Source organism: Endozoicomonas sp. G2_2 (assembly GCF_017744135.1).
In the GTDB taxonomy this organism is placed as follows: Bacteria; Pseudomonadota; Gammaproteobacteria; order Nevskiales; family Salinisphaeraceae; genus Salinisphaera.
This window is the reverse complement of record NZ_JAGHQU010000009.1, coordinates 1-57,446: the sequence shown is the minus strand read 5'-3', so window position 1 is coordinate 57,446 and position 57,446 is coordinate 1. Positions and strand designations below refer to the sequence as shown.

The 57,446-nt window shown below is 64.7% G+C and carries 49 protein-coding genes and 1 pseudogene; 25 read left to right on the top strand and 25 right to left on the bottom strand.

What is annotated here, in order from left to right:
* The first annotated feature begins 322 nt into the window (after positions 1-322).
* From J7355_RS11960 to J7355_RS11935, 6 genes are read left to right on the top strand one after another with little or no spacing between them, the layout of a single operon-like run.
* A complete protein-coding gene (locus J7355_RS11960; protein ID WP_209063016.1) occupies positions 323-721 on the top strand; it encodes a BlaI/MecI/CopY family transcriptional regulator in 399 nt (132 codons plus the stop codon).
* Positions 721-1,719, top strand: coding sequence for a M56 family metallopeptidase (locus J7355_RS11955; protein ID WP_209063015.1), 999 nt, complete (start codon positions 721-723; stop codon positions 1,717-1,719). The genes J7355_RS11960 and J7355_RS11955 overlap by 1 nt, the downstream gene beginning before the upstream one ends.
* Before the next feature lie 2 nt (positions 1,720-1,721).
* Positions 1,722-2,966, top strand: coding sequence for a TolC family protein (locus tag J7355_RS11950; protein ID WP_293621028.1), 1,245 nt, complete (start codon positions 1,722-1,724; stop codon positions 2,964-2,966).
* On the top strand, positions 2,956-3,216 hold the full coding sequence (locus J7355_RS11945) for a hypothetical protein (RefSeq protein ID WP_209063010.1): 261 nt from the start codon (positions 2,956-2,958) through the stop codon (positions 3,214-3,216). Before J7355_RS11950 ends, J7355_RS11945 begins: the two co-directional genes overlap by 11 nt.
* On the top strand, positions 3,185-4,750 hold the full coding sequence (locus J7355_RS11940; protein WP_209063008.1) for an efflux RND transporter periplasmic adaptor subunit: 1,566 nt from the start codon (positions 3,185-3,187) through the stop codon (positions 4,748-4,750). The genes J7355_RS11945 and J7355_RS11940 overlap by 32 nt, the downstream gene beginning before the upstream one ends.
* 15 nt (positions 4,751-4,765) lie before the next feature.
* Positions 4,766-7,882, top strand: a complete 3,117-nt coding sequence (locus tag J7355_RS11935) for an efflux RND transporter permease subunit (protein ID WP_209063006.1) — start codon at positions 4,766-4,768, stop codon at positions 7,880-7,882.
* 62 nt (positions 7,883-7,944) lie between these two features.
* On the opposite strand, the gene J7355_RS11930 is transcribed toward J7355_RS11935, so the two are convergent.
* Entirely contained in the window at positions 7,945-8,388 is a 444-nt protein-coding gene (locus J7355_RS11930) for a hypothetical protein (RefSeq protein WP_209063004.1), read from the bottom strand.
* Positions 8,389-8,594: 206 nt separating this feature from the next.
* Complete coding sequence (locus tag J7355_RS11925; RefSeq protein ID WP_209063002.1) at positions 8,595-9,617, bottom strand: alpha/beta fold hydrolase; 1,023 nt, start codon at positions 9,615-9,617, stop codon at positions 8,595-8,597.
* Between the two features lie 161 nt (positions 9,618-9,778).
* Here J7355_RS11925 and glnT point away from each other — a divergent pair, with 161 nt between their 5' ends.
* From glnT to J7355_RS11905, 4 genes are all read left to right on the top strand, one after another.
* Positions 9,779-11,137 carry a type III glutamate--ammonia ligase gene (glnT, locus tag J7355_RS11920; protein ID WP_209063000.1) on the top strand — a complete coding sequence of 453 codons (1,359 nt, stop codon included), beginning with the start codon at positions 9,779-9,781 and terminating at the stop codon, positions 11,135-11,137.
* A 47-nt stretch (positions 11,138-11,184) separates the two neighbouring features.
* Positions 11,185-12,258 (top strand): putative urea ABC transporter substrate-binding protein, encoded by a 1,074-nt coding sequence (locus J7355_RS11915; RefSeq protein ID WP_209062998.1) that lies wholly within the window; start codon positions 11,185-11,187, stop codon positions 12,256-12,258.
* Between the two features lie 88 nt (positions 12,259-12,346).
* A complete protein-coding gene (locus J7355_RS11910; RefSeq protein ID WP_209062996.1) occupies positions 12,347-12,997 on the top strand; it encodes a TetR family transcriptional regulator in 651 nt (216 codons plus the stop codon).
* Between the two features lie 117 nt (positions 12,998-13,114).
* Positions 13,115-15,823 (top strand): JDVT-CTERM domain-containing protein, encoded by a 2,709-nt coding sequence (locus J7355_RS11905; protein WP_209062995.1) that lies wholly within the window; start codon positions 13,115-13,117, stop codon positions 15,821-15,823.
* Here the strand turns inward: J7355_RS11905 and J7355_RS11900 are convergent.
* The gene (locus tag J7355_RS11900) at positions 15,771-16,265 is read right to left on the bottom strand and encodes a hypothetical protein (RefSeq protein ID WP_209062994.1); all 495 of its coding nucleotides are present in this window, start codon (positions 16,263-16,265) and stop codon (positions 15,771-15,773) included. The two genes, J7355_RS11905 and J7355_RS11900, sit on opposite strands and share 53 nt — an antisense overlap.
* Before the next feature lie 247 nt (positions 16,266-16,512).
* Here J7355_RS11900 and J7355_RS11895 point away from each other — a divergent pair, with 247 nt between their 5' ends.
* On the top strand, positions 16,513-18,936 hold the full coding sequence (locus J7355_RS11895; protein WP_209062992.1) for a mechanosensitive ion channel domain-containing protein: 2,424 nt from the start codon (positions 16,513-16,515) through the stop codon (positions 18,934-18,936).
* A 436-nt stretch (positions 18,937-19,372) separates the two neighbouring features.
* Here J7355_RS11895 and J7355_RS11890 read toward each other — a convergent pair whose 3' ends face one another.
* Entirely contained in the window at positions 19,373-19,768 is a 396-nt protein-coding gene (locus tag J7355_RS11890) for a hypothetical protein (protein WP_209062989.1), read from the bottom strand.
* 465 nt (positions 19,769-20,233) lie between these two features.
* Between J7355_RS11890 and J7355_RS11885 the strand changes: the two genes are divergently transcribed.
* Positions 20,234-21,100, top strand: a complete 867-nt coding sequence (locus J7355_RS11885; protein WP_209062987.1) for an MBL fold metallo-hydrolase — start codon at positions 20,234-20,236, stop codon at positions 21,098-21,100.
* A 196-nt stretch (positions 21,101-21,296) separates the two neighbouring features.
* Complete coding sequence (locus J7355_RS11880) at positions 21,297-22,214, top strand: BCCT family transporter (protein WP_247739954.1); 918 nt, start codon at positions 21,297-21,299, stop codon at positions 22,212-22,214.
* Between the two features lie 58 nt (positions 22,215-22,272).
* On the opposite strand, the gene J7355_RS11875 is transcribed toward J7355_RS11880, so the two are convergent.
* Positions 22,273-24,042, bottom strand: a complete 1,770-nt coding sequence (locus J7355_RS11875) for an SLC13 family permease (protein WP_209062985.1) — start codon at positions 24,040-24,042, stop codon at positions 22,273-22,275.
* Positions 24,043-24,163: 121 nt separating this feature from the next.
* On the bottom strand, positions 24,164-24,553 hold the full coding sequence (locus J7355_RS11870) for a rhodanese-like domain-containing protein (RefSeq protein ID WP_209062978.1): 390 nt from the start codon (positions 24,551-24,553) through the stop codon (positions 24,164-24,166).
* 151 nt (positions 24,554-24,704) lie between these two features.
* On the opposite strand from J7355_RS11870, the gene J7355_RS11865 reads away from it, so the two are divergent.
* Both J7355_RS11865 and J7355_RS11860 read left to right on the top strand, forming a co-directional pair.
* Positions 24,705-26,396 (top strand): NAD-dependent malic enzyme, encoded by a 1,692-nt coding sequence (locus J7355_RS11865; RefSeq protein WP_209062976.1) that lies wholly within the window; start codon positions 24,705-24,707, stop codon positions 26,394-26,396.
* A gap of 269 nt (positions 26,397-26,665) precedes the next feature.
* A complete protein-coding gene (locus tag J7355_RS11860; RefSeq protein ID WP_209062974.1) occupies positions 26,666-28,351 on the top strand; it encodes an AMP-binding protein in 1,686 nt (561 codons plus the stop codon).
* Positions 28,352-28,428: 77 nt separating this feature from the next.
* Here the strand turns inward: J7355_RS11860 and J7355_RS11855 are convergent, their stop codons facing one another.
* On the bottom strand, positions 28,429-29,409 hold the full coding sequence (locus J7355_RS11855; RefSeq protein WP_209062972.1) for a DnaJ C-terminal domain-containing protein: 981 nt from the start codon (positions 29,407-29,409) through the stop codon (positions 28,429-28,431).
* A 154-nt stretch (positions 29,410-29,563) separates the two neighbouring features.
* The gene (locus tag J7355_RS11850; RefSeq protein ID WP_209062970.1) at positions 29,564-30,037 is read right to left on the bottom strand and encodes a DUF4442 domain-containing protein; all 474 of its coding nucleotides are present in this window, start codon (positions 30,035-30,037) and stop codon (positions 29,564-29,566) included.
* 133 nt (positions 30,038-30,170) lie between these two features.
* Here J7355_RS11850 and J7355_RS11845 point away from each other — a divergent pair, with 133 nt between their 5' ends.
* Positions 30,171-30,599 (top strand): hypothetical protein, encoded by a 429-nt coding sequence (locus J7355_RS11845; protein WP_209062968.1) that lies wholly within the window; start codon positions 30,171-30,173, stop codon positions 30,597-30,599.
* Positions 30,600-30,605: 6 nt separating this feature from the next.
* On the opposite strand, the gene J7355_RS11840 is transcribed toward J7355_RS11845, so the two are convergent.
* The 3 genes from J7355_RS11840 to dinB form a co-directional block, all read right to left on the bottom strand.
* Positions 30,606-31,262 carry a thiopurine S-methyltransferase gene (locus tag J7355_RS11840; RefSeq protein ID WP_209062966.1) on the bottom strand — a complete coding sequence of 219 codons (657 nt, stop codon included), beginning with the start codon at positions 31,260-31,262 and terminating at the stop codon, positions 30,606-30,608.
* A gap of 23 nt (positions 31,263-31,285) precedes the next feature.
* On the bottom strand, positions 31,286-32,011 hold the full coding sequence (locus J7355_RS11835) for a glutathione S-transferase (RefSeq protein WP_209062964.1): 726 nt from the start codon (positions 32,009-32,011) through the stop codon (positions 31,286-31,288).
* A gap of 77 nt (positions 32,012-32,088) precedes the next feature.
* Positions 32,089-33,162, bottom strand: coding sequence for a DNA polymerase IV (gene dinB / locus J7355_RS11830; protein WP_209062963.1), 1,074 nt, complete (start codon positions 33,160-33,162; stop codon positions 32,089-32,091).
* 123 nt (positions 33,163-33,285) lie between these two features.
* Here dinB and purU point away from each other — a divergent pair, with 123 nt between their 5' ends.
* A complete protein-coding gene (gene purU / locus J7355_RS11825) occupies positions 33,286-34,143 on the top strand; it encodes a formyltetrahydrofolate deformylase (protein ID WP_209062955.1) in 858 nt (285 codons plus the stop codon).
* Positions 34,144-34,150: 7 nt separating this feature from the next.
* Here purU and J7355_RS11820 read toward each other — a convergent pair whose 3' ends face one another.
* The 6 genes from J7355_RS11820 to J7355_RS11795 form a co-directional block, all read right to left on the bottom strand.
* The gene (locus J7355_RS11820; protein WP_209062953.1) at positions 34,151-34,909 is read right to left on the bottom strand and encodes an SDR family oxidoreductase; all 759 of its coding nucleotides are present in this window, start codon (positions 34,907-34,909) and stop codon (positions 34,151-34,153) included.
* Between the two features lie 112 nt (positions 34,910-35,021).
* A complete protein-coding gene (ada, locus tag J7355_RS11815) occupies positions 35,022-36,101 on the bottom strand; it encodes a bifunctional DNA-binding transcriptional regulator/O6-methylguanine-DNA methyltransferase Ada (protein ID WP_209062951.1) in 1,080 nt (359 codons plus the stop codon).
* 108 nt (positions 36,102-36,209) lie between these two features.
* Positions 36,210-37,229, bottom strand: a complete 1,020-nt coding sequence (galE, locus tag J7355_RS11810; RefSeq protein WP_209062949.1) for a UDP-glucose 4-epimerase GalE — start codon at positions 37,227-37,229, stop codon at positions 36,210-36,212.
* Between the two features lie 108 nt (positions 37,230-37,337).
* On the bottom strand, positions 37,338-38,357 hold the full coding sequence (locus J7355_RS11805) for a histone deacetylase family protein (RefSeq protein WP_348523033.1): 1,020 nt from the start codon (positions 38,355-38,357) through the stop codon (positions 37,338-37,340).
* A gap of 188 nt (positions 38,358-38,545) precedes the next feature.
* A complete protein-coding gene (locus J7355_RS11800; protein WP_209062945.1) occupies positions 38,546-39,997 on the bottom strand; it encodes an NAD-dependent succinate-semialdehyde dehydrogenase in 1,452 nt (483 codons plus the stop codon).
* 148 nt (positions 39,998-40,145) lie between these two features.
* Complete coding sequence (locus J7355_RS11795) at positions 40,146-41,174, bottom strand: D-2-hydroxyacid dehydrogenase (RefSeq protein ID WP_209062943.1); 1,029 nt, start codon at positions 41,172-41,174, stop codon at positions 40,146-40,148.
* Between the two features lie 198 nt (positions 41,175-41,372).
* Between J7355_RS11795 and J7355_RS11790 the strand changes: the two genes are divergently transcribed.
* Positions 41,373-42,617 (top strand): aminotransferase class I/II-fold pyridoxal phosphate-dependent enzyme, encoded by a 1,245-nt coding sequence (locus tag J7355_RS11790; protein WP_209062941.1) that lies wholly within the window; start codon positions 41,373-41,375, stop codon positions 42,615-42,617.
* Positions 42,618-42,723: 106 nt separating this feature from the next.
* On the opposite strand, the gene J7355_RS11785 is transcribed toward J7355_RS11790, so the two are convergent.
* The 6 genes from J7355_RS11785 to J7355_RS11760 all read right to left on the bottom strand — a co-directional run bounded on the left by J7355_RS11785 (position 42,724) and on the right by J7355_RS11760 (position 48,161).
* Positions 42,724-43,518 carry a hypothetical protein gene (locus J7355_RS11785; protein WP_209062939.1) on the bottom strand — a complete coding sequence of 265 codons (795 nt, stop codon included), beginning with the start codon at positions 43,516-43,518 and terminating at the stop codon, positions 42,724-42,726.
* Between the two features lie 14 nt (positions 43,519-43,532).
* Positions 43,533-44,582: a cyclopropane-fatty-acyl-phospholipid synthase family protein gene (locus J7355_RS11780; protein ID WP_247739953.1), complete on the bottom strand. Its 1,050-nt coding sequence runs from the start codon at positions 44,580-44,582 to the stop codon at positions 43,533-43,535.
* 26 nt (positions 44,583-44,608) lie between these two features.
* Positions 44,609-45,388: a DUF1295 domain-containing protein gene (locus J7355_RS11775; protein WP_209062937.1), complete on the bottom strand. Its 780-nt coding sequence runs from the start codon at positions 45,386-45,388 to the stop codon at positions 44,609-44,611.
* Between the two features lie 56 nt (positions 45,389-45,444).
* Positions 45,445-47,175 (bottom strand): CocE/NonD family hydrolase, encoded by a 1,731-nt coding sequence (locus J7355_RS11770; RefSeq protein ID WP_209062935.1) that lies wholly within the window; start codon positions 47,173-47,175, stop codon positions 45,445-45,447.
* Positions 47,176-47,181: 6 nt separating this feature from the next.
* The gene (locus J7355_RS11765) at positions 47,182-47,631 is read right to left on the bottom strand and encodes a thioesterase family protein (protein ID WP_209062933.1); all 450 of its coding nucleotides are present in this window, start codon (positions 47,629-47,631) and stop codon (positions 47,182-47,184) included.
* Between the two features lie 71 nt (positions 47,632-47,702).
* Positions 47,703-48,161 (bottom strand): RT0821/Lpp0805 family surface protein, encoded by a 459-nt coding sequence (locus tag J7355_RS11760; RefSeq protein WP_209062932.1) that lies wholly within the window; start codon positions 48,159-48,161, stop codon positions 47,703-47,705.
* 171 nt (positions 48,162-48,332) lie between these two features.
* On the opposite strand from J7355_RS11760, the gene J7355_RS11755 reads away from it, so the two are divergent.
* The 6 genes from J7355_RS11755 (at position 48,333) to eda (ending at position 54,769) form a co-directional block, all read left to right on the top strand.
* Complete coding sequence (locus J7355_RS11755; RefSeq protein WP_209062930.1) at positions 48,333-48,653, top strand: multidrug efflux SMR transporter; 321 nt, start codon at positions 48,333-48,335, stop codon at positions 48,651-48,653.
* Between the two features lie 76 nt (positions 48,654-48,729).
* Positions 48,730-49,731: an NAD(P)H-quinone oxidoreductase gene (locus J7355_RS11750; protein WP_209062928.1), complete on the top strand. Its 1,002-nt coding sequence runs from the start codon at positions 48,730-48,732 to the stop codon at positions 49,729-49,731.
* A gap of 314 nt (positions 49,732-50,045) precedes the next feature.
* Positions 50,046-51,527, top strand: a complete 1,482-nt coding sequence (zwf, locus tag J7355_RS11745; RefSeq protein WP_348523032.1) for a glucose-6-phosphate dehydrogenase — start codon at positions 50,046-50,048, stop codon at positions 51,525-51,527.
* A 2-nt stretch (positions 51,528-51,529) separates the two neighbouring features.
* Entirely contained in the window at positions 51,530-52,222 is a 693-nt protein-coding gene (pgl, locus tag J7355_RS11740; RefSeq protein ID WP_209062924.1) for a 6-phosphogluconolactonase, read from the top strand.
* 34 nt (positions 52,223-52,256) lie between these two features.
* On the top strand, positions 52,257-54,137 hold the full coding sequence (gene edd / locus J7355_RS11735) for a phosphogluconate dehydratase (RefSeq protein WP_209062922.1): 1,881 nt from the start codon (positions 52,257-52,259) through the stop codon (positions 54,135-54,137).
* Complete coding sequence (gene eda, locus J7355_RS11730) at positions 54,134-54,769, top strand: bifunctional 4-hydroxy-2-oxoglutarate aldolase/2-dehydro-3-deoxy-phosphogluconate aldolase (RefSeq protein ID WP_209062920.1); 636 nt, start codon at positions 54,134-54,136, stop codon at positions 54,767-54,769. Before edd ends, eda begins: the two co-directional genes overlap by 4 nt.
* An 809-nt stretch (positions 54,770-55,578) precedes the next feature.
* Here eda and J7355_RS11725 read toward each other — a convergent pair.
* Both J7355_RS11725 and J7355_RS11720 read right to left on the bottom strand, forming a co-directional pair.
* The gene (locus J7355_RS11725; protein ID WP_209062918.1) at positions 55,579-56,262 is read right to left on the bottom strand and encodes a DNA-3-methyladenine glycosylase 2 family protein; all 684 of its coding nucleotides are present in this window, start codon (positions 56,260-56,262) and stop codon (positions 55,579-55,581) included.
* Positions 56,262-56,900 (bottom strand): SDR family oxidoreductase, encoded by a 639-nt coding sequence (locus J7355_RS11720; RefSeq protein WP_209062915.1) that lies wholly within the window; start codon positions 56,898-56,900, stop codon positions 56,262-56,264. The genes J7355_RS11725 and J7355_RS11720 overlap by 1 nt, the downstream gene beginning before the upstream one ends.
* Positions 56,901-57,041: 141 nt before the next feature.
* Here J7355_RS11720 and J7355_RS11715 point away from each other — a divergent pair.
* Positions 57,042-57,308: pseudogene (locus tag J7355_RS11715) on the top strand (glutathione S-transferase N-terminal domain-containing protein); the annotation flags it as partial.
* Positions 57,309-57,446: the final 138 nt, after the last annotated feature.

The window sequence follows — 57,446 nt, the reverse complement described above, 5'->3', positions numbered from 1 at the left end:
CCTTACAGGCAGGGCAAGCGACCAACTGCGATCCCCGACAGGCTGCGACATTACGCCACGGCCGAGTAGCTGGCTTGACCTAGATATCAGCTAGATAAGTCGATGGCCATGAGCTTCGCTTTCGGCGGCTATCGACCCGAAGCCGACGTAAATAGGTTGGTGAGAGCGAGTCGTCAGTCCCTCGCTCCTTCCACGGCCACCTCTATTTTTAGCTCCTGAATCATGATGTTCAGAGCGTAGTCAGTCCCCAGCAGATAAAACCGATTGACAGTCGGTTTTCGGGGGCAGAGACTAGCTTCTCAGATCGCGAGAGGTTCAGTAGATGGCCAAGGGACAAGTCAGCCTACCTTTAGGCGATCTTGAGATCGCCGTAATGGAGCACCTCTGGTGCGCCGGATCGGCTGACGTCAAAGCGACGTATGAGGCGCTCCAAGGTGACGCGCCGCGGAGCCTTAATACAGTTCAATCGACCCTAGAGCGGCTCGCCCGCAAGGGGTTGCTGAGTAGGCAAAAGCATAGCCGAGCCTATGTCTACTCGCCGCGCCTTAGTCGCGAAGACCTGTTGCTGCAGACAACCAGCCAGATCGCTGAGAGCCTGGGCGCCAATAATTCGAATGCCCTGCTCGCCGCGTTTTTAAACCTGGCCGGTAAAGAAGACGACGATAGCCTCGATCGATTGCAGCGACTCATCGACGAGCGTCGAAACAGCGAGCCCAAGTAATGAGCGGCTGGATTCATGCGGCTTCAAGCTACGCGCTGCTTCTCACTGTCGGCGTCATCTTCGGAGCGCTTCTGAGTGGGTTTGCTTTCGGGCGCTTGAAATCGCGCTTGGCTCAGACAGGTCCAACGGCACGCGCGCGCTTACTTTTCGTTTTGTTGCTACTGCCGATCTTTGTGGCCCTTGCGCTCGCGGTGGCTTTTTCCGCCCCCCTGGCTTATTTCGACGCGGGGCACGGATGGCACTGTGGCGGCGATACGGACGGGTACGCTGCGCTTTGCCAGTGGCATGCTCCTCAGGTCGTGTTACCGGGCTGGCTAGCTCTGACAGGCCTTTCGTTGGGCTTGCTTGCCGTGGCTGCTTCTCTTTTCGGGGTGCGACGCTTTGTGAGCGCCCTCGACAAGCTCAAGACACTCCAGCGGATGGCGCAGCCTGCTGAGCGGTCAGACTACTTCCGCCTTGAGACATCAAACCCGTTTGGTTTTGCCGCCGGCCTCAAACGGGGGCAAATATTCGTAAGCCGCGGTTTGGAAAACTCGCTTAGCGCCGGAGAGCTTGAAATTGTTCTGGCGCACGAACGCGTTCATATTCGTCGACACGACATCCTGTTCGGTTTGGCCGTTCAAGCACTGTCCTACCTGATGTGGCCTGAGACGGGGCGCAGCCTGCGGGCTCAGTGGCGATTGGCTATCGAGCAGCGGTGCGACGAAACGGTGGCCGAGCACGTCGGCGATCGCCTACGCGTCGCGGCTTGTCTCGTAACCGTAGCGCGACTTCAAAAGGGCTGCTCGGCGCAGCACAATAACGTCGTAGCCTGCCACTTGATCGATAGCGATCTCACCACACGTGTCGAATCGCTGTTGGCTGGGCCGGTATGCTCATATCCGCGCGTGTCGGTATGGATTGCGGGAATCGTGGCGTTCGCTTCGGCGAGCAGTCTCGCAATCGGAGTCAAACTGCATCACTGGACCGAATGGCTCCTTCCGGTGGTGGGACATTGAGCGTGCTTGCCCGCAACACCTTAATTCTTGCGACGGCCACATGGGTTCTGTTTGCGACCTGTTTGGCTCATGCGCAAGCACCGCTTACCGTCGCAGAAGCCGAACGCACGGCCTTGGCACGCGAGGGACTCATTCAGCTTCTTAGCGCACGGCGCGACAGCGCTGCTGGCGACGTCACGGCCGCTTCGGCTTGGCCTAACCCCGAGCTGTCGGTATCGCGGGAGTCGATTGATCTGGCCAATACGACATCACGCGAACGCTTCTACTGGCTATACCAGTCCATCGATGTATCAGGCGAGCGTGGTCTTCGCAGCGACGCCGCATCTCAGCGCCTCGAAGCGGCGCAACATGCAGCCAGCGCAGAGCGCCTTGAGATTCGGGCACAAGTGCAACGATTGTTTTTCGAAACGCTCTATCAACAATCCAAGTTGCAGATCGTTAAGCGATCGCAGCAGCGCTTGGCTTCTCTAGTGACCCGGGTGCGCAAGCAACACGAGGCCGGGCAAGCGGCAGCCTATGACGTGGTTCGTCTGGAGCGAGCCTTATCAGCGCTGGATACTCGCGCGGTGCGCGCGAGCGCCGAACGCAAGCGCGTCTACTCCGAACTTATGGCACTGCTGGGAATGGAGGACATCGAGTCGGCGAGGCCGCTCGAGGGGCAGATCATGCCAACGGCGCCGTTGTCTCTGGACGCCTATCTCGAGCAGGGCAACGGCCTACCCAGACTGAAAGAACTTAAAGCGCGGGCCAGAGCCGACGAATTGACCGCTCGCGCAGAACAGCGCGCCGCGATCCCGGATATAAGGGTCGGCGTCGGCCGCAAGGAACTCCGGGAAAACGGACGTCAGTTCGACGGCAACATGGTAAGCCTGAGCATCAGCGTTCCATTGTTCGATCGGAATCAGGGCGAGCGCGCAAGAGCGCGCGCGAATGCGGTCGCCAAGGAGGCGCAGCACAGCCTCGCAAGAGCGCGACTTACCGGCGAGATTCGCGGGCGTCGGGACAAACTTCAGGCGCTGATCAAAAGTGCCAAGCGTTTTGAACGAAACGACACTGAAACCGCTGGCGCCTTGCTCCAAGCTGCTGAAGCGGGCTATCGCGGTGGAGAAGCCGGTGTGCTCGAACTCGTCGATGCATACCAGAACGTGCTCGACGCGCAGCTGCGTCTACTCGAATTTCAGAAGCACGCACGAGATACGTTCATTGAACTGGAAACACTCAATCCGAGGATTACTTATGTGGAATAAAACGCTGTCCATCGGCTTACTCGTCGCTGCGCCGCTTCTGGTCGCCGCTGGTAGTAGCCAGGCCGGAGAGGGCCATCCGCACGACGGCGACCAGGCGCACGCTGACAACGCATCGCACGCCGGGCACGAAAAAAAGGCGCCCGAGACACAGAGCTTTTATAAGGAGGGAAACTCAGAGAAAGCCGACGCGGCCGCAGACGAGACACCTGAGCACAGTCATGAAGGCGAAGATGGCAGCCACACCCATTAGACGGCTGGCCTCTTCGTTGGGCGTGCTGATTGCGCTTTCTGCTTGCAGCGCCGATCACGATCAGGGGCACGGACATGCCCACGACGAGAATGGCCATGAGCAGCGGCCGTCTCTCGTGTATACGGAATACGCTGACAATAGTGAGCTATTCGTCGAGTTTCCGGCGCTTGTAGCCGGAATGGACTCGCAATTTGCTGCACACGTCACTCGGCTTTCAGATTACGGTCCAGTACAGGAAGGCATTCTCGACGTGCGGTTGATGCGTGATGGCGAAACCCATGCGCGTTTTCGCATCGGCGCCCCGACGCGGCCCGGTGTCTTTACACCCGTGGTCCATCCTCGAGACGCGGGCGTCTATAGCCTTAACGTGACGGTGGAAACGCCCGAGCTGACGGCCACTTATGATCTAGGCCAGATCACCGTCCATGCGACCCCTGATGCCGTGGAGGGCGACAGCTCTGAATCGGGCGGTACCATCAGCTTTCTGAAAGAAAAGCAGTGGCAGGCGGAGTTCGGTACAGACGTGATCGCCGAGCGCCACCTCGAAGCAACGGTGTTCGCGACCGCGGAACTACAACCACCGGGTGATCGCACCGCACGCGTGCGAGCCCCTGCGGAAGGCCACTTCTCCGCCTATGGGGACCGCTACCCAGTGGTCGGCGCAGAGGTCAAACAAGGCGAGCGAATCGGCACTTTGCGGGCGCGATTGGGCAGCGGCGTGGATCTCGCCAGTCTTCGTCTCGCCGTGGAGCGTGCGAACGCCCGGCTGCGTCTCGCACGTGAGGACGTGGCGCGTCTTTCCGGGCTTCTCGAGGATGGGGCGATCGCTGCACACCGGGTGCGCGAGGCGCGCAACGAGGCAAGCATAGCGCGCGCCGAACGCGACGCCGCTAGGTCTCGTCTGGAGCAGTATCAAGGAGGCGACCAAGATAGCGGCGTACCCCTGGTAGCGCCCATCAGTGGTCGTATCGTTGAGGTCAGCGTGGTTCCTGGCGAAGCCGTGGGCTCCGATCAGGTACTCATGCACATCGCGGCGAGCGATAAACGCTGGCTAAGAACACGCATCCCCGAGGCCGACGCCAATCGCTTGCAGCAGCCGAGCGGCGCATGGTTCGAGCTCAACGGCAAACGCAAGGAACTGCGCGTCGATCGAAATGCACGGCTCATCACATCTGGCGGCGTGATAGACCCGGTCAGCCGCACGGTGCCCGTCATCTTTGAATTCGACGCCGATGACGCAACGCCGCTTGTCGGCCAGGGGTTGGACGCCCATGTATACACCGGTGAGCGCGTGAAATCTTTGGCGGTACCCCGCGGTGCAATCATCGAGGACGATGGCCAGCCGGTCGTATACATACAACGCGGGGGTGAGAGCTTCGAGAGGCGCCCCGTCACGTTGGGACTGCGTGGTGTTGACTATATCGCGGTCCATAACGGTGTCGAATCGGGCGACCGCGTTGTCGTCCACGGCGCCTACCAAGTGCGTCTGGCAGCCGCGGCACCGGCTGAGGCCGGCCACGGCCACGCCCACTAGCCAGCTGGCGAATTCATGATTGACCGGATTATCCGTGCCTCGCTGGCGAATCGCATTCTTGTGCTGGCAGTCGCGTCGTTTTTATTGGTCTGGGGCGGCTGGCAGGCGCTGCGCACGCCAGTGGACGTATTCCCCGACCTGACCGCACCGGCGGTCACCATCGTGGCTGAAGTGCACGGCATGGCGCCGCAGGAAGTCGAGAAACTGGTCACGTTTCCGATCGAGACCGCCATGAACGGGGCAGCCGGGGTACGACGTGTTCGGTCCAACACGACCGTCGGGCTGGCCGTCATCACCGTCGAATTCAACTGGGATACCGATATCTATCGGGCGCGGCAGATCGTCACCGAGAAGCTCCAGACCGCGCGCAGCCAATTGCCACCCGACATTCCCTCGCCTGTACTCGCACCGATTACCTCGGTCATGGGCGAAATCATGTTCGTGGCGCTGGTCTCGGACGCCCACGATCCGATGGCGATGAAGACCGTTGCGGACTGGACCATTCGGCGGCGACTACTGGCCGTGTCCGGCGTTGCACAAGTCATTCCCATCGGTGGCTTGACCCGCCAATACGAGGTTCAGTTACAACCCGAACGACTGGCCGCCTACCGGTTGACCACCGGCGAGGTGATCGACGCGCTGGGTCAGACCAATCAAAGCGCTGGGGGCGGTTTTTACGCTCAGAATGACCAGGAGTTCCTCATCCACGGCCGCGGCCGAGTCGAAAACGTCGACGATATCCGGCAGACCGTGGTTGCCCGACGCGATGGTGTGCCCGTCAAGGTCAGCGATCTCGGCGCGGTCGAGATCGGGACGGCACCGCGGCGCGGCACCGGGAGCTATCGGGCGCAAGATGCCGTAATTCTCGGTATTCAGAAACAGCCGGGCGCCAATACACTGGCCCTGACCGAACGCCTTGACACCGCAATCGCGGACATCGAAACGTCCCTACCCAAGGGCATGCGACTCGAGACCGACGCGTTCCGTCAGGCCGATTTCATCGGCTTGGCCATCGAGAATCTTTCGGCCGCGATCCGCGACGGCGCCGTTCTCGTTGTAGCGATCGTTTTCATATTTCTGGTCAGCGTGCGGGCGACCTTGATCACCCTGCTGGCATTGCCGCTTTCGGTGATCGCCACGGTTCTCGTGATGCGCGCCACCGGCGCCACCATCAACACGATGACACTCGGGGGCATTGCGATAGCGTTGGGCGCTCTTGTCGATGACGCCATTATCGTCGTCGAAAACATCGTGCGTCGCTTACGAGAGAACGGGACCGTACCCGATAACCAGCGGCGCCCTGCACATCAAGTTGTTTTCGAAGCGACTCGCGAAATCGAATCGTCGATCGTCTTTGCGACTCTGATAATCATTCTGGTTTTCGTTCCGCTGTTCTTTTTAACGGGTATCGAGGGCCGCCTGTTGCAGCCGCTAGGCCTCGCCTACGTTCTTTCGCTCGGCGCATCGCTGCTCGTGGCTCTGACCGTTACGCCCGTGTTGAGTCTGGGGCTCCTCTCACGTTCGAAGGCGGTCGGCGGCACGCACGACAGCCGGCTTATCGCAGTCCTCAAGCGCGGGTATCAGCCGCTGTTGACCGCGTCTTTGCGTCACTGGCGGATCGTTGCTCTCGGTTCGACCGCCATGCTGGTAGTCGCGATCGTCTTATTAAGCCAAGCCGGACGCTCTTTCCTGCCGGAATTCAACGAGGGCAGTTTGACGCTTAGCGTGGTAACACTTCCTGGCACATCGCTGGAGAAATCCGATGCCATTGGGCAACGCGTAGAACGGGTCCTGCTGGACACGCCTGAAGTCGTCGCGACGGCTCGCCGTACAGGTCGCGCGGAGCTCGATCCACACGCTCAGGCGGTATACGCCTCGGAAATCGATGTCAGCCTCACATCGTCGGGTCGCAGCAAAGCGGCCGTTCTGTCGGAGCTGCGTGAAGAACTCGGCGCGATCGCAGGCGCCAACATCATCATCGGGCAGCCGATCTCACACCGTATCGATCATATGCTCTCGGGCACACGCGCCAACATTGCGATCAAGATCTTCGGTGAGGAGCTGGCCAAACTCGAACGTTTGGCGACACAGGCAGAACGTCTGGTCACGGATGTGCCCGGCGCTGTCGACGTGTCACTTGCCAGCCGCGCTCAGGTTCCGTTTCTGAATATCGATTTCGATCGGCAGGCGTTGGCACGTTATGGCCTTACCGTCGGTCAGGTCGGTGAATTCCTGGAAACCGCCTTTAGTGGCACGGAAGTCTCTCAGATCCTCGAAGGCCAGGCTGCATTCGACTTGGTCGTGCGTTATCCGCCCCGCTTCAAAGAGAACCTGGACGCGATACGTTCCACTCTAATCACGACCGCTTCCGGCGCGCAGGTTCCGCTCCATGCCGTCGCCACGCTCAGCCATGACTACGGTCCTAACAACATCAGCCGCGAGAACGTTCAGCGTCAGCGCGTCGTTGCCGCTAACGTCGCGGGACGAGATCTTGTCAGCGTCGTCAACGACATTCGACAGACACTCGACCGCGAATTGGACTTGCCGACTGGTTATCACATCGAGTACGGCGGGCAATTCGAGAGTGCAGCGGATGCATCGAGAACGCTATTGCTCCTCGGGGCTTTAGTCATTGCAGGCATATTCCTGCTGCTCATGATGGCCTTGCGGTCTTCGCGAGACGCAATCTTGGTCATGTTGAATTTGCCACTGGCGTTGATCGGGGGCGTCATCGGCGTCTATATCGCTGGTGGGATCGTCTCCATCGCCGCAATCATCGGCTTCATCACACTGTTCGGTATTGCGACCCGTAACGGGGTGATCATGGTGGATCACATCCAACGATTGCATGCGACCGGCGAAGCCGCGACGCCGCTCGATGCGGTACGACGCGGCGCGAATGAACGCTTGGCGCCGATTTTGATGACAGCGTTGGCGACCGGCCTCGCGCTCGTGCCACTCGCGCTGAGCCTTGGCAAGCCGGGCAGCGAGATTCAGGCGCCGATGGCTTTGGTCATTCTGTTTGGATTGATCTCGTCTACCGCGCTCAACATGCTCGTGGTGCCTGCGCTCTACTCCCGTTTTGGCTCGATCATGCAGGCGCCTCGCGAGAGCAACCATCAGGCGACCTAATTAATACGGTTCGCTTATTTGCCGAACCACCCGCAGTTGCTGCGGGTGGCTGTACTTCGTACTTAGAAAAAACCGATCAGAAAGCCAAGACCCATTAGCGCCAGAATCGAGGCGGAGACTAAGGTCAACGCATGCTGCGCATGTTCGATTCGATGGCTGAGGTGCGACAAGCCCTGGATCAGCAAAAGCGTGAGCACGACGAGCGCGACGATTACTGCCGTCGCATAAATGAGCATCAACGAAAGACAGCTTCCGGAACCCGCACACATGGCGATGATCTGGAATTCCTCTTCGTGAACGAAGCCCAGCGTAAACGCAAATACGGCCAGTGCACCGAGACCCGCCTTGGTATCGAGATTTGAAGCGTGATGGTCGTGGTGGTGACCCCCAGCCTGAAAGGCACTACGCGTCTGCCAAGTCGCTAGCGCCAACCCATCATCTCGACGACCTTCGTGCAAAGTAAACGCGGCGGCCAAATTTCTCGACGCTCGCATCTGCCTACCCATTAGCCGACGCTCTTACTTGGCGCGTGGTGCTGTTGTGGAGCGGCACCGCAAATCAGCCGTACTGTGCCGGCTACGGCGGCGATTGGCGAGTAGCAATGGGCCCACAATGGTCTGGGCGAGGCCCGCGATATCGAGCCTATCGATCGCGAGTTCGAGTTGACCATGCAGGCGCTACAGGCTGAACGAACCGGCTGAGAGTGTTGCTCTCAGCCTGCAGGCGCGAGCAGGGTCCGCATCGCCTCGAAGATCGCCGCCATCGAAGCCGGCTCGCGACCGGGCCCGCCGCCACAATGGCCCCAGTCGGATTCGAGCACGCGGCATTCGGCGCCGGGGATCTGCGCGGCGTCGTTGCAAGCGTCCTCTGCCGTGAAGTACAGATCGGTGCGGGACGGCATCAGGATAGTGCGCGCGCGGATCGTGGCCAGTGCTTGCGCCGTATCGCCGTCGAAGCCGGGCATTGCCGCAATATCGGCGTGCTGCCAGGTATCGAGCATGGCGAGCAGGTCATGGGCGTTCTGGGCGAGATGATCGGCTTCCCAGTGGTCGAGCAGGGCGGCGATGCTTTCGAAGCCGAGCGCGCGATAGAGACCGTCGCGAAAGAAGCGCTGTGAATAGGCCCAGCCGACGTAGACACGGGCAAAGGCGCGTAGCCCGCGCATGGGTGCCTCGCCCCGTGCCAGGGCCGGGTCTGCTTCGAGTGCGGCTTTTACACCGTCGAGGAACAGCGCGTTGTGCGGGTAGCAGTGCGCGGTCGCGCACACAGCCAGCGCCGCGCCGACGCGTTGCGGAAACAGGGCGGCCCACTGCAGCGCCTGCATGCCGCCCATCGACCAGCCGGCAACCAGGCGCGGGGCGGCGTCTTCGAAGCGTGACGTAATCAGCTGCTGCTGAGCGCGCACGTTATCGGCCAGGGCGATCGAGGGAAACTTGGCGCCGCGCTGAGGCGGGGCAGCATTGCTCGGCGAAGTCGATTCGCCGTTGCCGAACAGGGCCGGGACGACAATGCAGTAGTCGCCGGGGGCGAGCGGGCTGCCCGGATGCTCGACCCAGGTGCGATTGCTTGCCATCGCACCACCATAGTGCGTTGGCAGCACCACGAGGTTGTCTCGTTTCGTGTTCAGCGAGCCCTTCGCCAGGTAGGCGATCCGGGCGTCTTGCAGAACGGCGCCGCTGTCGAGCGTGAAATCGCCGAGCTCGAAATAGTCTTCAACCCATTGTTCTTCATTCATATTTCGATCCGTCATCTGCATCGTGGTTAAAGGGTGGTTCGAATTAAATATACAGGCTGGCATGTATATTGTAAGTCCTGATTCGGAACGCGGTGCAGCTGCGTTCGAAGTGCAGGGCGATTCTGCTCTGCCGTTTCATACCGGAACCAAGGACCGATTCGATGGGAAATGTCGTGGATACCGCTTCGCTACAGGCGAGTCTTGCAGAACAGGGCGTGAAGTACGCGATGGCCAGTTATGTGGATATCCACGGCTGCGTGAAAGGCAAGTTCGTGCCGCTCGATCACCTGGACAACATGTTCAAGGGCAGCGAGCTATATACCGGCGCGGCGCTGGACGGCGTGCCGCAGGATATTTCCGATAACGAAGTCGCCGCGATGCCGGATGCCGACTCGGTTGCGGTCTGTCCGTGGGACACGCGCCTGGCCTGGTTCGCGGGTGATCTGCATCTCGACGGCGAGCCATTCGAGGCCTGCTCCCGCACCATTCTCAAGCGCCAGCTCGAACGCGCGAAGGCGTTGGGTTTCACTTTCAATCTGGGTATCGAGACCGAGTTCTTCCTGTTTCGCGAGACTGAAGACGGCGGCTTCGCGCCGCTCAGCGAACGCGATTCGCTGGCCAAACCCTGCTACGACCCGCGCGGGCTGATGGACAACCTGCCGATCATCGACGAGCTGGTGGAGGCCATGAACGGCCTGGGCTGGGATGTCTATTCCTTCGACCACGAGGACGCCAACGGCCAGTTCGAGACCGATTTCAAGTTCGCCGACGCACTGACCATGTCGGATCGTTTCGTGTTCTTTCGCATGATGGCCAACGAGATCGCGCGCAAGCACGGCGCCTTCGCGAGCTTCATGCCCAAGCCGTATTCGGACAAGACCGGCAGCGGCGCCCACTACAACATGTCGCTGGCCGATGCCGAGACCGGCGAGAACCTGTTCGCGCCCGACGCCGGGGACCCCTTTGGCTGTGGCGTCTCCGAGCTGGGCTACCAGTTCATCGCCGGCGTGCTCAAGCATGCGCGGGCGATAAGCGCGGTGATCGCCCCGACCGTGAACAGCTACAAGCGCCTGGTCCGCCAGGGCAGCATGTCCGGCTCCACCTGGGCGCCGGTGTTCGCCTGCTACGGCAACAACAACCGCACCAACATGATCCGCATTCCCGGCGTGGGCTCGCGCGTGGAATGCCGTGCGGCGGATATTGCATGCAATCCCTATCTGGGCGCGGCGCTGGTGCTCGCGGCCGGTCTCGAAGGCATCGAGAACGCCATGGATGCCGGCGAGCCGCACCGCGAAAACATGTACCGCTACAGCGATGCCGAGATCGACAAAATGGGCGTAACCATGCTGCCGCGCACGCTGGGCGAGGCGATCACCGATTTCGCTGCCGATCCGCTGGCCCGCGAGGTCTTCGGCGAGGCCATGTTCGGCGCCTATGTCGATTTCAAGCAGGCCGAGTGGGAGAGCTATCACACCGCCGTGTCGCGCTGGGAAATCGAACGCTATCTCAAGCTTTTCTGAACCGTTTTTGTCGAGGCCACTGAATCATGAACCGGGAGAAGATACCGATGCACCTGAAGAAACGCCTGATGATCGCCTGCGTGGCGATCACACTCACCGCACTGAGCCTTGGCAGCGCCCAGGCCGCCGAAAAACGCGACTCGTTCCGGATCGCCTGGACGATCTATGCCGGCTGGATTCCCTGGGACTATGTGAAGACGTCCGGGATCATGGATAAATGGGCCGACAAATACGATATCGATGTCGAGATCGTGCAGATCAACGACTACATCGAATCCATCAACCAGTACACCACCGGCCAGTTCGACGGCGTGGTGGCCACCAGCATGGATGCGCTCTCGATTCCCGCCGCTTCCGGTGTGGATACCACGGCGCTGATCGTCGGCGACTACTCCAACGGCAACGACGGTATCGTCTCCAAGGACGCCGAATCGGTGGCCGATCTCGAGGGCGAGACGATCAACCTCGTGCAGCTGTCGGTGTCGCACTACCTGCTGGCTCGCGCGCTGGAAGAAAACGGCCTGTCCGAACCGGACGTGAACCTGGTGAACACGTCGGACGCTGATATCGTGGCTGCCTTCCAGGGCAACACCGTGCGTACGGTCGTGACCTGGAACCCGCTGCTGAGCACGGTCGCCGAAACGCCGGGCGCGCATGAAATCTTCGATTCCAGCCAGATTCCGGGCCATATCAAGGATCTGACCCTGGTGAACACCGAAACGCTGGAAGCCAATCCGGCGCTCGGCAAGGCGCTGGTCGGCGCCTGGTACGAAATGATGGCCGATCTCGGTGCCGATACCGACAAGGGCCGCGAGATCCGTGCCTATCTGGGCGAGGCCTCCGGTACCGACCGCGAAGGCTATGAAGCCCAGCTCGACGGCATGAAGATGTTCTGGACGCCGGATGCGGCGATCGAATTCATCTCCAGCGACGAAGCGTTCGATGCCATGGACAGCGTGCGCCAGTTCTCCTTCGAGAAGGGCCTGCTGGGCGAAGGCGCGCGCAGCGCGGACTTCGTGGGCATTGAATTCCCCAACGATCGGATGCTCGGCGACGAGAACAACGTCAATCTGCGCTTCGATACCACCTATATGCAGATGGCCGCCGACGGCGCGCTCTAGTCCACGGCGTGCATGACCCGCGGGCGGTCGGCACGAATGCCGGCCGCCCGTCTTGCGTGCAAGTGCCGCCCTTGTCGATGATGACGCCATGAGACGCACCCCCGAACAGGCCGAACAGACCCGGCTCAAGGTCATCGATGCCGGCCTGCGGCTGTTCAGCCAGTCCGGCTATTCCGGCACCACGCTGGCCATGATCGCCAAAGAGGCGGGCATGAGCCGCGGCCCGATCTACTGGCATTTCCAGAACAAGGACGAACTCTTCGAGGCGGTGATCGCCTATTCGCAGACGCCGTTACAGCGGCTCGTGACCGCCGCGAGCGCGAACACGCCCGACCCGGTCGCGCGCATGAGCGCCTTCATCGAAGGCTGGTTCGATCTGCTGGTGCGCGACAAGCGCCACCGCCAGTCGTTCGAGATCCTCATGAACAAGACCGAGCTCACCCAGCGCATGGCGCGTACCGTGCGCCGTGAGCGTCAGCTCACCCGTTCGATCATCGAACTGTTCGAAACGCTCGTCGACGATGCGCGGGCACAGGGGCTGTTACCCGAGGGCGATCCCGCCGACCTGCTGGCGCTGCAGACCTATACCTATCTCATGGGCGTGACCCAGACCTGGCTGTTCTCGCCGCGGCTGTTCTCGCTGCGCGAGCGCAAGGATTATTTCCACCGCAAATGCCTGGCCACGCTGTTCGACAGCGCAGCCACCGCGGCCAAGCCGGAACAGACCGCCAGCGGCTGACGGCCCCACACTGGCCAGCCCGGTGTTCGCGCTGTCATCGTCCGTTGATGCCGGGGACCGCAACCTGTCATGTGGCGCCGGCAGGGTAAGCGAATCCGAACACGCACGGGGGATTCCATGGGACGCTCTTTCCAGGCGACGCGCGCGCTTTGCCTGCTCGCCACGGCGCTTTTTTGCTGTTTCGCGACCGGCGCCCATGCGCAGTCGTCGATTCTCATCAACGAACTGGATGCCGATACGCCCGGCACCGATAGCGCCGAGTTCGTCGAACTCAGCGACGGCGGGGCAGGCAATACCCCGCTGGATGGCCTCGTGCTGGTCTTCTACAACGGCAGCAACGACGAAAGCTACGCGGCCTTCGATCTCGATGGCGCGGTGACATCCGACAACGGTTACTACCTGCTCGGCAATGCCGGAGTGGCGGGCGTGACCACGACCTTCGGCGGCAACGGTCTGCAGAACGGGCAGGACGCGATCGCGCTCTATGTGGGCGACGCGGACGATTTCCCCAGCGGTACCGCGGTGACGACCGACAATCTCGTCGATGCCGTGGTCTATGGCACCAGCGACAGCGACGATCCCGAACTGGCGGTTCTGCTCGCCGAGGGCGCGCCGCAGCTCGACGAGGCCGCCAACGGCGACAAGGACAACGAGTCCCTGCAGCGCATGCCCGATGGCAGCGGCACGGGCCGCGACACCGCCACTTTCATGGCCGCGCCGGCTACGCCGAACGCCGAAAACGGCAGTGGCGGCGGGTTCGGCACGCCGGGCGACGATGACGGCATGCCCGACGATGCCGTCACCGGCCTGCGTATCTACGATATCCAGGGCGCCGCGCATGTTTCGCCACAGGCTGGCAACGCCGTGGCCGGCGTGCCCGGCGTGGTGACCGCCGTGACCGGCAACAGCTTCTATTTTCAGGATCCGGCCGGCGATGGCGACGATGCCACCAGCGATGCGGTGCTCGTATTCACCGGCGGCACGCCAACACGCTTCGACGGCTCGCCGGTGGCTGTGGGCGACGTGGTCGAAGTGGCCGGCACGGTTACCGAGTTCTATCCCGGCGGCGACGAAACCAACCTGCCGACCACCGAAATCGTGACCGGCGGCGACGGCAGCACCCGCCTGATCGCCGACCCGGGCGCGGTATTCGACGCCACCGAGATCACGCCGGTGACCATCGGCCAGGGCGGCCGCCCGGCGCCGAACGCGATCATCGACAACGACACCGACGGCAACGTGACCGAAGACGCCGACACGGTCTTCGACCCGGCCGAGGACGGCCTGGATTTCTATGAAAGCCTCGAGGCCATGCGCGTGCGCGTCGCCCAGGGCATGGCCGTCGGCCCGACCAGCGATTTCGGCGAGATATTTCTCGTGCCGGACGCCGGCGCGAACGCAACCGGCATCAATGCCCGCGGCGGCATCACCCTGGTCGAGCGCGGCGAAGGCGTCGACTACAACCCCGAGCGTATCCAGATCGACGACACACTGCTCGACGACGCGATGCCGGCCGTGAATACCGGCGCGCTGTTCAGCGAGGTGGTCGGCGTTCTCGGCTACGGTTTCGGCAATTTCGAGATCCTGCCCGACACCCTGGTCGAGCCGCAGCCGTCCGCGCTGTCGCGCAGCGATATCGGCCTGCTGGCCCGCGGCGACACGCTGAGCGTGGCCGGCTACAACGTCGAGAATCTCGACCCCAACGACGACGATGGCGATACCGACGTGGCGGACGGCAAGTTCGAGGCGATCGCGACACAGATCGTCCAACGCCTCGGTGCGCCGGACATCGTGGCCCTGCAGGAAGTCCAGGACAACGACGGCTCGGCCGGCAGCGCGATTCCCGAGGGCGGTTCGGCCGCCGATCTCGTGGTCGACGGCGACGAGACCCTGGCGCGACTGGCGGATGCGATCGTCGATGCCGGCGGGCCGCGCTACGACTATGCCGAAGTGGCCCCCGAAGCACTGGCCGACGGCGGTCAGCCGGGCGGCAATATCCGCGTCGCCTATCTCTATGACGCGAGCCGCGTGATCCTGGTCGAGGGCAGCAACGGCGCTGGCGACGCCACCACCGCAACGGCGGTGTCCGCCGACGCCGACGGCCGGCTGGCCATCACGCTCAACCCCGGGCGCGTCGCGCCGACCGATCCCGCTTTCGACAACAGCCGCAAGTCGGTGGCGGCGCTGTTCGCTTTCCGCGGCCAGCGCGTGCTGCTGGTCAACAATCACTTTTCGTCGAAGGGCGGCAGCTCGCCGCTGTTTGGCACGCTACAGCCGTACGTTAACGGCTCCGAAGACGAGCGCGTGGCCCAGGCCGCGGTGGTCAACGCGTTCGTGGACGACGCGCTCGCCGCGGTGCCCGAAGCGCGCATCGGGCTGGTCGGCGACTTCAACGAGTTCGGATTTCTGCCGCCGCTGAAAACGCTGATCGGCGCCGACGACGGCGCGCCGGTCGTCGCCGATCTGCTCGATACGCTGGATGCGACCGCGCGCTATACCTATGTCTTCGAAGGCAATTCCCAGGCGCTCGATCACTTCTTCGTGAGCCCCGCCTTGGCGGCCGCAGCCAGGGTGCAGGTCGCGCACGTGAACGCCGAGTTCGCCGATCAGGTCAGCGATCACGATCCGATCGTGGCGCGCTTCGATCTGTCGACGGGCGATGCCGGCGACGCAGGGTACACCGCTGACGACGACAGCGACGGTGGCTCGGGCGGCTGCACGCTGGGCAACGGGCGCGACGCCAGCCTCGTGCTCTTGCTGTGCGCCGCGATCGTCACGCTAGGCTGGCGTCGTCGCCGTCGCGTGCCGGCGACGGACGCCTTCTGAGCGCGTACCGCGACGTCTCAATCGCGCCGCGCCGAGCGGTGCATGTTGCGGTCGCGGTGACGGCGCGTGTGCGCGTGTGCGCGCGTCGCGCCTCGCGGCTGTCGTGGCGCCCATGCGTGGCATGCCGTGCACGATGGTCGTAGCCGTGATGATCGCGATGACCGCGTTTGGCGTGACGGGCTTCATGCGCACGCCGCACGGCTTTGGCGTGCTGTCGGGCGCGGCGCTCCCGATAGAGGTCGCGGCGCACGGCCTCGCGATGGTGCCGGTCGTAACGCGAATCGTGGCGATAGACGGGGCGCGGGTCGTAGCGGCGGTCATGGTGGTAGTCGTTATGCACGACATGGCCCACGCGGTAGCCGTTCGCATAGCGCCCCTGTCCGTCGTAGGCGCAGCCGGCGAGATAGCCGACGAGCAGCAGGCAGAGCATCTTTTTGAGCATGGTGAGTCTCGGTGACGGGCTTCGTCACGAGCGTCGCCGCGCATGCCTGAACGGCGCGTGAAAGCGGCGCGGGTCGGGTAGTGCACAACGCCTTTCGGGCCGCCAAGCGGTTGAGAATGCTTGGGCCCGGTTTGTCTCCGCGCGCTGCTACGGTCATCATACGTGCCCATTCACGGTCGAGTGGCGCGCCCGCGGTGCGCGCCCACGATCCATACGCTCCCTGGTCTCTGCCGAGGAAAGACGCACCATGAATCGAGCCTGTGCTTCGCGAACGGCGTTCGACGCCCTGCGGATATTCGTTCTTTTCGTCACCATCGCGCTTGCGGTCGCAGCCCCCCAGGCCGTGGCCCAGCAACAGGACGAGGCGCCCAGCGGCGACAACGCCAGCGAAGTGCTGCCGCTGAGCCAGCTTGCGGATCTGTTGGAAAACGATGAGACCCGCGGGCAGATTGTCGACCAGCTGCGCCAGGCGGCAGACGGTCAGCAGGCTCAGGCCGATACCGCCTTGCCGGCGCCACCGGAAGAGGGCAGCGACCCCGCGCTCGCGCAGGCGCCCGCCGACGACGCGAGTGCGGCCACCGTCGAACAGTCGGCCGCCAGTCAGCAGCGCGTGTCGTTCGCGCGCCGGTTCGCCCAGACCACGGCCGAGTGGGCCGAGGTCATCGGCGAGCGCCTGTCGGCCACCTGGGCGATGCTGACCTCGCTCAACCAGGATCGCGGGCCGGGGCCCGAGTTCAACGCCGGTCTTTTCTTCGCCGCGGTAACCACCTTTGCCCTGGTGGCGGTGTCCACGGTGGCTGCATTCTTCGTGCTGCGCTTTCTAGCCGGCACGCTGTTCTCCGCCATCGGTCGCTTCTCGCAGCGTGCGGAAACCGGCGCCGGCGTGCTGATTCGTCGCGGCACCGCGATCCTCATGGGCATCATCGTAGACGTGGCCGTGGTGCTGCTTGCCTGCGGTGCTGGTTACATGGCCGGTCTCTACGTCTTCGGTGAGTCGGGCAGCATGGGCACGCGCGAGTCGCTGTTCATCAACGCCTTCGCCCTGATCGAGCTCACCAAGGTGGCGATCCGTGCGCTGTTCGCGGCGCGCTACGACAGCCTGCGCATACTCAACATCCCGGCCTCCATCGCGGGCTGGTGGAGCGTGCGCCTGCGCTGGTTCGTCGGCGTGATCGGTTACGGCCTGCTTGTGGTCGTGCCGATCGTGAACGTGCAGTTGTCGTTCTTTGTCGGCGCGATCGTGAGCTTTCTGCTCATGGGCGGCGCCTATATCTACGCGCTGACCGTGATCTTCAAGCACCGCCAGCTGTTCAACGAGCGGCTCAAGCGCATGGCCGACAATGCATCGGTCGGCTTCTTCGGCGTGCTGTTCAAGCTCGCCTCCAAGCTGTGGGTGCTGCTGGCGGTGGCGTACTTCACGACGCTGTTCGTCTCCAGCCAGATCGATCCGACGGATGCATTGCCGTTCATGCTCAACGCGACGATGCAGACGCTGGTCGCGGCGGCCGTTGGCTTCGGCATCTCCGGTATGCTTTCCAAGGCGATCGGCAAGCGTGTGGCCTTCTCGGACAGCGTTCGCGAGAAGCTGCCGATGCTCGAAGCGCGGGTGAACGCCTACGTGCCGAATGCGCTCAAGGTCATCCGCGTGGTGATCCTGGTGGCCTTCGCACTGGTCGTGGCCAACGCCTGGCATCTGTTCGATCTGGGCGCATGGCTGGCGTCCGACGCCGGTTTGACCGTGGTGTCGAACCTGACACGCGTGGCGCTGGTGCTCGTGGCGGCGGCCCTGCTGTGGCTGATCGCGGCAAGCATCATCGAGCACCGCCTGAACCCGAATACCGGTGGCGGCAAGCCGACCGCGCGTCAGGAAACGCTGCTGGAGCTGTTTCGTAACGCGCTGGCGATCCTGATCATCACCATGACGCTGATGATCGCGCTCTCGCAGATCGGCGTGGATATCGGCCCGCTGATCGCCGGCGCCGGCGTGCTCGGTCTGGCCATTGGTTTCGGTGCCCAGAAGCTGGTGCAGGACATCATCACCGGCGTGTTCATCCAGCTCGAGAACGCCATGAACACGGGCGACGTCGTCACCGTGGGCGGCGTGACCGGCACGGCCGAACGCCTGACCATCCGCTCGGTGTCGATCCGCGATCTCGACGGTGCGTATCACATCGTGCCGTTCTCCTCGGCGGATACGGTCACGAACTACATGCGCGAGTTCGCTTACTTCCGCACCGAGTATGGCATCGCCTACCGCGAGGACATCGACAACGCGATCTATCACCTGCGCGAGGCATTCGCCGAGCTCAAGGACGATCCGGTCGCGGGCGCGAACATTCTCGAAGACATCACCGTCCCGGGCGTGACCGCGCTGGCCGACAGCTCGATCAACATCCGCATCATGATCAAGACCAAGCCCGGCACCCAGTGGGGCGTCGGCCGTGCCTTCAACCGGCTGGTCAAGATGCATTTCGATCGCGCCGGCATCGAGATTCCGTTCCCGCACCAGACGCTCTACTTCGGCGAGGATCGCGACGGCAAGGCGCCGCCGGCGAACCTGCGCATCATCGAAGGCACGACCGAGGGCGGCGAGAGTGCGCCCGAGAAGGCGCGTCGCAAGGGCGACGACGCGGCGCCGGAGGAAACCGGCGACGCCCCGGCCGATACCTGATCGGCGGGCGCCACCCGGCAGATGACCCGCGGTCCTTCGGGACCGCGGGTTTTTTTATGCTCGCGCGCCGTGCAGCCGGGGTCGGAAAAATTTCACGCTCCCGCGTGCCAGGAAGGCGTGGGCGCGGGAAGTGCGCGCGACGGGCGTCCCGCGGGGCCCTATTGGACAGAAATTCGCCGCGGGTGTGACAGCCCTGTCACGATCGGCGTTACCGCTCGTTGTGCGCCGGTTGTCCACAATGTTATCCCGAGGGTGTGTGCACAACAGAACGGTCTCGTGCCGCCAATGTCCGGACTCGGCAAACCGCCGGCCGTCAAGGGCTGCAGGAGATTGGTCAATATCTGATCAGCGATGGGCCAAGCCCCGTCGACAAAGCCTTCGGGCGGCTTGCCGACGGGTTTTCCACAGGCTTGTCCCACGGCGCTGTGAAAACAGTTCAGGCGGGCTGGGCTTCGGTTTCGCTCCAGTCCTTGGCCCAGCCTTCATCGGGGCGAAACATTTCATCGCCAGCGTGCTGGGTGAACTCGATCGCCATGTGGTCGCGGGGCAGTTCCAAATGCTCGGACACCAGATCCAGCAGGGCGACGGCGAGCTGCTCGCGCCATTCGGTCGGGCGCCCGCGCCGGATGTCGCACATCAGCACCACGCCCGGCACGGGCTCCGCGTCGGCACAGCGCCACAGGCTGCCGTTCGTGAGTTCGCGAAACCCGACGCTTACGCGCCGTGGGGTGGTCTGCATGAGTTGTGCGTAGGTTGCCCCCAGCTTGCTCGCCAACGCCTTCTTGGTGGCTTCGGGATATTCGGCGGGCACGTCGAGTTGCAGATAGGGCATGTCGATTCCGTTTCAAATGGTGATTTGTGCATCATCCATCGCATAGCGGCACCGGTGGTTGCAACGCATGCAGGCGTGCCCGCCCGCGGATTTGACCTGCGTCCGATCGGTCTGCGCGGCTGGCCGTTGTAAGTTCGGTGTGCCCCTGCCTTCTGGACAGAAAATAACCACCTCAGGTGCAGCGCCCGTTCTGCGGGCATTACGAGTCTTCGTGCGCCGTCTATCCACAAGGTTGCCCAGAGGTCTTGGGTAAAACATGCGCGGGCCCGGCGCCGCGATTCGGCGCGCGGGCCGGGCTTTCGCATCGGTCACCTGTGGTCGCGTCGCTTGGGGCGCGCGATCGCTGCGCGCGGATATGGCAAGACCACAGCCGGCGATGCGACAACTGGCCGTGCTTATTTGCCGTGATAGAATAACGATATACGCAAAAGTTATGATGGCGCGCCGCGCTTTACCGAGGGCCGTATGTCGCAGCATTCTCCCGAAGTCGTTGGTTTTTATGACGAGCCAACGGGCAGCGTCCAGTACGTGGTGATCGACACCGCAACGAATCGCTGCGCCATCATCGATCCGGTGCTGGACTTCGACCCGGCGGCCGCGACGACCGGCACCGAGCAGGCCGACGAGATCGCAGCGTTCATACGGGCCCGGTCGCTCGAGGTCGAGTGGATTCTCGACACCCATCCACACGCGGACCATCTCTCGGCCGCCTGCTACCTGCAGACCCTGTTCGACGCCCCGCGTGCGATCGGCCGCCGGGTTACGGAGGTGCAGGCGCTGTGGAAGGATATCTACAACTTCGGCGCGGATTTTCATACCGATGGGCGGCAATGGGATCATCTGTTCGCGGCGGGCGAACGCTTTCGGATCGGCACATTGCCGGCCTACGTGATGTTTTCACCGGGCCATACGCTGGCGTCGATCACTTATGTCGTGGGTGATGCCGCGTTCGTGCACGACACCCTGTTCATGCCGGATTTCGGCACGGCCCGCGCAGACTTCCCGGGCGCGGATGCGCGCGCGCTCTATCGTTCGATCGGCGAGATTCTGAGTCTGCCCGATGAGACCCGGCTCTTTACCGGCCACGACTACCGACCGGGCGGCCGTGAACCACGCTGGATCGCGACCGTCGCCGAGCAGAAGCGCGACAACCCGCACCTGCAGGACATGAACGAGGACCGCTTCGTGGCCATGCGCGAACGTCGCGACGCCGAGTTGCCGCTGCCCGATCGCATGCTCGCTGCGCTGCAGATCAATATCCGCGGCGGCGCAATGCCGCCGGCCGAATCGAACGGGCAGCGGTATCTGAAGATTCCGCTTAATCGATTCTAGAGTCGGTTCGGGCCCGTCTCGTCGCACGCGGTTCGCAACTGGTTAATTGCTAACCAATTCGCCCGCAGCGCCCGCTGTAGAAGGGCTGGCGGCGCTCGCCAACGCCTTATCCACAGGCTTGTCAAAAGCCGGTGTGCAAAACAGTATGAAGTGATGCGCCGGATGGTGTGGATGTCGATCATGGGGGAATTCCGCCATGGACATGGTCATGCAGGGCGCGGGTGATTTCGGCGACCAGGCGATGAACAATCCGGCCTCGTCGATCTACCTATTTCTGCAGCAGCTGCCGTGGGCCGGGTTGACCACGATCGTGGCGACCGTTCTGGCGATCGTGTTCTTCGTGACCTCTGGGGATTCGGGCGCACTGGTGCTGTCGAACTTCACCTACCGGCTCGAGAACGTGAACAACGACGCGCCCGCCTGGATGCGCACGCTCTGGGCGGTGATCATCGGCGCCCTCACACTCGCCTTGCTGATGGCGGGCGGTCTGGACGCATTGCAGAGCGCGGTGGTGGTCACCGGCCTGCCGTTCTCGATCGTGCTGTTCTTCATGATGTTCGGCCTGTTCCGATCGCTGCGAACGGAAGGTTTCAAGGAGCGCAGCCATATCGCGGCGATGTCCGGTGATCTGTCGGGCCGCATTTCCGCCGGCGGCGCCGAGCCCGGCGCCTGGCGCAAGCGTCTTTCGCGCGCGATGCGCTTTCCCGACCAGGCCGAAGCCGAGCGTTTCCTGGCCGAAACCGGGCGGCGCGCGATGGCCGAGGTGCGTGACGCACTGGCCGGCCAGGGGGTTGCCGCGGAGATCGAAACCGATGTCGGCGCCGAGAACGGGCTGGCGCTGCGTGCCGCGATGGCGGACGAGCAGGACTTCGTCTACGGCATCTGGCCGACCCCGGCCATCCGGCCGGCCTTTGCGACCCGGCCGCAGTCGGCCAAGACCGAGTACTTCCGCCTGGAAGTGCACCTGATCGACGGCAGCCAGGGCTACGATTTGATGCACTACAGCCAGGCCCAGATCATCGACGACATCCTCGACCAGTACGAACGCCTTCTGACCTTCCTGCACATGCGGCGTCACGCCTTCGGCGGGGTCAAGCCGATCGCGGGCGAATGATGCGGGCGGTCGAAGCCTGTGCTCCGGCCCGTCCTCGCGGCGGGGCGGACGCGGTGTGTCAGACAGGCCAGACCCACGGCACGAGCGTGAGCGTGATCACGCCGACGAGCAGCGTGAGCGGCGCGCCCAGACGCAGGAAGTCGGTGAAACGATAGCCGCCCGGGCCGTAGACCATGAGATTGGTCTGATAGCCGATCGGGGTCAGAAAACTCGCCGAGGCCGCGATCAGGACCACGATCGCGTAGGGCATGGGCGACTGGGACGCGCCCTGGGCCAGCGATACGGCAAGAGGAAACATGATCACGGCGGCCGCATTGTTGGTCACCATGGAGCTGATCAGTACCGTGGTCACGAACAGCGCGGTCAGCGCCGCGTATGTCGACGACCCGGCCAGGCCAATGAACCCGCCGGCCAGCGCGGCCGCCAGCCCCGTCTGCTCCACGGCCGCGCCGATGCCGATGGCCGCGCCGATGGCGACCAGCAACGGCCAGTCCAGCGTCTTGCGCGCCGAGCCCAGCGTGCAGCAGCGCGCCAGCAGCATCAGCGCGGCGGCGCCGAGCGCGGCGTGCAGGATATCCGTGAGCCCCACGGTAACGCTGGCGACCAGCCCGACCACGATCGTGATCGCGGCATAGGCGCGGTGGTGCTGGGGCGGCTGGGAGTCCTCGATCTGGCTCACCAGAAAGAAATCGCGCGAATGCCGCTGCTGGGTGACGAACGACGGCCGCGCCTCGAGCAGCAGCGTATCGCCGGGCTGGAGCACGATGTCGCCGATCTTGCGCTGGATGCGCGCGCCGTCTCGGGCGACCGCGAGCACCACGGCGTTGTACTGGCCGCGAAAGCCGCCCGCGCGAATGGTCGTCCCCACGAGCGGGCAGCTGTGCGAAACCACGGCCTCGATGAGCACCCGCGCGCGGCGCGGCGTGTCGAGCTTGAAGATCTGTTCGGTGGCCGGCACCAGCCCGCGCGTCTTCTGCAAGTCGACGACCGAATCGACGATGCCCACGAACACCAGCCGGTCCTCGCCCTGCAGCGGTTCGCGCGGTGAAACGGCCGGCAGGATATGGCCGTCGCGTTCGATTTCGGCCAGATACATGCCCGGCAGCTGGCGCAGGCCGGCGCCCTCGATCGTCTGGCCTTCCAGCGGACCGCCGGCGGCGACCATCATTTCCACGCTGTACTCGCGCGGATTATCCATGCGGCCGAGCGCGGGCGTGCGATCCGGCAGCAGCCAGCGGCTGGCGCCGATCATTAGCGCGATGCCCAGCAGGGCGACGGGCAGGCCGACCCAGGCCAGCTCGAACATGCCCAGCCCGTCGTCGATGCCCTGTTGAACGAGCAGGCTGTTGACCAGCAGGTTGGTGCTGGTGCCGATGAGCGTGCAGGTGCCGCCGAGAATGGCGGCGAAGCTCAGCGGCATCATCAGCTGCGACACCGACAGGCCGTGCTTGCGGCACCAGTCCGACACGGCGGGAATGAGCGCGGCGACTACCGGCGTGTTGTTGAGAAACGCGCTCAGCAGAGCGGTCGGCAGCACGAGTTGCGCCTGCGCGTGGGCAACGGAACGGGGCCGGCGCAATACGCGCGTGGCCAGCATCTGGGTGGCGCCGGTATCGCGCAGGCCGGCCACCACGATATACAGCGCGGCGATGGTCACGAGCCCGCGGTTGGAGAAACCGGCAAACGCCGCTTCGGCATTCACGACCCCGCTGAGCAGGAGCACGATCAGCCCGCCGACCAGCACCGCGTCCACGGCGATGCGGGTCATGGTGAGCACGGCGAACACGCCGACGAGCACGGCGAGGGTGAGCAGGGCGTCTAGGGTCATGGTGTCGTCGAGAGGCGCGGCGCAGTGCCGGCCCGCGCGGCGGAATGGGCGGACATTTCGCTATCGGATCAATGCGGTGACTGAATGATAGCGCGCCGCACGGCGTTGTCCGCGAACGGGGTCAGTCGTGGCTGACGTCGCCGATCTCGTTGCGCCAGCGCTCGAAGCCGCCGGCCATGTCGGCCACGTCCTCGAGGCCCATGTCGTTGAGCGTCGCGGCCGCCAGCGCCGAGCGCCAGCCCTTGTTGCAGTAAAGGATCAGCGACTCCGCGCGCGCCAGCTCCGGCTTGTGGTACGGGCTGCCCGGGTCGACCCAGAACTCGAGCATGCCGCGCGGCACGTGCAGCGAGCCGGGCACGAAACCCTCGCGCTTGCGCTCGCGCACGTCACGCAAGTCGACGAGCAGTACGCCGGGCAGGTCGCGCTGGGTGGCCACTTCCTGCGGCGTAAGCGAGACGATGCGTTCACGGGCGGTATCGACGAGTTGCTGGGCGGATTTGGTGACGGGCATGGCGTTGCGGCACATCGAATTGGGCCTTTGATATAGCACGCCCGACCGCCTCGGTGAAACGCGACGCGGGCGCGGCAACGGTGTGTGCGACCCGCGCCGGCCCGCAGGCGTTATGCTGTGCGCGTTTGAATTCCAACCTGCCGACCGCTCGATGACCCAGGACGCCAAGCGACCGCTCTATATCCCCTATGCCGGCCCGACCCTGCTCGAGATGCCGTTGCTCAACAAGGGCAACGCCTTCGATGCCGACGAGCGCGTGGCGTTCAATCTGGTGGGCTTGCTGCCGCAGAACGTGGAAACCATCGACGAGCAGGTCGAACGCGCGTACCAGCAGTACCAGACCTGTACCAACGACCTCGACAAGCACATCTATCTGCGCGGCATTCAGGACGATAACGAGACGATGTTCTTCCGTCTGCTGGAAGATCATCTCGAGGAAATGCTGCCGATCATCTATACGCCCACTGTCGGGCGTGCCTGCGAGAAGTTCTCTGAAATCTATCGCAATCACCGCGGTATTTTCGTGTCCTATCCAGATCGGCATCGCATCGACGACATCATCCGCAGCGCCACCAAGGACAACGTCAAGGTGATCGTGGTCACCGACGGCGAGCGCATTCTCGGGCTGGGCGACCAGGGCATCGGCGGCATGGGCATTCCCATCGGCAAGCTGTCGCTGTACACCGCCTGCGGCGGGATCAGCCCGGCATACACGCTGCCGGTGGTGCTGGACGTGGGCACGAACAACCAGCAGCTGCTCGACGACCCCATGTACATGGGCTGGCGTCACGAGCGTATTTCCGATGCCGAATACGCCGAATTCGTGGACCTGTTCGTGCAGGCGATCCGGCGTCGCTGGCCGAACGTGTTGCTGCAGTTCGAGGACTTTGCCCAGCGCAACGCCATGCCGCTGCTCGCGCGCTACCGCGACCAGATGTGCTGCTTCAACGACGATATCCAGGGCACCGCCGCGGTCGTCGTCGGGTCGCTGCTGGCGGCCTGCAAGGCCAAGCAAGAGTCGATCGCCGACCAGCGCGTCGCCTTCGTCGGCGCAGGCTCGGCGGGCTGCGGCATCGCCGAGCAGATCGTGGTCGCCATGACCGATGCAGGCCTGAGCGAGCGCGAGGCGCGGGCGCGTATCTACATGATCGACCGCGACGGCCTGGTCACCGACGCGATGAGCGGTCTCTATGATTTCCAGCGCCGGCTGGCCCAGCCCCGCTCGGTCGCCGACGACTGGCCATCCTCGACCGGCGATGACCCCTTGCTGACCGTGATCGACAACGCCCGGCCGAGCGTGCTGATCGGCGTGTCCGGACAGCGCGGGCTGTTCTCGCAGCAGGTAATCGAGACGATGCACGCATACTGTGCGCATCCGCTGGTCATGCCGCTGTCGAACCCGACCTGGAAGGTGGAGGCCACGCCGCAGGAGATTCTGGACTGGACGAACGGCGACGCATTGGTCGCCACCGGCAGCCCGTTCGATCCGGCGACGGTCGGCGATGAGCAGCGCCCGATCGCCCAGTGCAACAACGCCTATATCTTTCCCGGCATCGGCCTTGGCGTCATCGCCGCACGTGCCTCGCGCGTGACCGACGAAATGCTCATGGCCGCTTCGCGGGCACTGGCCGAAAACTCGCCGCTGGCCATGCACGGCGAGGGCGCGCTGCTGCCCCCGCTCGAGGCGGTACGCGAACTCAGCCAGGCCATCGCCGTGGCGGTGGCCCGTCAGGCGCAGGCCGAAGGCGTGGCGCTGAAATCCAGCGACGACGCGATCCGCGAGAGCGTTGCCCGGCATTTCTGGTATCCGCGCTATCGGCGCTATCGCCGGGCTGCCTTCTAGCGAGGCCTCAGCGCGGCGTGCGCGCCAGCGCGCACCGGGCGCTCGAAGGCCCGTACACGTCGCGCTGCGACCAAAGTCGACAGGTGGCGCCGGCGACGGCGTGAACGCGTCAATACGGCCATCGCCGCGCGCCGGTCGGGCCGTTTGGCGGGCACACGACTGTGATCGCTTGTCTTTCGCGGCCGTTGTTGCGGTAATCGAACCACAACAACAGCAGCGGCAAAGCGGCTGCGACGGCGGGCATCGACGGATGCCGGAGGAGCGACAACATGCGCACGGCCAAGCCGAGCTATACCCACGGCGCGCACCCCACGCCCCTGCAGGGCGAGACCATCGGGCAGGCGTTCGACCGTGCGGCCGAACAGTGGCCCGACAACCTGGCACTGGTCAGCTGTCACCAGTCGATACGCTGGCGCTACGCCGAACTCAAGCAGCAGGTGGATCGGTACGCGGCCGCCTTCGTGGCGCTGGGGCTCGCGCCGGGCGAGCGGATCGGTATCTGGGCGCATAACTGTGCGGAGTGGCTGATCACCCAGTACGCCAGCGCCAAGGCGGGGCTCATTCTGGTCAACATCAATCCGGCATACCGGCGCGCCGAGGTGGAGTACGCGCTCAACAAGGTCGGCTGCCGTGCGCTGGTCGTCATGCCGCGCCACTCCGCCAGCGACTATATCGAGATCCTGCAGTCGCTCGCCCCGGAGCTGGCCGACTGCGCGCCCGGCGCGCTCGAGAGCGCGGCGCTGCCGACGCTCGACATGATCATCCGCCTCGGCGACGAACGCACGCCCGGCATGCTCAACTTCGACGAGCTGCCCGAACGCGTTGCCGAGGCGCACGTCGCGCGGGTCGAGGAACTCGCGCCGCTGCTGCAGGCCGACGAGCCGATCAATATCCAATTCACCAGCGGCACGACCGGCCGGCCGAAAGGCGCGACGCTGTCGCATCACAACATTCTCAACAACGGCCTGTTCGTGGGCCAGGGCATGGGCCTGACCGATACCGATCGTATCGCCGTGCCGGTACCCCTGTATCACTGCTTCGGCATGGTGATGGGCAATCTCGGCGCGCTCACTCACGGCGCGGCGGTGATCTATCCGGCGGCGTCCTTCGAGCCGGTGGCCACGCTCGAAGCGGTGGCGGGCGAACGCTGTACCGCGCTTTACGGCGTGCCGACCATGTTCATCGCCGAAATGGGCCAGCCCGATTTCGCCGACTATGATCTGTCCAGCCTGCGGACCGGCATCATGGCCGGCTCACCGTGTCCGCAGGCCGTCATGCAGCGGGTGATCGACGAGATGCATATGGACGAGGTGACAATCTGCTACGGCATGACCGAAACCTCGCCGGTGAGCTGCCAGACCGCCGTCGACGATGCCATGGAAGCGCGGGTGTCCACGGTGGGGCGGGTGCATCCCCATCTGGAGATCAAGATCGTGAACGTCGAGGGCCGGGTGGTGCCGCGCGGCGAGCCGGGTGAATACTGCACCCGCGGTTACAGCGTCATGCTGGGCTACTGGGACGACGACGCCCGCACCGCCGAGTCCATCGATGCGGCGCGCTGGATGCATACCGGCGATCTCGCCGTCATGGACGACGCCGGGTACTGCCGGATCGTCGGCCGGCTCAAGGACATGGTCATCCGCGGCGGTGAGAATATCTATCCGCGCGAGATCGAGGAGTATCTCTATCGCCACCCGGCGGTCGCCGACGTGCAGGTGATCGGCGTGCCGGACGAACGCTTCGGCGAAGAGATCTGTGCCTGGGTGCAGCTGGCGGCCGGCGAATCGCTCGACGAGGCCGGCCTGCGCGCCTTCTGCGAAGGCGAGATCGCCCACTACAAGATCCCGCGCTACGTGCGCTTCGTCGAAGGCTTTCCGCTGACCGTCACCGGCAAGGTGCAGAAATACCGCATGCGCGAGCAGATGATCGACGAACTCGACCTCGCGTCCCGCTGAGCGGCTATCGGCATCGGGAGGCGCACGCCGCCAGAGCGATCGTTCACCCGGGTCGTGATCGGAGCGGTGGCGCGCGCCTAGACACCCAGGCGGGCGCGCGGGTTAAACGGCATGGCTTCGGCCATGCGCTCGTAGACGGCGCGGGCCTCGTCGCCGGCGTCGCTGTTGTCGATCGGCGGCAGGGTGATGGCCAGTACCACGTAGAGATCGCCGGGCGTCTTGCCGGGCATGCCGCGGCCCTTGAGCCGCAGCCGTTTGCCGCTGTTGGAATTCGGCGGGATACGAAGATCCACCGGGCCGGCGGGGGTCGGGGTCTTCACCGTGGCGCCCAGCGCGGCCTCCCAGGGCGCGACCGGCAGGTCGAGCACCAGGTCGGTGCCGTCGAGCCGAAAATAGGGGTGCGCGCGAAACGCGATCTCCAGATACAGATCGCCCGCGGCGCCGCCGTGCGTGCCCGGCATGCCCTGGCCGGATAGCCGCAGCTGCTGACCGGCGCGTACGCCCTTGGGCACGTTGATCTTCAGCGAGCGCTCGCGTTCGACCATGCGGCCGCGTTCGTCGCGCGTCGGCGCACGCAGGCGAATCGTGCGGCTGCCGCCGGTGAAGGCATCCTCGAGATCGAGTTCGACGCGCGAGACATGGTCCTGGCCGCGGGTCGCCGCGCTGCCGCGCGGCGCGCCGGCGCCCGCACCGGCATGGCCGAAGCCGCCAAAGCCGCGGCCGAAAAGCGATTCGAAGAAGTCGCTGAAGCCCGAGGTGTCGGCGCCGGGCGCGCCGGCACCGCGAAATTCGTATCCCGGGTTCCAGCCGGGCGGCGGTTCGAAGCCCTGGCGCGAGTGGGCGCGGGTCGGGTCGATCTGATCGTAGGCGGCCCGCTTTTTCGGATCCTTGAGCACCTCGTAGGCTTCGTTGGCTTCCTTGAACCGGGTGTCGGCGTCCGTTTCGGCACTCACGTCCGGGTGGTATTTGCGCGCGAGCTTACGGTAGGCGCGCTTGATGTCGTCTGCCGAAGCATCGCGGGCCACGCCCAGAATCTTGTAGTAATCCTTGTATTCCAAGCCTTCTCTCCGTGCGGCGCGAGCGGCCGCGGCTGACCCATGCCCTCAATATGGCGACTGGTGCGGCGATTCCAATCATCGCGATTCCACGCGTGAATCACGCCAAGCAGGCCGCGGTCGGCGGCCGCGCTGCGGTAGTGTCGGTGGTGGTCGGTCAGCCGCGGCTCTGGCGTTTCGGGCCGCGCCTGGGCTTGCGCCGGACATAGAGCTGCTTGCGCACGCGGGCGACCACGGTTCCGTCGGCGGTGACGATGTCGTTCTCGAACCAGCGCAGGTGCTTCTTGCCCGTCGCCGTGGCTTCGCGCATCTCGTCGCAGGTGGCCTCGTCGAGGACGAATTCGGTATGCACCGTCTCGCGGCCCGGCGCGACAAAGTCGATCTCGCCGGCCGCATCCCAGACGATGTATTCGCGACCCATGCGTTCCAGCGCCATGATCGCCCAGAACGGGTCGCACATCTTGAACAGATGGCCGCCGAACTGGGTGCCCATGTAGTTGCGGTTCCAGGGCCGCAGCCGCAGTTCGACCCGCACCCGCGACCAGTCGGACGCCATATGCGTGACATGGATGCCGCTGGCGGCGAAGGGCGGCCAGACGTTCATCATCCGGCGAAGTACGGCAGGGTGCATGGCGGTTTTTTTGCAAAAGACTGTCGCACCATTCTAGCCGCAGGCGCGGCTATGCCCCAGTCGGCTCGCGGTCTGTCGCGCCGCGGCATCCCGGCGGCCTGTAGATGCGTAGGGTGCGCTGACAGACAGTGGCATGCGGTGGCTGTCCAATACCGGGCAAACACCGTATCGTGGCGAAGCTCCCGTGCCCATGGAACGCAGCGACGGCGCGTCGCTATCCACAACCAGCCTGCGTGCGATGATCGACTACCTCAGTGGCATAGCCGAAGCCCATGCCGTGGACCCGCTGCTCTTCGTGCTCATCTATCTGGTGAGCACGGGGCCGTTCCTGATCGTGAGCGGCTGGCTGTTCCACCATATCCGCAAACAGCGGCCGCTCGCGTTGCTGATCTTTGTCTGGGCGCTTTGTTACACGGCGCCGTATCTCTACGTTCTGGCAGTCGGGCGAGATCTGCCGTTCTGGGTGTATGCGATGGTCGCGCTGCTGATCGTCGGCGGTCTGACGCTTGCCGCGCGGGGGCTGATGCGCCGCCTGCGTCGTTACGAGGAAACGCCGGACTAGCCGCGCTCACCGACCGCGCGTGATGCGGTAGACGTGTTCGCTGGCGTTCTTTACACGCCGGTTGTGCAGCATGCCCTGACCGGCGCGGCCATGATCGCTGTCGATGGTTTCGACGGTGGCCGCGGCGAACTGCCGGCGCACCTCGGTTTCGGGTACGGCAAAGGGCGGCCCTTTCATTTCGTTCTGGTCATAGTCGAGTGTGATCAGCAGCCCGCGCGCCGCGGTTTCGAGCAGGCCGTGCAGATGCGTCACGTAATCGCCACGCATCGCCGGCGGCAGTGCGATGAGGGCCGCGCGGTCGTAGAAACATTCGAACCGTCCGAGCAGCCGTGTATCGGCGGCGAAGAAGTCGCCCACCCAGATTTCGATGCCGGACGCGCGGTAGCGCGTGAATGCCCCGATCTGCTCGATTTGTGGCTCGAGCTGCTGAGTCGCAAAGAAATCGGCGGCCGCAACCGCGCTGAGTTCGATACCCACAACACCATGCCCGCGACGTGCAAGCCAGGCCATGTCCGGCGTCTTGCCGCATAGCGGCACGAGCACACGCGCGGTTGGCGCGAGATCGAGCCCGGGCCAGTGGCGGGCGAGCATGGGATGCCCGTCGGGCTGGTGAAAGCCAATCTGCTGCTGCGCCCAGCGCTCGTGCCAGAACTCGTGTTCCATTTCGGTATCCCCGGGTGCGGCGCTCAGGCCTTCAGATCCAGTTCCGGATAGTGCCGGAATATGCCGTCGTTGTTGAACGCCATGCGCCGCGGCGATTTCAGGTAGGCGGCCAGACGCTCGCGCGCTGCAACGGCGGCGGCCAGTCGACGCAGGCGGGGTATCGCCTTGGCGTGCGCGCGCATCGCGTTCGGAAAGGCGTAGTCGAGCCCGGCGAGAATCTGGAACAGGCTGAGATCGGCGGTGGTACAGGCGTTGCCAACCAGCCAGTGTTCCCCTGCCGGGTTATGCGTCAGCACCGCTTCGAAGTAGTCGAGAAATCTGGGCAGGCGCGTGTCGACAAAGACGCCCGCGCGTCGCGCCGCCTCGGGCTTCTGATCCTCGTAGTGAAGGCCGGAGGCGATGGGGTGGTGGGTGTCGTGGATTTCGGCGGTGAAGTCGGCCAGGGTGAGCTGCAAGCCGTGCCACCAGAGCCGATCGGCCTCGGTTTCCGGCGCGAGACTCAGCCGCGGCCCGAGAAAGGCGAGAATATTGGCGACATGCGACACCTCGATATCGCCTGCGCGCAGAAAGGGCGGGGCGAAGGGCGCACGCGACGACGCATCGAAATCCAGACCACGGTCGACGGCGGCCAGCCCATCGGCCTGTTCAGCTGCGATATCCACATACGCCGCGCCGGCGTCTTCCAGCGCAAGGCGCACGAATTCACCGCGCCCGGGAATGCCGGGCCAGTAGTAGAGCGCGTAGCGCATCGCCACTCCTCGATCTGCAGGGCCGATACGGGATCGCAGCAAACGCCCCGGCCGGGGTCAAATGCGCGACGCAGCGCCTAGATGAGACTGGGCTGTACGGCTTCCTCGCGACCGTCCACGAAGCCGGACAGGCCGACCCCCACCAGCCGGTAGCGGGTGTGGTCGGCGTCGTCGACCCGGTCGCGCAACGCGCAGGCGATCTGCGCGACTTCGGCGGCAGAGGTGGGTCGGCTCGGCGGCGTGAAGCTGCGGGTGAGTATCCGAAAATCGGTGGTCTTGAGCTTGAGCACCACCGTGCGCGCCACGCGCGGCTGCTTGCGCTCGTGGTTGGCCCAGGTCTTTTCCGCGAGCCGTTCGATATGCGGGGTGAGATCGACCAGGCGCAGATCCTCGCGCAGCGTGTCCTCGCTGGAGACCTGCGCGGCATCGCGTTTGGGCTGCACCGGGCGGTCGTCGATGCCGCGGGCGAGTTCGTAGAGCCGCCGGCCCCATCGGCCATAGCGCTGCACCAGATCTTCTCGCTCGAACGCGCGCAGATCGCCGACCGTGTGCACATCGAGCGCGGCGAGCTTCTGCTTCATCTTCGGCCCCACGCCCGGCACCTTGCCGATCGGCAGTGGCAGCAGGAAGGCTTCGACGCGCTTCGGCGTAATCACGAACTGGCCGTCCGGCTTGCGCCAGTCCGAGGCAATCTTGGCCAGAAACTTGTTCGGCGCGATGCCGGCCGAGGCGGTCAGCCCGGTTGCGGTCTTGATCTCGGCGCGGATCACCCGTGCGGCCTCCGTCGCGGACGGCATGTGGGTGTGCGTGATCGTAACGTCGAGATAGGCCTCGTCCAGCGACAGCGGCTCGACCAGGTCGGTATGGCGCAGAAAGATCGCGCGAATCTGGCGCGAGACGGCCTTGTAGCGATCGAAGTGCGGGTCGACGAAAATCGCCTGCGGGCACAGCCGCTCGGCGCGCACCGCGGGCATGGCCGAACGCACGCCGAATACGCGCGCCTCGTAGCTCGCCGCGGTGACCACCGAGCGCAGCCCGCGCTTGGCCACCACCACGGGTTTGCCGACCAGCGCGGGATCGTCGCGTTGCTCGACGGACGCATAGAAGGCGTCCATATCAACATGCACGATCTTGCGCAGCGTCTCGCTCATGGCATGCGCGTGGGGTCAGTACAGCGGCCGATGCCGAAATTGCACCGCGGTCGCGCTACCATAGCCGGCTTTGCAGCGGGCACGTCGCACGGCTGCCCTGCGTTCATGTCAACGGTTTCATCCATGGATCGTCCGCGTCATTTTACCCTGCGTTTCTCCTGCCCGGATCGGGTCGGCATCGTCTCCCGCGTGTCCGGTTTCTTTGCCGACAACGGCGGCTGGATTCTGCGTTCCAGCCAGCATTCCGACGAAGACAGCCAGCGCTTCTTCATGCGCGTGGAAGTCCGCGCGGATTCGCTGGCCTTTCATCTGAGCGAACTGCGGCGGCGTTTCGAGCCGATCGCGCGCGAACTCGACATGGACTGGCAGATCAGCGACAGCGCGGTAAAAAAGCGGGTCGTGATTCTGGTATCGAAGCAGATGCACTGTCTCTACGATCTGCTCGAACGCTGGCAGTCGCGCGAGCTGGATATCGAGATTCCCTGCGTGATTTCAAACCATGCCGATGCGCGCGGGCTGGTCGAATGGCACGGCATTCGTTTTCACCACGTGCCCGTTACCAAGGACAACAAGCCCGAAGCCTGGGCCGAGATCGAGCGGCTGTTCGTGGAATCCGGCGGCGAGACCATGGTGCTCGCGCGCTTCATGCAGATCCTGCCCGCCGAACTCTGCGACCGCTTTCCCGGGCGCATCCTCAATATTCACCACAGTTTCCTGCCCAGCTTCGTCGGCGCCCAGCCCTATCTGCAGGCCTACCAGCGCGGCGTGAAGCAGGTGGGGGCGACCTGTCACTACGTCACCCCGGAACTCGACCAGGGCCCGATCATCGACCAGGACGTCACCCGCGTGGACCACGGCGACACGGTTCGCGATCTCGTGCGCTACGGCAAGGACATCGAAAAGGCCGTGCTCGCCCGCGGCCTGCGCCATCATCTGGAAGACCGCGTGCTGATCAGCGGCCGGCGTACCGTGGTCCTCTAGCGCAGTGCTAGAGCGACTGCCCGCCGGTCAGCTCGATACGCTGGCCGTTGAGCCAGGCGAAATCGCGGGACAGCAGGCCGGCCACCGCCGCGCCGATATCCTCGGGCTTGGCGGTACGCCCCAACGGCGTGATCGAGGCGAAATGCTCGTTGAGCTCCGGGTTGTCGCGGACCGCGCCGCCGGCGAAGTCGGTTTCCACGGCGCCCGGTGCGATCGCGTTCACCGTGATCTGGCGATCGCCGAGTTCCTTGGCCATATAGCGGGTGGTGACCTCGAGCGCGCTCTTCATCGCCGAATAGGCGCAGTGGTTTTCGAGTACGAAGCGCGTCGCCGCGGTGGACACGTTCAGGATGCGCCCGCCGCGCGCGATCAGCGGCAGAAGCGCCTGGCTGAGTAGATATGGCCCCTTGAAATGCACGCGGTAGAGCGCGTCGAGATCGTCTTCGGTCGTTTCCTGGTAGGGCGCGAGGATGCCGTTGCCGGCGTTGTGGATCACGAAATCCAGTTCGGTGCGGCCGAAACCGCGCTGCAAGGTGTCCTGCAACGTCTGTTTCAGCGCGTCGAAGGCGTGGCTGTCGCCCACGTCGAGCGCCAGCATCGCGGCGGTTCCGCCGGCCGCCTCGATTTCGCGGGCCACCGCCTGCGCGTCGTCCTCGTGACTGCGGTAGGTGCCGATCACATCGATGCCGGCCGCTGCGAGATGCAGCGCCATGCTGCGGCCCAGCCCGCGGCTCGCGCCGGTGATGAAAGCGATCTGTCTCGACATGTGCTGCTCCTGCTAGCGAACGGGGCGCCGCATGCCGTCGAACATGGGGCGCATACCGCATCCCTGCGGGCGCGGCTCGCCAGATCAAGCGGTTCTTGACCGGTGGGAGGTGTCAGGTCGAACGTTCGCGGTCCAGCAGGGCACGCTTTCGTGCCACGCCCCAGCGATAACCGGAGAGGCTGCCGTCCTGGCGCACCACGCGATGGCAGGGAATGGCGAGTGCCAGCGTGTTGGCGGCGCAGGCGCCCGCGACCGCGCGGCTTGATGTCGGCGCGCCGATGCGCGCGGCGATCGCCGTGTAGCTCGCGGTCTCGCCGCACGGAATCTCGCGCAGCGCCTGCCAGACGCGCCGCTGGAAGGCGGTGCCGCGAATATCCAGCGGCAGGTCGAGCCCGACGCCCGGCCGCTCGACGAACGCAACCACACGCGCGACATGCGCCTGAAAATCGGCGTCGTCGCCGATCAGTTCGGCGTTCGTGAAACGATCCTGAAGAGCCTGCACCAGCGGTTCCGGCGCGTCGCCGAGCCTGATGTCGCAGACGCCGCGCGCCGTGCCCGCGACCAGTACGCTGCCGAGCGCGCATTCGCCGACCGCGAAACGTATCGTCGCGCCTCTGCCGCCGTCGCGGTAGCGGCTTGGCGTCATGCCGAGCGACGCATCGGTGCCGGCATAGAACTGGCCGCTCGACGCGAACCCGGCGTCGAGCATGGCCGTGGTGACGGACTGGTCTGTCGACAGGTTGGCCTGCAGGCGTCGATCGCGAACGGCTGCGGCATATTGATGGGGCGTCAGCCCGGTCTGGCGCTTGAACAGACGATGGAAGTGATAGGCGCTGACCCCGACATGGTCTGCCAGTTCGTCGAGCGTGGGGGCTTCGAGCCGCGTTTCGATCAGCCGGCAGGCGCGGGCGATACGCGTGATATGCGGCGCCGTAGCCGTGGCGCGATCCGGCGTACAGCGTTTGCACGGGCGATAACCGGCCGCCCTTGCGGCCTCGCCGTCGTCGTGAAACGTGACGTTTTCGCGCCGCGGCAGGCGCGACCTGCAGCTCGGCCGACAATAGATTCCGGTCGTACGCACCGCATACACGAATACCCCGTCGGCGCGTGCATCGTTGCGGGCGATAGCGGCCCAGCGCGCGTTATCGGTGGAATAGGGCGCAGGGCGTAGCTGTGGCTTGGTCTCGCACATCGCGGTTTCCAGAGCGACTCATGCCATCAGAGTAGGGCGTTGCCCGGCAGCGCGCACTCGTGAACTTGCGGTTCAATTCGTCGTCGCGGGCAAACCGTGATACCGCCTCTAGTCGCGACCGTAACCCTCGGGGTTTTGCGATTGCCAGCGCCAGGCGTCGGCCATGATGTCGTCGAGGCTGCGGCGGCAGCGCCAGTTCAGATCGGTTTCGGCCTTCTGCGGGTTGGCCCAGCACTGGGCGAGATCGCCGGGGCGGCGGTCGACGATGCGATAGGGCACTTCGCGGCCGCTGACGCGCTCGAAGGCACGTACCGCATCGAGCACGGAATGGCCGGTGCCGGCCCCGAGGTTCCAGGTGTACACGCCCGGCTGGCCCCAGATCGCATCCGCGGCCTTCAGATGACCTTCGGCCAGATCCATGACGTGGATATAGTCGCGCACGCCGGTACCGTCGGGGGTGGGGTAATCGCTGCCGTAGACGGACAGCTGCGGCAGGCGCCCGATGGCAACCTGGGAGACATAGGGCAGCAAGTTGTTGGGGATGCCGTTCGGGTCCTCGCCAATCTCGCCGCTGTCGTGGGCGCCGGCGGGGTTGAAATAGCGCAGAATCGCGATCGACCAGTCCGGCTGCGCGGCCTGCAAATCGCGCAGGATCCACTCGATCATCAGCTTGGAGCTGCCGTAGGGGTTGGTCGGCCGGCCCGTGGGCGCGGTCTCGGCCAGCGGCATGTCGTCGGAGGCGGCATAGACGGTCGCCGACGAACTGAACACCAGGGTATGCACGCCGGCAGCGGTCATCGCCTCGCATAGCGACAGCGTGCCGCCGACATTGTTTTCGTAGTAGGCCAGCGGTTTTTCCGTGCTTTCGCCCACGGCCTTGAGGCCGGCGAAATGGATGACCGCATCGACCGCGTGGTCGGTGAGCGCCTTTTGAAGACGGGCGGTATCGCGTATATCAGCCTCGATGAAGGTCAGCGTGCGTCCCGTGAGCCGCTCCACGCGCCGCAACGATTCACGCGAGGCATTGGAGAGGTTGTCGTAGACGACCACCTCGTACCCGGCCTCGAGCAGCACGAGCGCGGTATGCGAGCCGATATAGCCGGCGCCGCCGGTCAGAAGCATCACCATCGTCGAACTCCTTTCACGCGCCGGCGAGCGAGCCGGGCGTTCTCACGACGCGCCTAGCGTCATCATACGACAACGGTGTCGCGCGCCCTGCGCGACACCGCGTCTTGCCTATCGGTCGAGCAGGCCGGTGAAGAACTGGCGCGCGTTTTCTTCCAGGCTGTCGATGTCGTAGCCGCCTTCCTGAATCACGCAGACCGGCATGTCCAGACCGGCCATGGCCCGGCCGATCCGGGCGAAGCCTTCGCTGGTGACGGCGACCTTGGCCTGCGGGTCGTCCTTGTAGATATCGAAGCCCAGTGGCAGTACCAGCACGTCGGCGCTGAAAAGCCGGATTGCAGCGACGGCTTCGTCGAGTTTTTCGAAGAAGGTTTCTTCCGGCGAACCGTGCGGCATCGGCAGGTTGATGTTGTAGCCGTAACCCTGGCCGGCGCCACGTTCTTCTTCATGCCCAGTGACCACCGGGTAAAAGTTGGTCGAGTCGCCGTGGATGGAGATATAGAGCACGTCGTCACGCTCGTAGAAGATCTCCTGAATGCCCTGGCCGTGGTGCATGTCCGGGTCGAGAATCGCCACGCGCTCGAATTTCGTGCGTAGCGCCTCGGCGGCGATCGCCGCGTTGTTGAGATAGCAGAAGCCGCCGGCGCCGTCGCGGCGGGCGTGATGGCCCGGTGGGCGGCACAGGCCGTAGGCGTAGCGCTCGCCGGCGAGAATGTCGTCGGCCGCGGTCAGCGCGGTCTGGGCCGACGCATAGGCGGCCTTCCAGGTGCCTTCGCCGATCGGGCAGCTGCCGTCGGCCTGATAACGGGCCGATTCGGCGAGGATGCCCTTCAGCGGGTTCGGCGAGCGCACGAAGATATTGGACATCACCTCGTTGCCCCAGTCGTCGGGGATCTCCATCCAGCGCCGGTGCGCGGACTCGAGAAAGCGCAGATAGCCCAGATCGTGCACCTGGGAGATCACGTCCATGCCGTGATCCACCGGTTTGCCGATTTCGATGTTCAGCCCCTCCAGGGCGGTGACCAGCGGCGGTGTGCGGGCCGGAATTTCCTGCGGCGCGCGCATCTGACCACGGGTCAGATAGCTGCGGGGCACATGCTCGTTCTGGATCGGATCGAAATAGGCTTTCACGGCGACGGTTTTCCGGTTGTTCGACAAGTGGATCGGCCGGCGAACGTAACGGCCCGGCCGCCTCGCAACATACGCCCGCATCGCTTGTCGCTGCAATGCTTTTGACGGGAGGACCGAAAGATCGTGCGCATGAAAAAGGCCGGCGGGTACACCCGCCGGCCCGGATACGCCCGTGATGCGCGGTGGCGTTACTTGCCGCGCGGTACGGTCTGGGGCTCGACGAACTCCATGATGCCGTCGTCGCCGCCTTCACGGCCGATGCCCGACTGCTTCATGCCGCCGAACGGCGCATGCGGCGCGGGGCCGGTGCCGGTGTTCCAGCCGCAATGGCCGAAGTGCAGGCCGCGAATGGTCTTCTGCGCGCGTTTGTCGTCCTTGGTGAACACATAGGCGGCGAGACCGAACTCGGTGGTGTTGCCCAGTTCCACGACCTCGTCTTCGTTCTCGAATTCGATCATCGGCACGAGCGGGCCAAAGGTCTCTTCCTTGCAGCAGGCCATGTCGTGGGTCACGCCGGTGATCACGGTCGGGGTGTAGAACAGGTTCTTGTCGGCGTCGAGTTCGTCCGGGTGCTTGCCGGCAACCAGCTTGGCGCCCTTGGAAAGCGCATCGGCAACGTGGTTCTGGACCTTCTCGAAGCCGCCCTTGTTGATCAGCGGGCCGACGTCGATGTCTTCGTCCATGCCGTCGCCGACCTTGAGCGCCTTGACCTTTTCCACCAGCTTGTCGGTGAATTCCTTGTAGATGCCCGACTGGACGTAGATGCGGTTGGCGCAGACGCAGGTCTGGCCGCCGCCACGGAACTTGTTGCCCACCAGCTGTGTAGTCGCATGGTCGATATCGGCATCGTCGAAGACGATGAACGGCGCGTTGCCGCCGAGTTCCAGGCCCAGCTTCTTGACCTGGTCGGTGCTCTGTTCCATGAGCAGCTTGCCGACCTCGGTGGAGCCGGTGAACGACAGCATGGGCACGTCCGGCGAACTGGTCAGCTCGCCGCCGATCTCGCTGGAGGAGCCCATAACCAGGTTCACATAGCCCTTGGGCAGTTCCAGGCGCTCGTGGAAGAGCTGGAACATCGCGATCATGGTCAGCGGCGTTTCGGTGGCCGGCTTGATCACGCTCGGGCAGTCAGCCGCGATTGCCGGGGCGATCTTCTTGGCGATCATGCCGATCGGGAAGTTCCACGGCGTGATCAGGCCGACCACGCCAATCGGACGATGATGGATCGTCCAGGTGCAGTCCTTGGCCTTCTCCTCGAGCTCGTGTGGCTTGAGGATGTCGATGTTCTTCGCGCAGTAGTCGAAGAAGCCGGCGGCGTATTCGACTTCGCCCTGGGCTTCCTTCCACGGCTTGCCGTGCTCGAGACAGAGGATGCGGCCGATCTCTTCCTTCTCGTCGATGAGCGCATCCCGAATGTCCTCCAGCCACTCGCGGCGGGTTTCGAGATCGTTCGGCTCGGTCAGCGCGCCCTTGGCGGCCTCGATGGCGCGCCGGGTTTCTGCCTTGCCCATCTTCGGAATGGCGGCGAGTGTCTTGCCGTTGGCCGGGTTGAACACATCGACGGTGTCACCCGAGTCGGCCTCCACCCACTGGCCGTCTATGTAACCGGAAATGTTCTTGAGCAGATAGGATTCGATCATGAGTGTCCTCGGTCCTGTCGTGACGACGAATTGGGCGGCGCAATGCTGCGTGCGGCGGCCACCGGCAGTGCCACACGCAGCCATGCGTCATGCATGAGTGATCGGGGCGAAACGCCCGGTTTAAAGACCAGCGGCATGGATACGGTCGTCATTGACGGCCGGGCGCGTAGCCGTGGGTTTTGCTGACCTGGTTGAAAAGCGCCGCACCGCTGCGCCAGTTGTCCAGATTGGCCAGAAACTGATCGATGAGCGCGTCGCGCCAGCCGATGAAGTCGCCGGCCATGTGTGCCGACATCAGCACGTTGTCCAGGCCCCATAGCGGGTGGTCCGCCGGCAGGGGTTCCTGTTCGAACACGTCCAGCGCGGCGCCGGCGATCTGTTCGTTGACCAGCGCATCGACCAGATCGTCGGTGACCACGATCGGTCCGCGGCCGATGTTGATGAACCGCGCGTGCGGCGCCATCGCGGCGAAGCGCTGCTTGTCGAACCAGCCTTCCGTGGCTTCGGTCAGGGGCGCGGCGACCACCACGTAATCGGCATCGGGCAGGTGGGCGTCGATGTCGTCGGCGGCATGCACCGCGGAGAATACGTCGTCCGCGGCGCGCGCGCGGCGCGCAATGCCGGTCACGTCCATGCCCACGGCCTTGCACAGGCGCCCGATCTCGCGGCCGATCGAGCCCGCGCCGGCGACAAGCACACGTTCGCCGTGGATGGATTCGGTATCGCGATGCACCCAGCGGCGTTCCTGCTGGTAACGGATGTTGCTGCGCGTGTCCTTGGCGAACATGAGGATGGCGCCGAGCACGTATTCCGCGATCGAGCGGTCGAAGATGCCCTGGGCATTGGTGACCGGAATGTCGGATTCGATCAGCGCGTCGAACATCAGCTGATCGACGCCGGCACTCGCCGCGTGAACCCAGCGCAGCGAGTCGGCCGCCGGCCAGGCCGCTTCCAGGGCTTCGGTGCGGAAATCGGTGACCAGCAGAATATCGCTGCCGGGTAGCGCCTCGCGCAGGCTGGCCTCGTCGTGCGCCAGTCGGATCTCGCCGTGCGCGTGCAGGCGTTGAACCGAGGCGGGGCCCTCCGGGCTGTCGCTCAGGACGGTGATCCGGGGTCGGGGCTCGTCGCTTTCGGCCGCGCCGTCTGGCGCGGAATGGTCGAAGGTCTCGTGGCTCATGAACGCTCCGGCGCGCCGGCATGCATGAACCGCGCAGTGTCGATGATCATGCCGCACGGTACCCAGACCCCGACGCAAGCGTCAATAGGCGTCGCAAAGCCTGCACACGCCTTGTGTTGACCGCGATTGCAAGACCTGACTACGCTCGGCGCAATAGGCCCCTCGGGGGCCGTCCTCATCTTGTGTCTAGGGGCAGTCATGGTCGCGAATCTGAGCAACAAAAACGAGCTTCTGTCGTCGGATCCCGACGAGCGCTATGTCCGCGACCGACTGGTCTGGAACCCGGCGATGCACGCGATACCGATTTCGGGCATCCGGCGCATGGTCAATCGCGCCGCCGAGCTCGACGACGTGGTGCATCTGTCGATTGGCCAGCCGGATTTCCCGACCCCGCGCCATATCATCGACGCGCACATCCACGCGCTGGAGGCGGGGCAGACCGGCTACACCATGGATGCGGGCCTGCCCGAGCTGCTGACCGCGCTCAAGGACTACTACAACGAGAAGTACCGCAGCACGCTGTCGGAAGACAATTTCCTGATCACCACCGGTGCCACGGAAGGCATCTACCTCATGATTACGGCGATGGCCGCGCCGGGGCGCGAGTTCATCATCGCCGATCCGACGTTCCTGCTGTATGCGCCGCTCATTCGCATGAACGGCGGGCAGGTGCGCACGGTGCCGACCAAGGCCAGCGAAGGCCATCAGATCGACCCCGAGCGCATCATCAACATGATCGGGCCGAACACGCACGCGATCATCCTCAATTCGCCGAGCAACCCCACGGGAACCGTATACCCGCGCGAGACCATCGAATGGCTCTGTCAGGAAGCGGCCTATCGCGGTGTGGAAATCCTGTCGGACGAGGTGTACGACAATCTGATTCTCGACGACATCGAATACCCGAGCGTGCTCTCCTGCGCGATCGACCTCGACGGCGTGGCCGTGGTGTCGAGTTTTTCGAAGACCTATGCCATGCCGGGGCTGCGCGTGGGCTGGATCGTGGCCGACCAGAACACCATCCGCACGCTGCGGCGCTACCACATGTTCACCACCACGGTGGCGAGCACGCCGGCGCAGTGGGCGGGTGTCGCGGCGCTACTGGGCGATCAGAGCTGCGTGGACGACATGGTGCGCGAATACTCGCGGCGCCGGGACCGGGTGGTGGACCTGGTCGCCGACACGCCCGGGCTGACCGGCTACTGGCCGCAGGGCGCGTTCTATATCGCGCCGTCGCTGCCCAACGGTGTCGATGCCGGCAAGCTGTGCATGCGCATGCTGGAAGAGACCGGTGTCTGCGTGATTCCGGGCGATGCCTTTGGCGAGGCATCGAACAGCCTGATGCGCATCAGTTACTCGACCTCGATGGAAAACATCGAGGAGGCCTTCCAGCGGCTGCAGCCGTGGATGGCGCGCCAGCCCGAACTGGACGGGCACAGCTAGACGTCGGTCACGCGCCAACGGCTCCGGGAGGTTCCCGGAAAAAAGCCCGGCCGCCTCACCAGGCGCCGGGCTTTTTCATGGCCGCCGGTTTGGTGTAGCGCGAGTTTCAGCCGTCGGTCGAGCCGCATTCGGCGGCTGGCGCGCCGGCCTGGCGGGCGACGTCGGGCATCTCGCTGGCGTAGGTCACGCGCACGGGATAGACCTCGCCCGCGTCGTTGTGCATGTTGCCGATGCCGCGGTATTCGAGCAGGCGCTTGCTGTCGGGGTCGTAGGTGAGCTTCAGCGAGTCGACGAAGAAGTTGACCAGGAACATGTCCAGCTCGGCATCGAAGACCACTGCCTGTCGGCCTTCGAATTCGGTCGTACCGGTCTGGCTCGCGCGCAGCTTGATCACGGCCTGACGCCCGGCCGCCGCGAAATTGAAGGGCACGGTTTCACCGGCGGCGAGTCGGTCGAAGTTCTCGCGGACCAGCATGTCGAAGCCGGAATCGGCAGCCATTGGCGCCTTGATGCTGAAGGATTTGGTCTTTTCCGGGGCGTCGGCGCTGTCGCGGCGAAACATGACCCACTGCTCGCCGTCGCGGCGTATACCTTCACGATAACCGTTGGCCGGTATTTCCAGTGTGTAGGTGGGCACGGTATCGCTGGCGCTGAAATCCATCTGCTTGTGGGCGATGGGCTCGCCATTCGTGCCGATATAGTCCACGTCCCAGGTCGTGATCCTGCCGTTGCTGCGTTGCTGTTCGTGGTGCTCGGTGTAGCGATAGTCGTCGCCCTGCAGGGTATAGGCATAGCCATTGAAGCAACGCGCGCCATCGGCCGGTGCCGCGAGTGCGGCGGGCGCCGTGAAACCGAGCGCTAGCAGAGCGCTTGTCCAGGTCAGTGCAGAACGGATTGTCATGCGAGGGCTCCGGGTCAGGACGATGGGGTGCGACGGGGCAAAAACACATAGTGGGCGATGCCCCACTCGTTGCCGTCGGCATAGCCGAACAGCTCCGCGACGGCCATGAAGAACATGCGCCAGCGCTGGAACCAGCGTTCGGCGTCGGCGCCGTAGGTGTCGCGAAAGATCGTCATGATGGGCGCCTGGGCTGCGTCCATTCGGTCGAGCCAGGCGTTGGACGTGTCGCGGTAATGATTGCCCGACAACCACCAGTGGTTGTGCAGCACGAGGTCGTTCTGGAAGTGGGCGAACAGATGCTCGCTTGGCATCACGCCGCCGGTGAAGAAATGCCGCGCCATCCAGTCGTATTCGCCGTCGTCCTGGAACGCGTAGGCCAGCAGCTTGTGCGCGAACACATGCACGAACAGGCGGCCGTCGTCGGCCAGCCAACGGTTGATACGCGCGAACAGCTCACGGTAATTGCGCATGTGTTCGAACATCTCGACCGAGACGATCCGGTCGAATTGGCGCTCGCCCGGATCGAAGCTGTTGATGTCGCAGGTCTCGACGGTGAGATTCTCAAGCCCGCGTTCGCTGGCCATGCGCTCGATGGCGGCGCGCTGGGCGCTGGAATTCGATACCGCGAGAATGGTCGCGCTCGGATAACGCTTGGCCGCCCAGAGCGCAAACGAACCCCAGCCGCATCCCAAGTCCAGAATACGCTGGCCGTCGTGCAGGCGCGCGCGCTCGGCGTAGAGTGCGAGCATGGCGTGCTCGGCCTGATCCAGCGATTCGATGCCCGGCTCGAACAGGCAGCCGCTGTATTTGCGGTGCGCGCCGAGCACGTGTTCGAAGAACGACGGCGGCAGTTCGTAGTGCTGGGCGTTGGCGTCGTCGGTGTGCTGGGCGATCGGTCCGGTGGATGCGCGTTCGATGAAACGGCGCATCTGCTTGCTGCGCCATTCCGGTTCCAGCGCTTCGCGGCTGGTCAGACGTGTGGCGATCAGGCGGCGCATGCCGGCACGGGCGATCGGGTCGGGGATCATGCCCCGTTCGCACATTTCTATCGGCAGGCTATCCAAGTGCGCTGTCCTCTTCGTCGTGGAATTCAGTCTTTCGGCGGCCAGGGAATGAAGGCGCTGGTTCGACGCATGTATTCGTCGTGACCGTGGCGCCTTTCCGAAGCCTGTTTGTTTTCGATCGTCGGTATGCCCGACACCCGGAGCAACAGCCACGCCATGATCACCGGGCTGGCCAGCGTGGCCCACCAGTACGGCGCGCCGATCGCCAGAACAACATAGGTTACCCAGTGCAGCGACTCGAAGAAATAGTTGGGATGTCGCGAATAGCGCCAGAGCCCTTCGGCGCAGACGTAACCCTTGTTCTCCGGCTTCTGCTTGAAGCGATGCAGCTGGGCATCGGCCGTGCCTTCGCCGACCACCGACACGAACCACACGGCGATCGCAATCAGGGCGACGCCGAGCGAGGGTGCCTCCGGCATGTAGGCGATGACCAGGAACGGGATCGACAGAATCGACGCGATCAGCGCCTGGAACAGAAAGAAGCCGAACATGTACAGATCGGCCTTCGCGCCCCAGGATTCGCGGGCGGCCGCATAGCGCGAATCTTCCGGGGCACCGCGCATGCGTCTGGCCAGATAACCGGCCAGCCGGAAGGACCACGCCAGCGCGAGTGCGGCGAGCAGGATGCGCGCGCCGGCCGGCGCATCGCCGAGCAGCGCGTATTCGGCGGCGATGATGCCCACCGCCGCCGACCACACGACATCGACCAGCCCGGCGTTGCGGGTGAACAGCTGAATGACCCAGACGATGGTCAGCAGAACGGCGGTCGTGGTCAGGCCCACACCGAAGGCGGCGAGCGGGGTCATGGAGATTCCTTGCGAGAGCGCGAATCAGCCTACCATCGCTGGCAGGCGCCGATCGCTCAGCTTACGTCGTATATCGGCAGCGCGATGCGTCCGCGCACGGCGATGCGCCCGGGGATGGCCGAGAAGCTGGCCAGATACTGGGGATGATAGCCATAGACCATCAGGCCCAATTCGTCACCCGCGTGCAGCCGGTGGCTCACCCCGTTGAGTTCGAGGCTGCGCCGGCCCGCGCCGCGGATCGGCCGCACCTGCTTGTTGAGCAGAATCGTGGCGCCGCCGGCGCTGCGCCGGACGCCGATGCCCACGAAGGCGATCGGCGTGGCGTCGTCGCCGCTGACTTCGATATCGGCATGCGGCACGCCGGCGATCGCCTGATCGTCGCGCTCGATGACGGTCAGCGGGAGAAACGTGCCGCCGCTGGCCAGCTCGTCGAGGTGATCCGAGGGCAGGGCGTTGACCAGCCGCGCGATCAGCGCCGTATCGTCGCCGCTGGCCGGTTTGTCGCTGTCGAATACGCGCTTGATCGCGTGCAGCGCGTTGGCGGCGGTGCCGGTCACCAGCGACCACAGTCGCGACACGCTCTGGCGGCGCAGGATGCCGAGCAGCAGGTCGAGCCCGCCGGTGGTGGCCTCGCCCGCGAATTCGACCGTTGGCCCATGGTCGCCGGTGCCGATCGGCAGCTCGTCGAACATCAGGCTGGTTTCGTCGTCGAGGATGATCGTATGCCGCGGTATCGACCGTTCCGGCGTGCGGCCCTTGAGTTTCCAGTCCAGCCAGGCGAGTTCCAGTGCCGCGGTTTCGTAGGTCTCGCCGTCGATATGCAGCGCGGCGTCGGTCTGGTAAGCGATACGATCGATGTCCTGCAGAAACGGGAGGCTGTGGCCGTACTGCATGGCGATCACCTGCACATCGTTGCCTGCCGCCCGCAGGGCTTCGGCGTTGTGCAGCGCTTCGTTTAGGTTGAACAGCGTATCGCCCACGCCCTGTAGCAGCAGCGCATCGACCGCGGGCGTGCGCCGTGTTGGATCGGCCACGCGCTCGCCGTCGCGGGCGACCTCGCCGTCGTAGAACGAGACCGGGCTGCTGTTATAGAGCCGGTCGGTGATCGCCTGCGACAGGCCACGGCCGGTCAACGGCGAGATCAAACCCTCGAGCAGCGCGCGATAGAGCATCGGGTCCAGACGCACGCCGGAGGTGGGCACGCCCAGCGCGACCAGGGCCGCGCCCCAGGCGGTCTTGACCACGTTGTCCGGGGCCAGGCTGTAGCGCAGATCGTGCCAGGTGGCGGTCGGCACGATGGCATCGAAGCGCGGATCCACGCAGGCACCGATGAGTTGGAAACCGCCGCCGTAGGACAGCCCCAGGCCGCCGACCCGCGGGTCGCCGTCGTCGCAGGCCAGCCGTTCGCGCTCGGGCATCTCCTGCATCGCCCAGTCGAGGATCGCGCTGATATCCGCGCCCTCGACGGCCGGATCCATGATCTCAACGCGGCCGCCGGAATCGCCGAAGCCGCGTTGGTCGAAGCTGATCACGAAATAGCCGGCATCGGCGGCGCGGCGCGCGGCTTCGGTGGACGGCAGGATGCCGCCCGACAGGGTTTCGTATACGGAGCGCTCGTAGCGGTTGGGCAGGCGCGCCCCGCCAAAACCATGACCGTGCAGGATCAACGGCGCGGACTCGCCGGCGGCCAGTTCCGGCTGCATCACGGTCAGCGCGATCTCGACGCCGTCGTCGGGATTGATGGCGGTCGCGCGATAATCGCGCGCAGACAGGGCGGCGGCGCTCACGTCGGGCTAGACCCGATCCGAGTCGACACGCGAGATGGCCGCGAGCGCGTCGCGCAGGGGATCGGGGATCGGCGCGGCGCGGTTGCTTGCCCGATCGACGAACACATGCACGAAATCGCCGTGCGCGGCGGCGGCATCCTCGCCGGCCTTGAAGATGCCGATGCCGTAAGTCGTCGAGCGGTTGCCCAGATGCTTGACCACCAGCCCGGCCTCGAGTTTTTCCGGAAAGGCGACCGGGGCGTGGTACTGGCAGCGCGATTCGACCACGAACCCGACCACCGGCGCGTTGTGAATATCCAGACCGCCGACCTCGATCAGATAGCGGTTGGCGACGGTGTCGAAATAGGAGTAATAGGTCACGTTGTTCACGTGGCCATAGACATCGTTATCCATCCAGCGGGTCGGCATGTCGCAGAACCAGAGGTAGTCGTTGCGGACAGGGCAATCTCGGGACATGGCGTGCGTTCTCCTGGCGGGCAAAAAGAAGCCGGGCTGGGCCCGGCTCGTTGCGGTCGTCGTGTCGGCGTCTAGGACTGGACCTTCCAGGTGCCGTCGGACTGACGACAGGCCGTGCCGGTGACCTTGTCGGGCTTGCCGTTCACATTGGCGTTCATCGTGAACTCGCGACACGGCTGGTTGCCGTTGTTGTAGGTATTGGTCGGCGTGACCGAGTAGTTGTCGTTGGTGTCCGGATTGGTCCAGCTCGATGTGCTGCCGGTCTGGTTCGTCTCCAGGGCGCTGCCGAACTGCTGGCGATCGCGCTGGCCGAAGTTATCGCCGATACGGCGACCGAGCGCCGCGCCGGCCAGGGTGCCGACCACGGTCGCGATGGTGGTACCGCTGCCGCTGCCGATCTGTGAACCGGCCGCGCCGCCGGCAATGCCGCCGATCACGGTGCCGGTATCGCCGGAACTCCAGTTTGCACAGCCGCCAAGCAGGCCGACGGAAAGTGCCAGGGCGCTGATGAAACTCAGGTTCTTCGTCATGGTGTCCTCCCGATATCGCAGGTCGTCGAAACCTGTCCGCTATCAATCGATGTTCGTTTCAAGTGTAACCAAAATCATGGCTCTCGGCTGAACGGGCCATTGGCGGGCGCGCTAGCGTTCGACGCCGGCGCGGCGTAGCCTTTCCGGTCGCGTTGCGCTTTGGAGAACCCCATGTCGGGTTGGTGGCTACTCGCCATTGCGGTCACGCTGGAAGTTGCCGGCACGACCTGCATGAAGCTTTCGGACGGTTTCACCCGGCTATGGCCTTCGGTGGGCATCGTCGTGTTCTATCTGGCCTCGTTCGCGTGCCTGACGCTCGCGCTCAAGCGCATCGACGTGAGCATTGCCTACGCCGTCTGGGCCGGCGCCGGCATCGTGCTCATCTCGCTGATCGGCGTGTTCTATTTCCACGAACCGATGACGCTCTGGCGCACCGGCTGCATAGCGCTGGTGCTCATCGGCGTGATCGGGCTGAACCTCGCCCACGGCTGATCCGTTCCGGCGTCTTGCCAGCCGGTATTGCGCGGGGCGAGGATGCCCGTCTTTCCAGAAATTCACGGAGACATGTATGCGAGCTTGGCTGGTCGAAAACCCGGGGGCGCCCGAAGCGCTGGAACTCAAGACGGTCGACACGCCCGAGCCCGGGCCGGACGAGATTCGGGTCGACGTGCGTGCCGTGGGCATCAACCAGGCCGACGTGCTGCAGCGCAAGGGCGGTTATCCGCCGCCCCACGGTTTCGACGTGCGCCGCCCCGGCCTGGAATATGCCGGCACCGTGGCCGCGGTGGGCGAGCGCGTGAAGAGCCGCGCGGTCGGCGACCGCGTGATGGGCCTGATCGGCGGGGGCTCCTATGCGGAGCAACTCGTGGTGCACGAACACGAGGCGCTGACCATCCCCGCGCATTACGACTTCGAGCAGGCCGCGGCCATGCCGGAAGCGTTTCTTACCGCCTATCGCGCACTGTTTCTGGTCGGCGAACTCGCCGCGGGTCAGTGGGCGCTGGTACGCGGCGCGACGTCGGGCGTCGGCCAGGCCGGTCTGCAGCTGATCGGCGCGCTGGGTGCACGCAGTATTGCCACCAGCCGCAAGCAGGCACGTCTCGACGAACTGGACAAACGCTTCAAGGCGCTCGGTTTCGATCGGGCCTTCGATATTGGCCTGGAAGACGGCGAGAACGGTGTGGCCAAGGCGGTACGAGAACAGACCGGCGGCGCGCACGTGATCATGGATTTCGTCGGCGGCCCCGCGCTGGACGACAACATGAGCGCGCTGCGTGACGAGGGCCGCCAGGTCCAGGTCGGCCTGATCGGCGGGCGCAAGAGCGAGATCGACATGGGCAAGCTGCTCATGCGCCGGCTCAGCCTCAACGCCATGACCATGCGCAGCCTGCCGCTGGAGCGCAAGATCATGCTCGCCAAGATGTTCGACGACCGCCTGCTGCCGCTGTTCGAGGCCGGCAAGCTCAAGCCGATGGTCGACCAGGCCTTTGCGTTCGATCAGGCCGTCGAAGCGCATCGCCTGATGGAATCCGGCGAGCACGCCGGCAAGCTGGTGCTGGTACGCGACTAGCCTCCCTGCACGCCCGCCGTCCGGCCGCACAACGCGCGGCCGGGCGGTCATTGGCGGCGCGATAGAGCGCGGCGAGCCCGGCTTCGGGCGCGCCGCCCGGCCTGCCGATCCCGGGGCGAGACCATCCCGCGAAGGCGCATTATGCCGGGCAATGGCGGGCTTCTTGCTTGATCAAATGACGTTCTTTCTCGATTCGGAGATCGTCATTTCGCAACCGAGCTTCTACCGCATCGCGGCCGCTGGCCGTACCGGCGCGCATGGATGTCGGGCGTGTTCGCGTCTGCGCGTCGGTCCGCGCCGCTGGGGCAGGGCCCGTGGCTGAGTTCGTTCCGGTCGATCCCTTCGATCTGCTCATCTTCGGCGGCACCGGCGATCTCGCCCGGCGTAAGCTGTTGCCCGCGCTTTTTCATCGGGATCGCGATGAACAGTTCAGCGCCGACAGCCGCATCGTGGCCATATCGCGCGGCGACATGGACGACGCGGCCTATGCCGAATGGGTTCACGACGCGCTCGCAGCACAGCTCACCCCGAAGGAACTCGAGCCCGCGGTCTGGGCACGTTTTTCAGCACGCCTGTGTCATTACAGCCTCGACATGCAGGACGACAGCGGCTGGACCGGGCTGGGCGACAGACTCGACGACACCCACTGCCGCAACCGGGTGTTTTATCTCGCCACCGCGCCGTCGCTGTTCGGCACCATCGCCGCACAGATCGCGCAAGCGGGGCTGGCCGATGCGCGCTCGCGCATCGTGCTGGAAAAGCCGGTGGGCCACGATTTCGATTCCGCGCGCGAGATCAACGACGCGGTGGGCGCCGTGTTCTCCGAGTCGCAGATCTATCGGATCGATCATTACCTCGGCAAGGAAACCGTGCAGAACGTGCTCGCGCTGCGTTTCGGCAACTCGCTGTTCGAGCCGCTGTGGGCGCGCGGCGCGGTCGATCACGTCCAGATCACGGTGGCCGAGAATCTCGGCGTCGGCCAGCGCTTCGATTTCTACAACCGCACCGGCGCGCTGCGCGACATGGTGCAGAACCACATGCTGCAGCTGTTGTGCATGATCGCCATGGAGCCGCCGGCGAGCATGGACCACGACGATATCCGCAACGAAAAGATCAAGGTGCTGCGCGCGCTCAAGCCGATCACGGCCGACGTGGTGGACCGCGTCACCGTGCGCGGGCGCTATACCGCCGGCATCGTGGCGGGCGAGCCGGTGCCGGGCTACCGTGAGGAGGGCGACAGCCCCGACATCAAGACCACCGAGCAGGACACTGAAACCTTCGTGTCGATCAAGGCCGAGATCGACAACTGGCGCTGGAACGGCACCCCGTTCTATCTGCGCACCGGCAAGCGCATGGCACGCAAGCTCTCCGAGATCGTGTTCCAGTTCAAGCCGGTGCCGCATTCCATCTTCGGCGACCAGCCGCTCACGCCCAATCGGCTCGTGCTCAGCCTGCAGCCGGAGGAGGGCGTACAGCTCACGCTGATGACCAAGGAACCGGGGCCGGGCGGCTTTCGCATGCGCTCGCTGCCGCTGAACCTGAATTTCCCGGACGCGTTTTCCGTGACTTATCCCGACGCCTACGAGCGGCTGCTCATGGAAGTGCTGCGCGGCAACCCGGCACTGTTCATGCGTCGCGACGAGATCGAATCCGCCTGGCGCTGGATCGATCGCATCATCGACAGCTGGCACACGCGCGGCGTGCGTACCCACGAATACATGGCCGGCAGCTGGGGGCCGACCGATTCCTTCGTGCTGCTCGACCGCGACGATCGCCGCTGGGCGCAGCCGGAGTGACCATGCCCGAACTGCACGAATTCACGGACCGCGGCCGTTGTGCCGACGCACTCGCCGATGCGCTGGCAGAAAAACTGCGCGAGGGTATTGCGACCAATGGTCGGGCCACGCTCGTACTCAGTGGCGGTTCCTCGCCAATCGACCTGTTCGAACGCCTCGCGCTGATCGAGCTCGACTGGTCGCGGGTGACCGTGTTGCCCAGCGATGAACGCTGGGTGGCGCCCGACCACGCCGACAGCAACGAAGCCGCGCTGCGCCGGCATCTACTGTACGGGCCGGGAAACGCCGCGCGGTTGTTCGGTTTGTACCGGCAAACCGCCACGCCGGCCGAAGCGCGGGACGAACTCAACGCAGACCTTTCGACGCTGCCGCGGCCGTTCGACGCCGTGGTGCTCGGCATGGGCGAGGACGGGCATTCCGCCTCGCTGTTTCCCGACGCTGCGAATATCGAAGCCTGTCTGGCCAGCAACGACGACTGTGTAGTGCCCGACCGGCAGAACGACGACGGCCCGGCGCGCATCAGCCTGAGCCTGACACGGCTCAAGCAAAGCCGCGCGCTGTTTCTGCTGTTCTTCGGCGAAGCCAAGCGCCGGATCTATGAAGCGGCCTGTCGCCCGGGCATGGCGCGTGAATTTCCCGTGCGGGGCGTGATCCAACAGAACGACGTGCCCGTCGACGTGTACTGGTCCGACTAGACGCGGGCGCTTTAGCCCGCTGGAGCGAGGAATCATGAGCCTGCATCCCGTCATCGCCGAAGTGACCGGGCGTATCGTCGCCCGCAGTCGCGATACGCGTGCGCAGTATCTGGCCAGGATCGACCACGCGAAAACCGTTGGCCCGCACCGCGGCAGGCTGTCTTGCGGCAATCTCGCTCATGGCTTCGCTGTCGAGGACGCGCCGGGCAAGGACGCGCTCGCCGGTGCGCATCGGCCGAATGTGGCGATTGTGTCGGCCTATAACGAAATGCTGTCGGCGCACCAGCCGCTCGGCGATTTCCCGCCGATCATCAAACAGGCGGCCTGGGCGGCCGGTGGCGTGGCCCAGTTTGCCGGCGGTGTGCCCGCCATGTGCGACGGCGTGACCCAGGGCCAGCCGGGCATGGAACTGTCGCTGTTCTCGCGCGACACCATCGCCATGGCCACGGCCGTAGCACTCACCCACAACATGTTCGACGCCGCACTCTGTCTGGGGGTGTGCGACAAGATCGTGCCGGGGCTGATGATCGGTGCGCTGTCGTTCGGCCATCTGCCGGTGATCTTCGTGCCCGGCGGGCCCATGACTTCGGGGCTGCCGAACAAGATCAAGTCGCAGGTGCGCCAGCGTTTCGCGGCCGGCGAGATCGGCCGCGACGAGCTGCTCAAGGCCGAGTCCATGTCCTACCACTCGCCGGGCACCTGCACGTTCTACGGCACGGCGAATTCCAACCAGCTGCTCATGGAGTTCATGGGCCTGCACCTGCCCGGGACGTCGTTCGTGAATCCCAGCACGCCGCTGCGCGATGCGCTCACACGGGCGGCGGCCGAACGCGTGGTCGGCATCACTGAATTGTCCGACGACTATCGGCCGATCGGGCGAATCGTGGACGAAAAAGCCGTGGTTAACGGCATCGTCGGCCTGCTCGCGTCCGGCGGCTCGACCAACCACACGATGCATATCGTGGCCATGGCACGCGCCGCCGGGGTAAAGATCGACTGGACCGATTTCGCCGAAATCTCCGCCGTGGTGCCGCTCATGGCGCGGGTCTATCCCAACGGTGTGGCGGACGTGAACCACTTCGCCGCTGCCGGCGGTATCCAGTTCATGATCCGCGAACTGCTCGCCGCCGGACTGGTGCACGATGATGTCGCCACCGTGGTCGGCGACGGGCTGCATCGCTACACGCAGGAGCCGTTTCTCGACGGCGAGGCCCTCGTCTGGCGCGAGGGCGCGGGGGAAAGCCACGATACCGACGTGCTGCGCGGCGTGGCCGAGCCGTTTGCCGCCACCGGCGGTCTGCGCGTGCTCACCGGCAACCTCGGGCGCGGCATCATCAAGATTTCGGCGGTCGAGACACAGCACCGCCGCATCCATGCGCCGGCCAGGGTCTTTCCCAGCCAGGAGCATGTGCTCGAGGCCTACCAGGCGGGCGAGCTGGAACGCGATACCGCCATCGTCGTCATCAACCAGGGCCCGCGCGGCAACGGCATGCCGGAGCTGCACAAGCTCACGCCGTCGCTCGGCGTATTGCAGGACAAGGGCTATCAGGTCGCACTCATCACCGACGGGCGCATGTCCGGGGCCTCCGGCAAGATTCCGGCCGCGATCCAGATCACGCCGGAAGCGCGCCTCGGCGGGCCGATCGGCCGGATTCGCGATGGCGACATGATCTGGTTGGATGGCGAGGCCGGCGAGTTGCGTGTTGAAGTCGACGATGCCGAACTCGAAGCTCGCGAACCGACCACGTTCGACGACACCCCGGAAACCGAATTCGGCTTCGGCCGGGAAGTATTCGCGGTGTTCCGCCGCAACGTTGGCTCCGCCGAGGAAGGCGCCTGCGCGCTGCTCGATGCCCAGCCCGACACGGCCGATACCCGCGGCACGGTCGCCGCCGAACAGGAACCCGCCGAATGAAGTACGACGAAACGCGGCAAGTCATGGCGATCGCGCCGGTGATCCCGGTCGTGGTCGCGCCCGATGCGGCCGCCGGCGTGGAGATCGCGCGGGCACTGGTCGCTGGCGGTATCGGCGTTATCGAAGTCACGCTACGTACCGAAGCGGGGCTGGCCGCGATCGAGGCGATCGTCAACGAAGTGGACGATATCTGCGTCGGTGCCGGCACCGTCTGGACCGCGGCCCAGGCCACGCAGGCGATCGATGCCGGCGCCGAGTTCCTGGTGTCGCCCGGTATTGCCGACGAGGTGAACGGCGTCGCTAAAACCCGCGACATCGCTTATCTACCGGGCGCGCAGACGGTGAGCGAAATTGCGCATCTCAGGCGTCAGGGTGTGACCGCGGCCAAGCTGTTTCCGGCTTCCGTTGTTGGCGGGCCGGCTGCGATCAAGGCGTTTTCCAGCGTGTTTCCGGATCTCGTGTTTTGTCCCACAGGCGGTATCAAGGAAGACACCGCTGGTGAGTATCTGGCGCTTGGGTGTGTGCCGTGTGTTGGGGGCAGTTGGCTGGTTTCGGCGGACGCGGTCGCGGCTGGCGACTGGGGTTCCATCCGTGGCGCTGCGGAGCGGGCTTCGGCTTTGGCTAGCGATTAGGGGTAGGAGCTAGCGAGCGTTTAGGTCGACGCGGGTTCGAAGTCGCGAATGTGTGGATCAACGGTAATGGCTTGATCGACTTGGGGTTTCGCGCTGCTGCGCGACTCACTTTCTTTTGCTTGTCCAAAAGAAAGTAAGCAAAGGAAAAGGACACCCTGTCTTGCGCCGATGCTTCGCATCGGTACCCTGCGCGGCTCCGGCCGCAAGCGGGCCAGCCGGAAACTCGCCGCGCTACGCGCGACTCAGACATCCGGCTGTCTAATCCGCTTGCGGCCTCCACTGCTCGGCGCTACGCCCAAGGGGACTCAATACAGACAAAGACCGGCTCGCTATCGCTTCGCCAAGATCGCCAAGCGATCTTTGGCCGGCGATGCCGAAGGCGAGTCCGACCGGAACGCAGCTAAACACCGCAATTTCGGCATGGCAGCTGTTCCAACTCGGTTGCTGGGTAGGCCGCGCTGTATTCGGGCCCCGTTTGGAGCGACGAGAAGCGCAGGGCCGGAGGGTGTCCGGCGCATGCGCCGGTGCGGACAGCTGTTTGAGCGTCGCCAAAGCGACGCGAGTTCTGGCCGCATCCCTTCGGATCGAGCATCGCAGTGCACCGGCGCGCTTCGCGCCGGCGCGTAAGTCGGGTGTCTTTTTCCTTTGGTTACTTTCTTTTGGACAAGCAAAAGAAAGTGACTCGCACAGCAGTGCGAAACAGAAGAACCGAAAAACTCGTGAGCGCGGACCGGCAGGGTGCTGAGCACTACGGCTTTTGAATCCAAGATATAGGCGAATCCGTCTCAGATCTCGCGCCGGCAGACAGCTCAGTCGTCGACCTCCAAAGCCCGCCACATAAACCAACTCCCAACCGACCGATAAGGCCGCCAGATCTCGCATTCGCGTTCCAGCTGCTTCGGCTTGGGCAGTTCGTCACGCCCGTAGGTGATCGCATACCCCTTGCGCACACCCAGATCATGAATGGGCATCACATCGGGCCGGCCGAGGTGGAACAGTAGAAGCATTTCCACCGTCCAGCGGCCAATGCCGCGGATCGCGGAATAGCGTTCGATCAGCTCGGCGTCGTCGTAATCGTCGAGCCGTGATTCGTCCGGCAGTTCGCCGGCGAGCTGCGCGGCGGCGAGTGCCTGCAGGCTGAGCATCTTGTTCTGTGACAGGCCAGCGCCGCGCAGCGTGGCATCGTCAGCCGCGGCGATGCGTTCTGCACCCGGCGTATCGCCACCGCCAAGCGCGGTGAGCACGCGCCGGTGAATCGTGCCCGCGGCCTTGCCGGAGAGCTGCTGGTAGACGATGGCCCGCATCAGCGCATGAAACGCATCGGGCGCGGCGACCGTCTGCGGCGCATAGGGCCCGACGCGGGCCATCAGCGAACCGAGCACCGGATCGACAGCGGCCAGTTCGCGCACGGCTTTGCCGGCGTCGAAACGCAGCGGCGTGGCACGGCCCGTGGTATAGGCCGTGCCGACATCCTCGTTGGAAGCGTCCGCCATCAGATGCCCCGCAGTGCCTTCTCGATTGGCGTGTCACCGGCGAGCATTTCGTAGTGCTGGCCGATGGTGTTCGGCGAATCCAGCGTAAGCAGTAGGGCGTGGGCGACGTCTTCCCGGGCCACTTCGCCGTAGCGGTTCAGATCCTTGGCGATGTCGGCGGTGCCGGTGGCTTCCTCGTCGGTCAGCTTGCCGGGGCGCACGATCGTGTATTCCAGATCGGAGGCGCGCAGGTGATCGTCGGCCGCCTTCTTGGCCTCGAAATAGTGACGCATCTTCTCGGGGCCTTTCTCGGGCGTGTCCGCATTCATGGACGACACCAGCACGAAGCGACGCACGCCCGCGCGCCTGGCCTGATCGATGATCGAGATCGCGCCGTGGCGATCCACGTCCTCGGTCTTCTCCGGGCCCGTGTGCGCGCCGGAACCGGCGGTGAATACCACCGCATCGCAGTCGGCGAGGGCATCACGCACGTCGCCCTCGAGATCGGCAACCACCACTTCTGCGGCACCGAGCGCGCGCATCTCGTCGCGCTGCGATTCGTCGCGAATCATGGCGCGGGCCGTATGTGCGCTTTTGGCCATCTGGCGCACCAGACGCTGGCCAATATTGCCGTGCGATCCAACGATCAATACGTTCATGTCAGACCTTCCTAGCGTGCTTTGCTTGCATGTTCGGCCCGCGGCATCAGCGCGGGCGGTTGAAATTATCCCTGCGTCATACAAGGTTAGGTTCGGTAAACGATTTGCAACCGGCCGCCTCGTAACGGCCAAGGACAATCAATGATCGATCTCTATACCTGGACAACGCCCAACGGGCACAAGATCCACATCATGCTCGAGGAAGTCGGGCTGGAATATAAGGCACACCCGATCAACATCGGTAAGGGCGACCAGTTCGGCGAGGAATTCCTCAAGATCAGCCCGAACAACAAGATTCCGGCCATGGTCGATCACGACGGCCCGAACGGAAAGCCGTATTCGCTGTTCGAATCCGGCGCCATGCTCATCTACCTGGCCGAAAAGACCGGCCGACTGCTGCCGAGCGATACGGTCAAGCGCGGGAGTGCACCATTCGTTCTGTAAATTGGCCTGAGCCGGAAAGGTGACAGGCCACCCGCTATCCTTTCGTTGGAATTCATTAGCCGTGAATGACGAAAGGAGTAACGAATGGCCTGCCAACGACAG

Bases quoted from the DNA above. Each gene is read 5' to 3' on its own strand.
- J7355_RS11960 (WP_209063016.1), top strand. From the start codon at position 323: ATGGCCAAGGGACAAGTCAGCCTACCTTTAGGCGATCTTGAGATCGCC.
- J7355_RS11955 (WP_209063015.1), top strand. From the start codon at position 721: ATGAGCGGCTGGATTCATGCGGCTTCAAGCTACGCGCTGCTTCTCACT.
- J7355_RS11945 (WP_209063010.1), top strand. From the start codon at position 2,956: ATGTGGAATAAAACGCTGTCCATCGGCTTACTCGTCGCTGCGCCGCTT.
- J7355_RS11940 (WP_209063008.1), top strand. From the start codon at position 3,185: ATGAAGGCGAAGATGGCAGCCACACCCATTAGACGGCTGGCCTCTTCG.
- J7355_RS11935 (WP_209063006.1), top strand. From the start codon at position 4,766: ATGATTGACCGGATTATCCGTGCCTCGCTGGCGAATCGCATTCTTGTG.
- J7355_RS11930 (WP_209063004.1), bottom strand. From the start codon at position 8,388: ATGGGTAGGCAGATGCGAGCGTCGAGAAATTTGGCCGCCGCGTTTACT.
- J7355_RS11925 (WP_209063002.1), bottom strand. From the start codon at position 9,617: ATGAATGAAGAACAATGGGTTGAAGACTATTTCGAGCTCGGCGATTTC.
- glnT (WP_209063000.1), top strand. From the start codon at position 9,779: ATGGGAAATGTCGTGGATACCGCTTCGCTACAGGCGAGTCTTGCAGAA.
- J7355_RS11915 (WP_209062998.1), top strand. From the start codon at position 11,185: ATGCACCTGAAGAAACGCCTGATGATCGCCTGCGTGGCGATCACACTC.
- J7355_RS11910 (WP_209062996.1), top strand. From the start codon at position 12,347: ATGAGACGCACCCCCGAACAGGCCGAACAGACCCGGCTCAAGGTCATC.
- J7355_RS11905 (WP_209062995.1), top strand. From the start codon at position 13,115: ATGGGACGCTCTTTCCAGGCGACGCGCGCGCTTTGCCTGCTCGCCACG.
- J7355_RS11900 (WP_209062994.1), bottom strand. From the start codon at position 16,265: ATGCTCAAAAAGATGCTCTGCCTGCTGCTCGTCGGCTATCTCGCCGGC.
- J7355_RS11895 (WP_209062992.1), top strand. From the start codon at position 16,513: ATGAATCGAGCCTGTGCTTCGCGAACGGCGTTCGACGCCCTGCGGATA.
- J7355_RS11890 (WP_209062989.1), bottom strand. From the start codon at position 19,768: ATGCCCTATCTGCAACTCGACGTGCCCGCCGAATATCCCGAAGCCACC.
- J7355_RS11885 (WP_209062987.1), top strand. From the start codon at position 20,234: ATGTCGCAGCATTCTCCCGAAGTCGTTGGTTTTTATGACGAGCCAACG.
- J7355_RS11880 (WP_247739954.1), top strand. From the start codon at position 21,297: ATGGACATGGTCATGCAGGGCGCGGGTGATTTCGGCGACCAGGCGATG.
- J7355_RS11875 (WP_209062985.1), bottom strand. From the start codon at position 24,042: ATGACCCTAGACGCCCTGCTCACCCTCGCCGTGCTCGTCGGCGTGTTC.
- J7355_RS11870 (WP_209062978.1), bottom strand. From the start codon at position 24,553: ATGCCCGTCACCAAATCCGCCCAGCAACTCGTCGATACCGCCCGTGAA.
- J7355_RS11865 (WP_209062976.1), top strand. From the start codon at position 24,705: ATGACCCAGGACGCCAAGCGACCGCTCTATATCCCCTATGCCGGCCCG.
- J7355_RS11860 (WP_209062974.1), top strand. From the start codon at position 26,666: ATGCGCACGGCCAAGCCGAGCTATACCCACGGCGCGCACCCCACGCCC.
- J7355_RS11850 (WP_209062970.1), bottom strand. From the start codon at position 30,037: ATGCACCCTGCCGTACTTCGCCGGATGATGAACGTCTGGCCGCCCTTC.
- J7355_RS11845 (WP_209062968.1), top strand. From the start codon at position 30,171: ATGCGGTGGCTGTCCAATACCGGGCAAACACCGTATCGTGGCGAAGCT.
- J7355_RS11840 (WP_209062966.1), bottom strand. From the start codon at position 31,262: ATGGAACACGAGTTCTGGCACGAGCGCTGGGCGCAGCAGCAGATTGGC.
- J7355_RS11835 (WP_209062964.1), bottom strand. From the start codon at position 32,011: ATGCGCTACGCGCTCTACTACTGGCCCGGCATTCCCGGGCGCGGTGAA.
- dinB (WP_209062963.1), bottom strand. From the start codon at position 33,162: ATGAGCGAGACGCTGCGCAAGATCGTGCATGTTGATATGGACGCCTTC.
- purU (WP_209062955.1), top strand. From the start codon at position 33,286: ATGGATCGTCCGCGTCATTTTACCCTGCGTTTCTCCTGCCCGGATCGG.
- J7355_RS11820 (WP_209062953.1), bottom strand. From the start codon at position 34,909: ATGTCGAGACAGATCGCTTTCATCACCGGCGCGAGCCGCGGGCTGGGC.
- ada (WP_209062951.1), bottom strand. From the start codon at position 36,101: ATGTGCGAGACCAAGCCACAGCTACGCCCTGCGCCCTATTCCACCGAT.
- galE (WP_209062949.1), bottom strand. From the start codon at position 37,229: ATGGTGATGCTTCTGACCGGCGGCGCCGGCTATATCGGCTCGCATACC.
- J7355_RS11800 (WP_209062945.1), bottom strand. From the start codon at position 39,997: ATGATCGAATCCTATCTGCTCAAGAACATTTCCGGTTACATAGACGGC.
- J7355_RS11795 (WP_209062943.1), bottom strand. From the start codon at position 41,174: ATGAGCCACGAGACCTTCGACCATTCCGCGCCAGACGGCGCGGCCGAA.
- J7355_RS11790 (WP_209062941.1), top strand. From the start codon at position 41,373: ATGGTCGCGAATCTGAGCAACAAAAACGAGCTTCTGTCGTCGGATCCC.
- J7355_RS11785 (WP_209062939.1), bottom strand. From the start codon at position 43,518: ATGACAATCCGTTCTGCACTGACCTGGACAAGCGCTCTGCTAGCGCTC.
- J7355_RS11775 (WP_209062937.1), bottom strand. From the start codon at position 45,388: ATGACCCCGCTCGCCGCCTTCGGTGTGGGCCTGACCACGACCGCCGTT.
- J7355_RS11765 (WP_209062933.1), bottom strand. From the start codon at position 47,631: ATGTCCCGAGATTGCCCTGTCCGCAACGACTACCTCTGGTTCTGCGAC.
- J7355_RS11760 (WP_209062932.1), bottom strand. From the start codon at position 48,161: ATGACGAAGAACCTGAGTTTCATCAGCGCCCTGGCACTTTCCGTCGGC.
- J7355_RS11755 (WP_209062930.1), top strand. From the start codon at position 48,333: ATGTCGGGTTGGTGGCTACTCGCCATTGCGGTCACGCTGGAAGTTGCC.
- J7355_RS11750 (WP_209062928.1), top strand. From the start codon at position 48,730: ATGCGAGCTTGGCTGGTCGAAAACCCGGGGGCGCCCGAAGCGCTGGAA.
- pgl (WP_209062924.1), top strand. From the start codon at position 51,530: ATGCCCGAACTGCACGAATTCACGGACCGCGGCCGTTGTGCCGACGCA.
- edd (WP_209062922.1), top strand. From the start codon at position 52,257: ATGAGCCTGCATCCCGTCATCGCCGAAGTGACCGGGCGTATCGTCGCC.
- eda (WP_209062920.1), top strand. From the start codon at position 54,134: ATGAAGTACGACGAAACGCGGCAAGTCATGGCGATCGCGCCGGTGATC.
- J7355_RS11725 (WP_209062918.1), bottom strand. From the start codon at position 56,262: ATGGCGGACGCTTCCAACGAGGATGTCGGCACGGCCTATACCACGGGC.
- J7355_RS11720 (WP_209062915.1), bottom strand. From the start codon at position 56,900: ATGAACGTATTGATCGTTGGATCGCACGGCAATATTGGCCAGCGTCTG.